Genomic DNA, 55589 nt, shown 5'->3' on the forward strand with positions numbered 1-55589 from the left:
GGGCGGCATCGTGCTGCAGTCGGTGCTGACGGCGGCGGGTTTCGCCGCCACGCTGGCGTCGTGGCTCGCCTCACACGCGTCGGTCGCCCGCATGCTGCTGGTGATGGGCCGTAACGGCGTGCTGCCGAAGCGTCTCTTCGGCTACATCAGCCCGCGCACCCACACGCCGGCGTTCACCGTGGTGCTGGTCGGCATCGTGAGCCTGGCGGCCATCGCGTTCACCCTCGACCAGATCGTCGACTACATCAACTACGGCGCCCTCATCGCGTTCACGTTCGTGAACATCTCGGTGATCGCCTGGTTCGCCGTTCGCCAGGGACGCCGTCGCACACCGCGCGACATCATCAACTACATCGTGATGCCCGCGATCGGCATGGCGCTCACGGGGCTGTTGTGGGTCAACCTCGATGACCACGCGCTCGTCGTCGGTCTCATCTGGACCGGCCTCGGGCTCGTGTACCTCATCTTCCTCACCCGTGGCTTCCGTCGCCCCGTGGTGTCGTTCGATGAGAACCAGCCGGTCACCGGCTTCAACAAGATCGTCGAGCCGGGGCCGCGCTCCCAGATCTGAGTGCCGTCCCCGCCGCACCGGGAAAGGGGGCGGATGCCGCAGGAGTTGCGGCATCCGCCCCTCTCCTTTTTCTGCCACAGCGTCAAGAATGACCATTCTTTCGCGCTGATACGCGCAGAGGGATGCCGCATCTTTCGTAGTCTCGGAGCAATCGGTCATGGGACCGACCCCCGATACGCCGTCGGGGACCGCCGAGACGACGAGGAGGGCCGTGTGACGACGCCCCGTGCCGCCTACTTCGTCTCCGACTCGACGGGCATCACCGCGGAGACGTTGGGCCGTGCCCTACTCGTCAACTTCCCGGGCGTCTCCTTTCGCCATCACACCGTGCCGTTCGTCGACTCGGCCGAGGGTGCGGCCGCGGTCGCCCGCGAGATCGATAGGGCAGCGGATGCCGGGATGCAGCCCATCGTGTTCCACACCGTGCGCTCGCCCGCGGTCGCACGCACGCTCGGTGGTGCTCGCGCCACCCACATCGACCTCCTGAGCGGCCACCTCACCGAGCTCGAGGCGGCGCTCGGCACGACGGCATCCGAACAGCTCGGCTCGTTCCACACCGTCGGCGACACCGAGCAGTACTTCGCGCGGATGCGCGCGGTCGAGTACGCCATCGAGCACGACGACGGGCAGAGCATGCGCGCCCTCGATCAGGCCGACGTGCTGATCGTCGCACCATCGCGCTGCGGCAAGACGCCGACGACCATGTACCTGGCGCTGCAGTACGGACTGCTCGTGGCGAACTACCCGCTGACGGACGACGACTTTCCCACCGAGGGACTGCCGCGAGCGATCGCCCCCTACGCGGCGCGCTGCTTCGGGCTGACCACGACGCCGCTGCGACTCAGCCAGGTGCGCCACGAGCGCAGGCCCGACTCGACGTACGCGAGCCTCGCGCAGTGCACCCTCGAGCTGCGCCGCGCCGAAGACCTCTACCGGCGCACCCACATCCCGTTCGTGAACTCGTCGACCAAGAGCGTCGAGGAGATGTCAGCGGTGATCATGCAGTCCCTCAAGCTCCGCACCTGACTCTTCCGCTTCCCCTTCCACCGCACACACCGCGCACACCGCACCCACCGAAAGGCTCGACACATGAGCAGCATCCTCTGGTTCGATCAGCTCGGCATGGCCGACCTCCCCGCCGTGGGCGGCAAGAACGCGTCTCTGGGCGAGATGGTGTCGCACCTGTCCGCCGCCGGCGTGAGCGTTCCCGGCGGCTTCGCCACGACCGCCGACGCCTATCGTGAGTTCCTCGCCGAAGGAGGGCTGCGCGAGCGCATCGCGGCGGCGATCGCCGAGGTCGACGTGGAGGATGTCGCGGCCCTCACCCACGCCGGCACGCAGATCCGGGCGTGGGTGGAGGAGCAGCCCTTCCCCGCGGAACTGGAGTCCTCGATCCGCACCGCGTACGAGCGGCTGACGGCGGAGCACCCCGGCGCCTCGTTCGCGGTGCGCTCCTCGGCGACCGCCGAAGACCTCCCCGACGCCTCCTTCGCCGGGCAGCAGGAGACCTTCCTCAACGTCGCAGGCATCGACAACGTGCTCGCCGCCATCCGTTCGGTGTTCGCGTCGCTGTACAACGACCGCGCCATCGCGTACCGCGCCCACCACGGGTTCGACCACGACGAGGTGGCCCTGTCGGCCGGCATCCAGAAGATGGTGCGCTCCGACGTGGGCGCGGCGGGCGTCATGTTCACCGTCGACACCGAGTCGGGCTTCGAGAACGCCGTGTTCATCACGAGTTCGTACGGACTGGGCGAGGCCGTCGTGCAGGGCGCGGTCAACCCCGACGAGTTCTACGTCTCGAAGGTGGCCCTGCGCGCAGGGCGCCCGGCGGTGCTGAAGCGCTCGGTCGGAGAGAAGGCCATCGCGATGCGCTACACCGATGCCCGCGAAGCGGGCGCGTCGACCAGGTTCGAGGATGTCCCGGCATCCGAGCGCCGACGGTTCTCGATCGATGACGCCGACCTGGTCGAGCTCGCACGCCAGGCGCTGATCATCGAGGAGCACTACGGCCGGCCGATGGACATCGAGTGGGGCAAGGACGGCATCGATGGACGGCTCTACATCCTGCAGGCCAGGCCTGAGACGGTCGTCTCTCGGGTGGAGGCCGGGGTCATCCGCCGCTTCGTGCTGGGCGCGCGCGGCGAGGTCGCGACGGCCGGACGGGCGATCGGTCAGCGCATCGGCGCAGGGCCCGCGCGGGTGCTGCGCAGTCTCGACCAGATGGCCGAGTTCCAGCCGGGCGAGGTGCTCGTCGCCGACATGACCGATCCCGACTGGGAGCCGATCATGAAGCGCGCGAGCGCGATCATCACCAACCGCGGCGGGCGGACGTGCCATGCGGCGATCATCGCACGCGAGCTCGGCATCCCCGCCGTCGTCGGCACGGGGGATGCCACGGCCACCCTCGCCGACGGCGATGAGGTGACCGTCTCGTGCGCGGAGGGCGACACCGGGTTCGTCTACCGCGGCATCCTGCCCTTCGAGGAGGAGGTGACGCGGCTGGACTCGATGCCGGAGGCACCGGTGAAGATCATGATGAACGTCGGCACGCCCGATCAGGCCTTCTCGTTCTCACGGCTGCCGCACCGCGGAGTGGGGCTGGCGCGGCTGGAGTTCATCATCAACCGGCAGATCGGCATCCACCCGCGGGCGCTGCTGGAGTTCGACGCACTGGAGGGCGAGCTGCGCGACCGTGTGGCCGACGCGACGGCCGCCTACGACGCGCCGCGCGACTTCTTCGTGCGCCGAGTGGCGGAGGGCGTGTCGATGATCGCGGCGGCGTTCTGGCCGGAGCCGGTGATCGTGCGACTCAGCGACTTCAAGTCGAACGAGTACGCCAACCTCGTCGGCGGCGAGCTGTACGAGCCGCACGAGGAGAACCCGATGCTGGGCTACCGCGGCGCGTCACGGTACATCTCCCCCGACTTCCGCGCGTGCTTCGACATGGAGTGCGAGGCACTGCGGTTCGTGCGCGACGAGATGGGCTTCACGAACGTGCAGGTGATGGTGCCGTTCGTCCGCACCGTCGGGGAGGGCCATGCGGTCGTCGAACTGCTCGCCGAGAATGGCCTGCGCCGCGGCGAGAACGACCTCAAGGTCATCATGATGTGCGAGCTGCCGTCGAACGCACTGCTCGCGGATCAGTTCCTGCAGTTCTTCGACGGGTTCTCGATCGGCTCGAACGACATGACCCAGCTGACCCTCGGGCTCGACCGCGACTCGGGGCTGGTGGCGTCGACGTTCGACGAGCGCGATCCGGCCGTGCTGCGCCTGCTGTCGATGGCGATCAGCGCGTGCCGCGCGGCGGGCAAGTACGTCGGCATCTGCGGGCAGGGACCGTCGGATCATCCCGATCTGGCCGAGTGGCTCGTCGCGGAGGGCATCGAGTCCGTCTCGCTCAACCCCGACACGGTCGTGGAGACGTGGCTGCGCCTGTCGAAGACGGCCGCCGTCGAGGCGCCCGGCGTGGGGTGATCACCGTTTGACGTTGCGCCAGCCGAGTCCGACGGCTCTCAGAGCGGCAACGGCACGCCGGCGGTCGGCACACGCAACCTGTCGGCGAGTCCCGCGTAGGCGAACTCACGTCCGAGGCGGTCGATCGTCTCGGTGAAGTGGTGCCATCCCTCGGCATGCACGGGAACGATGATCGCCTCCCCCAACGCCCGTGCCGCCTCGACGGCGGTGCGGGCGTTGAGGGTGAGGTCGCTGTCGCCGAACCGCCCGACGTTGGCGGCGCCGGTGAACAGGACGGCGATGTCGATCGTGCCGATGCGTTCGACGATCTCGGCGACGAGCGCGCTGTCGGCATTGTCGCCGGAGACGTAGACGACCGGCTCGCCCTCGGCGCGCAGGATGAAGCCCGTCACCGGGCCGGAAAGCTCCTCGGCGCCGGCCGGACCGTGGAGAGCGGGGACGGCGATGATCTCGACACCGCCGACGGTGTGGCACTGCCACGACGCGAGGCCGTGGATGCCCCCGATGCGCGAGGCCGCCGCGGGCGTGGAGAGCACGGTTGCGGCGCGAGACAGGAACGCGCGACCCGCGGCATCCAGGTTGTCGGGATGCTGGTCGTGTGAGAGCAGCACGACGTCGATCGCGCCGACCTCGTCGGCCGTCCGGGCCGGGCCGGTGAGCTTGTGGAGTGTCACCGATCCCGACGGATAGTCACCCGGCTCGTCGAACGTCGGATCCGTGAGGACGCGGATGCCGGCGTACTCGATGATCGCCGTGGGACCGCCGACGAGAGTGAGCACGGAGCGCGGTGAGGTCATCCTCCCAGTCTCTCTCGGCTCACGACCTCCGCCGGAGCCGAGCACGTGTCAGCGGGTGAAGACGGGGAGGGTTCGTTCGGGCGCGACCACGTACCGGCGTCCGTAGGGGGAGATCCATTCGAGGGCGCCGTTGTGGGTGGGGTCGGTGAGGTGGTGCACGCGCCAGCCGCCGTGGTGTTTGAGGGTGTGGTGTCCGCGGCACAGGGGTGCGAGGTTGGTGAGGGTGGTGTGGCCGCCGTGTTCCCAGGCGAGGGTGTGGTCGAGGTCGCACCGTTCGGCGGGTATCGCGCAGCCGGGGGCCATGCAGCGGGCGGCGCGCCAGCGGGCGAGTTTCTGCAGAGCCGGGGGTGGTCGGTAGCGTTCGCGTCCGACGGAGAGGACCGCGCCGGTGTCGGGGTGGGTGAGGATCCGCATCCACCCCTCCGCCCCACCACACAACTCCCGGGCTTTGTCGATCGGGATCGGCCCGACACCGTCGACGACGGCGACCCCGCAGTTCAGCGCGTCGGTGGGTGCGTCGAGGAGGGCGAGGGCGGGAACGGTGACGACGACGGTGGCTCGGATGCCGCGGGCGGCGTCCGGGTGAGCGGTGCAGGTGCCGTCGATCAGCAGGTCGCCGAACACGTCTGCGCGCGCCTGATCCAGCGTGCGATCATCGCCGCCAGCGTCGGTCACCGCCTTCGCGATCGCGGTGAGCCGTCCCCGGATGGCGTGCGCCTCAACCGCGGGCAGGTACGCGGTCAGCCAGGCCATGCCGTCGTCGGCGGGTTCCACGAACACGCGCCGATCCTGCAGCGCCCGTTCGTGGCGTTCGGGGAGGGTTTCGGTGCGGACCTGATCGATCAGCGCCCGCACCCGCCGACGGAACGTGCCGACCGGTTCCGCCTCCGCCAGCACCAACGCCCGCGGGTAGACCGCTTCCCGCTCGGCCGGGGTGAGGGGGTCGAGCAGTTCGATCAACACGTGCACGTGCCGTTCCGTCACCCGCGCCGCCCCCAGGGCGTCCAACACCGCCGGGTACCGGGTCTCCAGGGCTTGCGCCTGCGTGAGCAGCACCCCCGCGGCATGCTCCGTGACCCGTAAGGCTGCCGCGAGTTCCAGGCGGATCGCCCGCTCCACGACCTCGACCAGACCCCGACCGCGACCAGCAGCGTCTGCGAGAGCTTCTCGCCGGTACGCGGCGACCCGTCGATAGCGTTCCGCGGCGAACACCGCGACCATCGCATCCGCATCACAGACCAGGTCCACCGCATCGGGCGCAACCCACCCCGGATCACACGGAAACACCTCGTCCTCGACGGCATCCCACCGACCCGGGACACCCGGGGAAGAACCTCCGTCGACGACCTTCATAACCCCGACGCTACCGGCAACCCCCGACATTCCCCGCTCGCCGGTGAGCCGCCGAAAACGGCAGTCCGGCGCGGAAAACCAGTCCCCCAGAACCATCAGCCATTCGGGATTCGGCAGCGGCACCCGCGCGCGGACGGCGTGACGAACACGTCGCACACCCACGCGAACGTCGCGGCATCCGTGACGACGCGCGCGTAGCCGACGAGTATGCCGTCGGCATCCAACGCCCCAATATTCAGCGACGCCCGAACGGCGCGTTCGACAAGCTCACGGCTGCGCCCGAGCGCCCAATACGCCTCCTCGGAGAGCCAGCGGTGCACGAGGTCCAGGTCGATCTCGTCCAGCTCTGTCGTCACGCGCACACCGGTCATGTCGTCACAGGAGAGGAGCCAGGGCGCGCCCGCGGCATCCGCCGTCCGCCCCATCGAGTAGCGTCGAACGGTGACTTCCGCGACCGACCCGACCGACTCATACACCGTGGCCACCGACGGCGCCTGCAAGGGCAACCCGGGGCCGACGGGGTGGGCGTGGGTCGGCGAGGATGGTCACTGGGCGGCGGGCGCGATCCCGGTGGGCACCAACAACATCGGTGAGCTCATGGGGCTGCTGAAGGCGATCGAGGACCATGCCGACCTCGCGCACCTGATCGTGCAGGCCGACTCGAAGTACGCGATCGACACATACTCCTCGTGGATGGATGCCCACCGCCGACGCGGGTGGAAAACCTCGACGGGTGCGCCGACGAAGAATCGCGACCTGCTCGAACAGCTCATCGTCGCCCGCGACGCCCGTCGCGCGGCGGGACTGCCCGACGTGGTACTCGAGCACGTGCGCGGCCACCGCGGACACGTCCTGAACGAATGGGCCGACGAACGCGCCGTCCGCGGCGCCGAGCACGCCGCGAAGGGCACCGCGAGTGCGTGGTCGTCGCTGGGCGGCCTGCACCCTCAGCTCGACGTGTCAGCAGCGCCGAAGAAGAAGCGCTAGTCCTGGGTCGTCCCCTCGAACAGGCCGATGTGGTTGCCGTCGGGGTCGGCGAGCACTGCCCACCAGCTCTTCGCCGTGATCGGCTGCTTGCCCATGACGACCGTCGCCCCGGCGGCCTCGGCCTTGGCAATGGTGTCGTCGATCGAATCGACCTCGACGTACGAACGCGGCTGGGTGAACCCCTCGCTGCGCGGGGCGAGTCCGCCGCCGCTGATGCCGTTGGGGGCCGACCACATCGGGGAGCCCTCGAAGCCCGGCGGCTCCGCGATCTGCCAGCCGAACAGCTCGGAGTAGAACGCCGCGGCCTGCGCAAGATCCGCGACCGGGATGTCGATATGCGTGATGTCGCCGTGTGCCATGAGTGCCCCCTTCGTCGCGCACAGTCTTCGCCACCGGGGGTGCGCCCGCAAGAGGGTCACATCTTGCGCATCAACCGTTCACACGCGTCCAGCGCCGGCCGCTGCCCGGCGACCAGTCGGGGGCGGGCTTCTGCGAGCGGCATCCAGGCCACGCGGTCGATCTCGGGAAAGCTCTGACGGCGTCCCGACCGCGGCGGCCACTCCATCTCGAACGCGCCGAACACGAGCGCGGCGCGGTCGACATCGGAGGCGAGGAATCCCGTGCCGTCGCCACAGAACACCGTGACGGACTTCGCCCCCGAAGAGTACGCGAAGGTGCCGAGCTCGACGTAGGGGACCTCGGGCGGGTCGACGCCGAGCTCTTCGCGGAACTCGCGCGCCGCGGCATCCCTCGCCGCCTCCACCTGCGGATCGAACTCGCCCTTGGGGATCGACCAGGCCCCCTCGTCCTTGCGCGCCCAGAACGGACCGCCCATATGTGCGACGAGCGCCGACACCGTGCCGTCCGGATCGGTCCGGTACAGCAGGATGCCGGCGCTCGTCGTGACCATCGTCAGACGACGTCTCTCATCGTGAGAGCGCTCAGAGCGGACGCGAGGCGGGCGAGACCGTGTAGGTCTCTTCGGGGTCGGTGACCGCGGCGGGGGCGAGGGCCTCATCGATCGCCGACATCACCTCGGCATCGAGGACGACGCCGGACGCCTTGACCGAGTCCTCGAGCTGCTCGGGGCGCGAGGCGCCCACGAGCGCCGCCGAGACGTTCGGGTTCTGCAGCACCCACGCGATCGCCAGCTGCGGCATGGTGAGGCCCGCCTGCTCGGCGATCGGCTTGAGCTTCTGCACGGCGGCGAGCGTGTCGTCCTGCAGGAAGCGCTTGATGAAGTTCGCCCCGCTCTTCTCGTCGGTCGCCCGCGAGCCGGCGGGCACGGGCTGACCGGGCAGGTACTTGCCGCTGAGCACGCCCTGCGCCATCGGCGACCAGACGATCTGCGAGATGCCGAGCTCCTCGGAGGTCGGCACGACCTTGCCCTCGATGACGCGCCAGAGCGCCGAGTACTGCGGCTGGTTGCTCACGAGCTGGAAGTTCAGCTCCTTGGCAAGTGCGGCGCCCTCGCGCAGCTGCTCGGCCGTCCACTCGCTGACGCCGATGTAGAGGGCCTTGCCCTGGCGGACGATGTCGGCGAAGGCCTGCATCGTCTCTTCGAGCGGGGTCTCGTAGTCGTAGCGGTGCGCCTGGTACAGGTCGACGTAGTCGACGTTCAGGCGGCGCAGCGACCCGTGGATGCCGTCGAAGATGTGCTTGCGCGAGAGACCCTGGTCGTTCGGTCCCTTCTTGCCGATGGGCCAGTAGACCTTGGTGAAGACCTCGTAGTCGGTGCGTTCGAGGCCCTTGAGCGCCTCCCCGAGCACGACCTCGGCGGCCGTGTTGGCGTAGGTGTCGGCGGTGTCGAACGACGTGATGCCGAGATCCAGCGCCTTGTGCACGGTGGCGATGGCGGCGTCGTTCTCCACCTGGGAGGCGTGGGTCACCCAGTTGCCGTAGGTGATCTCCGAAACCTTGAAGCCGCTGTTGCCGAGATAGCGATAATTGACCATTCCTCCACGCTACTGCCGCCGCCTATGGGCGGGGTCAGGCTTGACAGGATGGTGCGGTCTCGGCATCCGCCGCCGGCGTGGGCGCCATCCCCCTCGAACCGAACTGCAAGGGATGCCGGGCGACACGCCGCCACTGGCCACCCCGCACCGGCGTGTCGGGCAGTCGGCCTTGCAGTTCGGGCAGCGCGAGGGCAGCGCGCGCGGCGCGGCCCGCCGGGTCAGTCGACGGGAACGGATGCCGCGACGGCGCGATCTTCCTCGGTGGCGACGAGCTGGCCGCACGCGCCGTCGATCTCCTTGCCGCGGGTGTCGCGGAGGGTCGTCGGGATGCCGGCCTCGTTGAGGCGGCGCACGAACTCGCGCTGCACATCCTTGTCGGACGCGGTCCACACCGAGCCCGGCGTCGGGTTCAGCGGAATCGGGTTCACGTGCACCCAGCCGCGGCCGCGCTCGTTGAGCTTCGTCGCGAGCAGATCGGCGCGCCACGCGTGGTCGTTCATGTCCTTGATCAGGGCGTACTCGATCGACACGCGGCGGCCGGTCTTCTCGAAGTAGCCGCGCGCGGCATCCAACGCCTCATCGACCTTCCAGCGCGAGTTGATCGGGATCATCTCGTCGCGCAGCTGATCGTCGGGGGCGTGGAGAGACAGCGCGAACGTCACCGGGATGTCCTCGGCGGCGAGCTTGTTGATCGCCGGCACGAGGCCCACGGTCGACACCGTCACGCCGCGCGCGCTCATCCCCAGGCCGTGATCCTTGTCGACCATCGTGCGGATGGCCTGCATCACCCGGTTGTAGTTGGCGAGGGGCTCCCCCATCCCCATGAAGACGATGTTGGTGACGCGCTCGTCGGCGTGCTCGGCGGGGCCCAGCTCACCGGCACGGATCGCCGCGTTCGCGCGAACGACCTGCTCGATGATCTCCGCGGCCGACATGTTGCGGGTGAGCCCCGCCTGACCGGTCGCACAGAACGGACAGTTCATGCCGCAGCCGGCCTGGCTCGACACACACAGCGTGATGCGACCGGGGTAGCGCATGAGCACCGATTCGACGAGCGCCCCGTCGTGCAGCTTCCAGAGGAACTTGATCGTGTCGCCGCGGTCGGTCTCGAGCCGTCGCACCTCGGTGAGCAGATGCGGCAACAGGCCCGCGACCAGCTCCTCCCGTCCGGATGCCGGCAGATCCGTCATCGCGGCGGGGTCGGACGTGTAGTGCTGGAAGTAGTGCTTCTCGACCTGCTTGGCCCGGAACCCCGGCAGCCCCAGCTGCTTCACCCGCTCGACGCGCTGCTCGGGCGTCAGGTCGGCCAGGTGCACGGGCGGCATCCCGCGCTTGGGCGCGGCGAACTGCAGCAGGGGTTTGCCGTCGGCATCCACCCGTTGGGTCCAGCCCTCGGTGCGGGGGCGCACCTGTCGGGGACGGGTGGTGCGCACGGGGCTGGACTCGGTCATGACTCCAGGGTACCGAGGCCGACTGGATGAGTGGCGGGCGCGGGTCACCTGGCTGCGCGCGACTTCTAGACTTCTCAGCATGAGCACCCCCGACGCCGCGGCATCCGCTCGGCGCACCCCCGCGTCGCACGCCGTCGCGGTGCACAAGGTGCTCAACAACAACGTCGTGATCGCCAAGGCGGGCGCGGTGCCGCTGCAGCTCCTGGAGCTCGGCCTGGTGTTCGCGGTGCTCGCCGTCGTGTCCGACTCGATGTGGGTGCTCGCCGCCGCCGCGGCACGAACGTGGTTCGCGCGCTCACCGAAGTGCATCGAGCGGCTGACCGCGACCGGCGGCGGAATGATGATCGGGCTCGGCGGCATGCTGCTCGTCACCGGGCCGAAGCACTGACGTTCGGTCCGGTGACCACCGCGACACCGGGAGTTCAGCCGTACCGGGGAGAATGGATGCCGTGAGCTCCTCGTCGATAACCCCGTCCCGCCGCCGCATCATCTTCATCGACATCGACGGGACGATCCTCGAACACGGGGCCCAGATGTCGGCCTCGACGCCGGTCGCGATCGCCGCCGCGCGCGCGAACGGTGACCTGGTGTACCTGTGCACGGGTCGCTCGGCCGGTGACATCAACCCGAAGGTGCGCGCCATCCCCGTCGACGGCGCCATCACCAACGGCGGCGCCTTCGCCGTCCGCGGCGACGAGCAGATCGTCGCGCACCTCATGCCGCGCCCCCTCGTCGACCGGATGATCGCGTACTTCGAAGAGCACGGTGCGCACTACTTCCTGCAGACCGACGGCACCGTCTACGTCAGCCCCGGCGTGCTCGAGCACGCCCGCCGCTTCATGCGAACCCACCCCCCGGTCGACGAACGCGCGGCGGCCGCCGCCTCGGAGGATGTCGCCCTCCTCAACCACTACCGGCCGCTCGACGAGGTCGACCTCGATGCCGTGGTCAAGGCGACCTTCCTCAGCACGGCCAGCGACACGCTCACCCGCGCCGCCGACGAGCTGGGGCCGCAGTTCCACGTGATCCCCGGTTCCATCCCGCTGCCCGGCGGCTCGAACGGCGAGATCTGCCAGCAGGGGGTCAACAAAGGCGCGGCGATCACCGAGGTGCTCGCCGTGCTGGGGATGGATGCCGCCGACGCCATCGGCATCGGCGATAGCTGGAACGACGTCGAGATGTTCGAGGTCGTCGGCACGTCGGTCGCGATGGGCGGTGCCGATCCCGAACTGCAGGCGATGACCGACATGGTCACCACCGGCGTGCTGGAGGACGGCGTCAGCAACGCCCTGACGCGCCTCGGCCTGATCTGACCGGGGTACCTCTCCCGGGTCGTTGAGCGAGGAGCGCAGCGACGAGTCGAAACGCAGAGGGGCGCAGCGACGAGTCGAAACGCAGGGCTCAGAGGAAGATGTCGGGGAACAGCTCGTGGTCGGGCGTGCCGGGTGTCGCCGCATAGCGGGAGAAATCCGTCACCCCGGCATCGCGCAGCACCTGCTCGACGATGAGCGTCTGACCGGTGTACTCCCGCGCCGGCCGGGTGAGCACTTCGTACGCCGCGTCGGCGTAGACCTCGGGGGTGCGGCTGACCTTCATCATCCGGTCGCCGCCGAGGGCGAACTGCACGGCGGCCGTGGCGATCGTCGTCTCGGGCCACAGGGTATTGGCGGCGATGCCGTCCTTCGCGAACTCCGCCGCCATCCCGAGCGTCGCCATCGTCATCCCGTACTTGGCGAGGGTGTAGCCGGTGTGCGCGCCCAGCCAGCGCGGCGTGATGTTCAGGGGCGGCGACAGCGAGAGGATGTGCGGGTTCTCGGCATCCTTCAGAATCGGCACGGCCGCACGGCTGAGCATGAACGTGCCGCGGACGTTGACGTCCTGCATGAGGTCGTACTTCTTCGCGGCGAGCTCGAGCGAGCCCGACAGATCGATCACCGAGGCGTTGTTCACGACGATGTCGATGCCCCCGAACTCTCCGTGGGTCTTCAGCACCGCCGCGGTGATGTCATCGTCGTTGCGCACGTCGCCGACGATCGGCAGTGCCCGCCCACCGGCCGCCTCGATCTCGGCCGCGGCGCTGTGCACGGTGCCGTCGAGCTTGGGGTGCGGAGTGTCGGTCTTGGCCATGAGGGCGACGTTGGCGCCGTCGCGCGCGGCCCGCAGTGCGATGGCGAGGCCGATGCCGCGGCTGCCGCCGGACATGAGGATGGTCTTTCCGGCGAGGCTTGCGTCAGCCATGTCTGTCTCCTTCGTGTCCCACTCGGGGCGTGCGTTGTCCGTGTCCCACTCGGGGCGGGTGTCGTCCCAGAAGAGGTCGTTTCAGGCATCCGATCTCGACCGTTTCTGGGACATGCGGCGGTCAGGTCTGTGAGCTCTTGCGGGATGTCTGGGCGAACGCGGCCACGCGCGCGGCCGCGTCGGGGGTGTCGAATCGCGCGCCGATCGTCTGCGCCTCGTCGGAGAGGTTGTCGGCGAAGGCGCGGCGCGCACCCGCCCGGATGAGGCGCTTGGCCTGCCCGAACGCCGCCGTCGCGTTCTCGAGCCAGAACGACGCGACCTCGCCCGCGCGGGCGGCGGGGTCGGCGGAGAGCTCGGTCACGAGCCCCCAGTCGAGCGCGGTCTCGGCATCGACCGTCTCGTCCTGCAGCAGGAGTCGCAGCGCCCGGGTCTGCCCGATCGCCGCGGGCAGCAGCGTCGAGACGCCGAGGTCGGGGCTCAGACCGATGTTCGCGTACCGGCTGACGAACTTGGCGCGGGGCCCCGCGACGATGTAGTCGGCCGTGAGCATGAGGCCCAGGCCGCCCCCGGCAACGGCGCCCTGCACCGCGGCGACGACGGGCTTGTCGGCTTCGACGAACGTGCGGATGCCGTCGTGGATGATGCCCGCCATCTCCGTCACATCGGCGCCCGAGGCCCCCGAGGTCGACATCTCGATAACGTCGCCGCCCGCGCAGAAGGCCGGGCCCGCGGCATCCATCAGCACCGCCCCGACGGTGTCGTCGGACGTGATCTCGTGGGCGATATCGCGCCAGCGGCGTCCCATCTCGAACCCCATCGCGTTGAGCGAGGCGGGACGGTTGAAGGTGACGCGCGCGAGCGCGCCCTCGCGGGTGTACAGAATCGAGTCGGTCATGGGCGGGTCTCCTTCGTCGGGCGTACTGTATTCAGTCCGGTCGGGGCGGCCACGCTGCCACGCCCGCGGGGTTCCGCTGCCGCCCTGCCTGCAGCGCGTCGCGCAGACTGAGGACGGTACGCGGCGGCGGGCCGACCGGCCGGGCTCACTTCGGCGCCATACGGATCGCGCCGTCGAGGCGGATGGTCTCGCCGTTGAGGTAGCCGTTGCGGACGATCTCGAGCGCGAGCGAGGCGTACTCGTCAGGCCGCCCGAGCCGCTGCGGGTAGGGCACCTGCTGGCCGAGGCTCTGCTGGGCCGCTTCGGGCAGGCCCGCGAGCATCGGGGTCTCCATGATGCCGGGGGCGATCGTGCAGACGCGGATGCCGTAGCGGGCGAGCTCGCGCGCGATCGGCAACGTCATGGCGTGCACCCCGCCCTTGGATGCCGAGTAGGCCGGCTGCCCGATCTGGCCGTCGAACGCGGCGACGGATGCGGTGTTGACGATGACGCCGCGGTCGCCGCCGTCGGTCGGCTCGGTATTCGCGATGGCGGCGGATGCCTGGGAGATGACGTTGTACGTGCCGATGAGGTTGACACGGACGATCTTCTCGAAGTGGGCGAGGTCGGTGGGCGCCCCCTCGCGGTCGAGCACCTTCGCGGGCGGGGCGATGCCGGCGCAGTTGACGACGACGCGGAGGGGGCCGTGCTCGCCCGCGGTGGCGACGGCGGCGGCGACCTGGCCCGGGTCGGTCACGTCGGCGGGGGCGAACGTGCCCCCGATCTCGGCCGCGCGGTCGGCTCCGGGAGATGTGGGCAGGTCGACGATGACGACGTGCGCTCCGGCGTCGGCGAGACGGCGGGCGGTCGCGAACCCGAGTCCGCTCGCGCCACCGGCGACGAGGGCCGATGCTCCGCTGATGTCCATGTGTGCTCTCCTTCGAACTCCTCGTCCAGCCTAGGCGATGGGATCGAGTACCAAAAGCACAGACACCCAGTCCCACAGCATGGAGGGGGTGGCGCCGCCGTCCGATACCGCGTTGACTGGAGCGCATGGACGTGAGGATCAAGCGCGTGTACGAACCGCCAGCACCCGACGACGGCTTCCGTGTGCTCGTCGACCGGCTCTGGCCGCGCGGGCTGTCGAAGGAGCGCGCCGCGATCGACCTGTGGGAGAAGGACGTCGCACCGTCCGACGCGCTGCGGACGGCGTTCCATCACGGGGGCCTGCCGTGGCCCGATTTCGCCGACCACTACCGCGCCGAGCTCGCCGGCGCGCCGGCGCTCGACGAGCTGAGTCGCACCGTCGCGGACCACACGACGACAACCCTCCTGTACGCCGCCCATGACGAGCAGCACAATCAGGCCGTCATCCTGCAGCACCTCCTCACGGACGCCGCGTGAGCACCCCCTCCGCGGATCTGGCCGTTCCCGCCCGGGTCCGCGCGCGCTGCACGAGGCCCTTCCCGTCGACGACTGCCCCTTCGACTGGTCCCTCCCGACGCGGATCGTGGATGTCGACATCGCCGTCGCCGCGATGAGCACGACGCGGAACTGCGGACCCGGGTGGGAGCGCACGCTCATCGACGCGTACGGCATCGCCCCCGACAGCGTCTCGCGTACTACCGAGACCTCTGGAACGCGACGTGACGGCGCGGCAGGATGACCCCATGACCCACCCGCTGATGTTCGACGAGGCCGATCCGCTGCTCGGTCGAGTGCGTGGCATCCACCCGCGAATCACCACTCGTGCTTCGAATCACCGTCGCTTTTGCGCGAAACGCGTCGTGACTCGCGAAACGCGTGGTGACTCGCGAAACGCGTGGTGACTCGCGGATCGGGCGGTGACTCTCGGGTCGGGTGACGACCCGCCGCGCGAACGCGCGAACGCGCGGCATCCTTCCCCCCGGATGGATGCCGCGCGTCCGCGGTGTGCGTCAGATCAGTTCACGTCGGCGTCGACCCAGTCCATCGACTTAGTGACGGCCTTCTTCCACAGGCGCAGCTGACGCTCGCGCTCGGCGACGTCGTCGTTCGGCGTCCAGCGCTTGTCTTCCTGCCAGTTCGCCCGCAGCTCGTCGAGGTCGTTCCAGAACCCGACCGCGAGACCGGCCGCGTAGGCCGCACCGAGGGCGGTGGTCTCGGCGACCACCGGCCGCACGACCGGAACGCCCAGGATGTCGGCCTGGAACTGCATCAGCGTGTCGTTGGCGATCATGCCGCCGTCGACCTTGAGCTCGGTGAGGTCGACACCGGAGTCCGCGTTGACGGCATCCAGCACCTCGCGCGTCTGGAAGGCGGTGGCCTCCAGCGCAGCGCGGGCGATGTGGTTGCGGTTCGCGTAGCGGGTGAGACCGACGATCGCACCGCGGGCGTCGGGACGCCAGTACGGCGCGAACAGGCCCGAGAATGCCGGGACGAAGTACACGCCGCCGTTGTCCTCGACCTTGGCGGCGAGCTCCTCCACCTCGGGGGCGGAGGAGATGATGCCCAGCTGGTCGCGCAACCACTGGATCAGCGATCCGGTGACGGCGATCGATCCCTCGAGCGCGTAGTGCGCGGGCCCGTCGCCCAGCTTGTAGCCGACGGTCGTGAGCAGGCCGTTCTCGCTCTTCACGATCTCGGTCCCCGTCTGGAAGATGAGGAAGTTGCCCGTGCCGTACGTGTTCTTGCTCTCGCCCGCGTCGAACGCGGCCTGACCGAAGGTCGCCGCCTGCTGGTCGCCGAGGATACCGGCCACCGGGGTCTCGCGCAGCAGCGAGGTGTCGCGCGCCTCGCCGTAGACCTCGCTGGAGGAGCGGATCTCGGGCATCATCGAGCGCGGCACACCGAAGTCGGCGAGGATGTCGTCGCGCCACTCGAGCGTCTTCAGATCCATGAAGAGCGTGCGCGAGGCGTTCGTGACGTCGGTCGCGTGCACGCCGCCGTCGGGTCCGCCGGTGAGGTTCCAGAGCACCCACGTGTCGGTCGTGCCGAAGATCAGGTCACCGGCTTCGGCCTTCTCGCGCGCCCCCTCGACGTTCTCGAGGATCCAGACGATCTTCGTGCCCGAGAAGTACGTGGCCAGCGGCAGGCCCACGATGTCCTTGTAGCGCTCGACTCCCGCGTCGCCCGCGAGCCGGTCGACGATGGGCTGGGTGCGCGTGTCCTGCCAGACGATCGCGTTGTACACCGGGATGCCGGTGTTCTTGTCCCACACGACGGCGGTCTCACGCTGGTTCGTGATGCCGACCGCGGCGATGTCGTGCCGTGTCAGGTTCGCACGGCCGAGCGCGATGCCGATGACCTCGCGCATGTTGTCGCGGATCTCGATCGGGTCGTGCTCGACCCAGCCGGCGCGCGGCATGATCTGCTCGTGCTCCTTCTGGCCGACGGAGATGATCGAGCCCTTCTTGTCGAAGACGATCGCGCGGCTGGAGGTGGTGCCCTGGTCGAGGGCGATGATGTAGTCACTCATGAGTGGACGTCCTTGTCTAGGTGTCTGTGTTGAGGATCGGGAACGGATCAGATGTGCGCGAGGTGCAGCAGCGCCGGAGCGGCGAGCGCGGCGATCGTGCCACCGAGCAGCGGGCCGACGACGGGGACCCACGCGTACGACCAGTCGCTGGAACCCTTGCCCTTGATCGGCAGGATCGCGTGCGCGATGCGGGGACCGAGGTCACGGGCGGGGTTGATGGCGTAGCCGGTCGGGCCACCGAGCGAGGCGCCGATGCCGACCACGAGGAGGGCGACGGGGACCGCGGTGAGCGGGCCGAGGGCGCCCGGCGTGCCGATCTGGACGTCACCGTAGTCGGCGAACGCGAAGATGACGAACACGAGCACGAAGGTGCCGATGACCTCGGTGACCAGGTTCCAGCCGTAGGAGCGGATGGCGGGACCGGTGGAGAAGACGCCCAGCTTGGTGGCCGCGTCCGGCTCTTCGTCGAAGTGCTGCTTGTAGGCGAGCCAGCAGAGCACGGCACCGATGAACGCACCGACCAGCTGCGCGGCGATGGCCACGAAGAACTGTGCGACGCCGATCTTTCCGGCGATCAGCAGCGCGATCGACACCGCGGGGTTCAGCTGCGCACCGGAGTACGACGAGACCAGCACCCCCGCGAACACCGCCAGACCCCAACCCCAGTTGATCATCAGCGTGCCGCCGCCGAAGCCCTTCGACTTGGCGAGAATGACGTTGGCGACGACGCCACCGCCGAGCAGGAGCAGCATCGCCGTCCCGACGAGCTCTGACACGAAGTAGAGCCCGAGATTGATGTCTTGCATGTCAGCATTGACCTTTCTGCAGAGGTTCCCCCGGCGACGTCGCCGGGCGGGAAGAATGACCTGAGGGGATGCCGGCGTCAGGCCGCGCCGGATTCTAGAAGCGGCTCCTCCTGCCTCTCATGCGCTCAAGGGCGCAAGGTGGGAGGTCTCGACGTCGATGCGGTGCCGCTCCTGGAGCACGCGGGCCGCGTCGTCGATCTGGGCACGAGTGGTATCGGCATCCCATCCGAGAACCGGGGCCGCCGCCTCGGCGACCTCGGCGAGGGTCTCGGCGGTGACACCACCGACGAAGGCGATGTGCGTGCGGCGCAGGAGCAGATCGATGAGCGTGACCACCTCCTCGCGCTCGGCCAGGAAGGCGATCTCCTCCGCCGAATAGCCCGGGGCGTGCTCGAGCGGACGCTGGTTGACCGGCAGCGTTGCGAGCATCTCGGTGGCGTAGGTGCCGTAGCGCTCCAGCATGCGATCGGCGAAGGCGGCACTGTGGGCTCCGCGGTGAGCTTCGAGCCAGCGGGACCGGTCGGCGTCGGTGCGCGGGTATCCGGCGCCGCCGCCGATCGCGAGGTCGAGCGTCGAGATCCGACGCGGGCGTCCGAGAGCGGCGAGCACCTCGGTGGACAGGTGCTCGGCGAGGGCGCGGAAGGTGGTCCACTTCCCGCCGACCAGGCTCATCACCGGAACGCCGTCGGCCCCACCCAGGCGCGCCTTCTCGATGCGGTAGTCGCGCGACACGAAGCCCGGCGCGAGGTCGTCGTGGCGCGGCAGCGGACGGATGCCCGAGAAGGTGTAGACGATCTGCGAGCGGTCCACCGTGATGTGCGGGAAGACCTGTGCGATGAGGTCGAAGAAGTACGAGATCTCGTCGTCGGTGCAGACGGTCGGGGTCGAGGGGTCGGCGTCGATGTCGGTCGTGCCGACCATGACGCGGCCCTTGAGCGGGTAGATCAGCACGATCCGACCGTCGGCCGCCTCGAAGAAGATCTCGTTGCCGCGGGTCGCCTCCAGCAGCTCCGCATTCTCGAGGACGATGTGCGAGCCCTTCGTGCCGCCCATGAATCGGGTGGGGGTGCCCAGAGCGTCATTGGTGATGTCGGTCCAGGGGCCGCTCGTGTTGACGACGACGTCGGCAGTGAAGGGGAACTCCTCGCCGGTGACGGCGTCGCGGATGATGACCGCCGTGCCGTCGGCGCCGACGACGGGCGCGTAGTTCGCGGCGCGCGCGGACTCTTCCCGGGCGCCGTCGCGCAGCACGTCGAGCGCGAGCCGCTCGGGGTCGTGCATCGAGGCGTCGTAGTAGGTCGCGGTGTAGCGGAACCGGTCGTCGAGGTCGGGGAACAGCTCGCGCGAGCGGCGACGGCCGTGGAAGCGGTGGCGCGGCACGGCACCCCCGGCGCGCGAGAAGGTGTCGTACATGACGAGACCGAGCTTGATCAGCAGCGCACCGCGCTCGCTCGGCTTGCCGCGGCCGTGCGTGACGAGCAGACGGAAGGGCGCAGTGAGGATGCCCGAGAAGGTGCGGTGGATCGGAATCGTCGTGGGCAGCGGGCGCACGAAGTGGGGCGCGTTGCGCACGAGCCGGTTGCGCTCGGTCACCGACTCCTTCACGAGGCGGAACTCGCCGTTCTCCAGATACCGCACACCGCCGTGGATCATGTGGCTGGATGCCGAGGACGCGCCGCTCACGTAGTCGTCGCGTTCCACGAGGGCGACGTCGACGCCCTGCAGCGCGAGGTCGCGGAACGTCGCGATGCCGTTGATTCCACCCCCGATGATGAGAACTTCCGCGTGGGGGCGGTCCTTCAGGGCCTGGATGTTCGGACGGATCGTCGCCTTCGACTCGGTCATCGCTCTTCCTTCCGCGGCTTCGCAGTGTCTCGCCGCGCGTTTTTCACGGTGGAACGGATCTACACTGAAACGTCGGTGAACGAACGCGCAAACGATCTGAACATACGTGCATCGTAGCCCGCACTCTGCACGAATGTGCATGATCAGGAGGACCCGTGAGCATCGAAACCGACGCCGAGGCGCGAGCCCGGGACGCGCTGCACGCCGCACAGCTGTACTACGTGCAGGACCAGACGATGGAGCAGATCGCCGCCGAGATGAAGCTGTCGCGATCGTCGGTCTCGCGCCTGATCGCGCACGCCCGTGAGATCGGCCTGGTGGAGATCACGGTCCATTCGCCGCAGGAGGCCACGAGCGTCGTCGCCCGGCGGCTGTCCGAGCGCTACGGCATCTCCGTGCATGTCGTCAGCACGCCGCCGCGCTCGACCGACGCCGAGCGTCTGGAGCGCACCGCGCGCACCGCGGCGCACGTCCTGTCGACCACGCTCGACCCGCAGGCGAGCATCGGCATCGCCTGGGGCGCGACGGTGTCGGCGATCGCCCGCCACCTGCCCACCAAACGGTTGCACGAATCGCAGATCGTGCAGATGAACGGCGCCGCGAACGAGTCGACCTCCGGCATCAGCTATTCGGGTGCCATTCTGGAGCGCTTCGGCCAGGCGTTCGGCACGGACGTCCAGCAGTTTCCCGTTCCCGCCCTGTTCGACGACCCGCACACGAAGCAGCTGTTGTGGCGAGAGCGCTCCATCCGCCGCGTGGTGGACGCGCAGGCGCGCGTGCAGGTGTTCGTGTTCGGGCTGGGCTCCCCCCAGGCCGACGTTCCCTCGCACGTCTATGCCGGCGGCTATCTGACCGGGGAGGACCTGAGGATGCTGCTGCGCGACGGTGTCGTCGGCGACTGCGCCACCGTGTTCTACCGACTGGACGGCTCGACCTCCGGCATCGAGCTCAACGACCGCTCGAGCGGGCCTTCCTTCGACGTCATCCGCCGTATCCCTCGTCGCCTGTGCGCCGTGTCGAGCCTGTCCAAGATCGCTGCGCTGCGCGGCGCGCTGGCGGCGGGGCTGATCACCGAACTGGTCGTCGAGGAGGCGCTCGCCCGCCGCGTCGTGGAGCTGCCGCTCAACGCGGGCCGAGGATGAAGTTCCACGTGCCCGCGGCGACGGCGACCGACACGGAGACCGCCGAGATCGCGACGCCCACCGCCACGAGCATCCACTCCCGCCGGCCGAAGCGGGAGAGGCGGGCCCAGGTTCGTCGACCGGGAGCACCGAAGCCGCGGGCCTCCATCGCGGTGGCGAGCTTGGAGCCGCGCCGGATGGAGAGCACGAGCAGGGCGAACGCCATGCCGGCGAAGCGTCGAATCCGACCCTGATCGGCGATGCCGCGGGCCCGGCGGGCCAGTTCGAGAGCCCTCCAGTCCTCGAGGAACAGTCCGACCATCCGCAGTCCCGCCAGCGCGCCGAGCACGAAGCGCGCGGGCAGGTGCCAGACCTGGGCGAGCCCGTCGGCCAGATCGGTGGGATCGACGGTGACGAACAGCACGACCGAGGGCAGAGCCACGGCGAGCACGCGGAAGAAGGTCGCGACGGCGAGCGTGAGCGAGCCCTCGCTGATGCGCACGACGAACCACTCGACGTAGACCTGCCCGGACGCCGCGCCGTAGAGCGCGATCGTCAGGGCCGTCAGGGGCGCGGCCAGCCACACCGGCCACGTCCGCATCCAGAACTCGCGCCAGCGCAGCCCCGCGAACAGGAAGAGGACGCTCTCCAGCGCCAGCGCGACCGCAGCCGACACCCAGTCCAGTGTCACGATCAGGGGCAGGGCGATCACGGCGCTGGCGGCGAGCTTGGCGACCGGGTTGAGCTGTGCGACGATGCCGGGCCGGGTGCGCGTGTTCGCGGCAAGCAGGCTCATGCCGCCGCCTCCGCACCCAGGGCGAAACGGCGGGCGTGGAGCGCGTCGACGACGGCGTCGTCGTGGGTGATCGCCACGATCGCCGATCCGTCGTCGCGCAGGCGCGCGAGCAGCGCGACCAGCTCCGCCCACGTGCGCGCGTCCTGACCGAAGGTCGGCTCGTCCAGCACGAGCACACGCGGGGCGGTGGCGAGGACGGCGGCGACGGTGAGTCGGCGTTTCTCCCCTCCCGACAGCGTGTACGGGTTGGCGGCGGCCAGCGCGGTCAGCCGCAAGCGTTCCAGGAGCTCGTCGACGCGGGCGGCACAGGCGGCCGCGTCCATCCCGAGCGCGCGCGGCCCGACCTCGAGCTCGCCGCGCACCGACCGGGCGAGCAGCTGGTGCTCCGGGTCCTGGAAGACGGTGCCGATGCGTGTGAGAAGCTCACGTGAGCGCCACGCGATCGGCGTCGGCGCAGCGCCGGCGGCGAGCGGCGCGGAGGCCGACAGCTCGCCGGATGCCGGGCGCAGCAGTCCCGCGAGGGTGAGCCCGAGGGTCGATTTGCCGGCGCCGTTGGGTCCCGTGATCGCGAGCACCTCACCGGCGCGGAGCTCGAGATCGATGCCGGTCGCGACCGGGGCGCCGCGCCCCCGCGCGACGGCCAGCTCCCGCGCGCGCAGCAACCCCTCGCCCGCGCCGGCAGCGGGCGGGGGCGGCACGGCCGGAGGGATGCCGGGAACCCAGACGCCCGCATCGGCGAGTTCCGCGGCCCGCGCGCCGAGCACGCTCTGCGGGGGGCCGTCGGCGAGAAGGCCGTCGGCCCCGAGCACGATCACCCGGTCCACGAGGGGCAGCCAGACGTCGACGCGATGCTCCACGACCACGAGCGTCGCCCCGGTGGCGTCGAGGATGCGTCCCACGGCGTCGCGGACGTCGGCGACGCCCACCGGGTCGAGGTTGGCGGTCGGCTCGTCCAGCAGCAGCAGCCCCGGGCGCATGGCCAGCGCGCCGGCGAGGGCGAGCCGCTGCTTCTGCCCGCCCGACAGCGCGTGCGTGGGCCGGTCGATGCCGACGTCCAGCCGCACGGCATCCAGTGCGGCGTGCACCCGCGGCCAGATCTCCTCGCGCGGCACGCCCAGGTTCTCGCATCCGAAGGCGACGTCGTCGCCCACCCGCGCCAGAATCACCTGCGCGTCCGGGTCCTGCAGCACGAGGCCCGCCCGTCCGCGCGCCGCCGCGGCCGGTGCCCCGTCGATCAGCAGCGCTCCCGCCGACTCTCCTTCTTCGTCGCCGCCCAGCACCCCGGCAAGTCCCTGGAGCAGGGTCGACTTGCCCGCGCCGGAAGCGCCGAGCAGGAGCACGCGCTCACCCGGGTCGATGCGCAACGAGACGTCGCGCACCGCCCAGGCCCGCCGTGACGCATGTCGCCAGCCCCATCCGTGGGCGCTGACCGCTGCCGGCGCGACCGATCCGCCGAGGTCGACCGCCACGTCAGACGAGGTCGCGGCGTTCGCGCCCCACGGCGAAACGATCCAGTGCGCCGGTCGCGGCAAGGCCCCGGGCGAGCACCCACGACAGGGCTCCGGCGATGACGGCGCCCGAGAGGGTGGTGCAGATCATGTAGATCACGGTGAACGCGGCGTCGGCCCCGGCGTACCAGAGGATCAGGTTGTTGATGCCCCCCGCGATCGCCGCGCCGGCTCCGGCGAGGATCGCGACCGGCAGCTTCCACGCCCGGTAGAGGAACAGCAGGAAGACGAGCTCGGCTCCGAGCCCCTGGACCAGCCCGGCTTCCAGAGTGAGGAAGCCGCCCCACTGGTTGCCGACGAGGGCGGAGACGACGGCGGCGAGCGTCTCGGTGTACAGCGCCGCTCCGGGCTTGCGGATGATGAGCGCTCCGAGCACGCCGGCGAACAACCACGGACCGTCCAGCAGGCCCTGCATGCCGGGCAGCAGCGGGTCGAGCAGGCTCTTGGGGCCGAGGTAGCCGATGTTCCAGAGCAGGAAGATCAGGCCCGATGCGACGCCGATGACGCTGGCGACGACGATGTCGACGACTCTCCAGCGCAGACGGCCGACACCGATGCGGGAACGGGATGCCGCGGCATCCGACGAGGTGGCGGTGGACGGGGACGCAGACGCGTGCATATTCTCTCCTCCCTGCGCCGGCATGATCCGGATCAGGTTCGACGGTCGAAGCGTGGATCGCTTCCTCTCAGCCCGGCTCACCGGACTCCCGTGGTTGTGCGCTCGAGTATAGCGGCGAACGGGTACGTTGGGCGGGTGACCTCGGACGACGCGCCCCCGCCGTCGCGCCGCGCGGCGCGCACGTCCACCGCACCGATCGACCCCGTCGTCGTCCGCAACCGCGAGGGACGTCAGGCGCTGGGATGGGTCGACGAGGAGACCGTCACCGGCGCGGCGGACACCCCGTCGTCGTCCGCCGGCGCGCCCGATCTGCTGGCCAGGCGACCGCGCCGGTCACCGCTGCGCGCCGGCGTGGTCATGCCGGTGCTCACCACCGTCGGCGTCTGCGGCGTCTACGTGGCCGCGACGCTGCTGTGGCCGCTGTGGGCCGTCGCGCCGACCGTGCGGGAGATCACGCCCGACGGGCCCGTCGCGACGGCGTCGGCGGTGACCTGGCCCGCCGCGGGGGCCGGTGCGGCGGGCGTGGCGGGCATCGATGCCGTCGCGGCATCCTCGCCGGCTCCCGTCTCGATGGCGAGCATCTCGAAAGTGGTCACGGTACTCATGATCCTCGACGAGATGCCGCTCGCGGTCGGGCAGAGCGGCCCGGAGTTCACCTTCACCTCACGCGACCGCGACACCTACTGGGATTACCTGTCCGAAGACGAGTCGGCCCTCGACGTCCCGGTCGGCGGTTCGCTCACCGAGTACCAGATGCTGCAGGGCATCCTCGTGGGCTCGGCCGGCAACTACACGAATCGACTCGCCAGCACCCTCTGGCCGACCGACGAGGTCTTCGCCCGGGCCGCGCGAGCATGGCTGGACCGGCACGGCCTCGGGGCCATCACGCTGTCGGAGCCGACGGGAATCGACCCCGCCAACACCGCCGAGCCGGCCGCCCTGGTCACCCTGGCGCAGCTCGCCCTCGCCCACCCGGTGGTCGCGGAGATCGCCCGCACCCGCACGGTCGAGCTGCCCGGCGCGGGCGAGGTGACCAACACGAACGACCTGCTCAGCGACCCCGGCGTGGTCGGGCTCAAGACGGGCAGTCTCGCCGACTCCTACAACCTCCTCGCCGCGAAGGACATCACGGTCGGCACCACGACGGTGCGGGTCTACGCCACGGCGCTCGGTCAGCCCACCGGCGAGGCGCGGGACCAGGCGACGGCGCGCCTGCTGACGGAGGTCGCGGCGGAGGTCTCGACGCCCAAGACCATGCCGGCCGGCACCCTCGCCGGCGTCGTCAGCACGGCATGGGGCGCGACGGCGAACATCGTGACGGATGCCGACGCGGCCGTGATCCTCTGGAACGGTGCCGCCGCGACGGCGACGACCACCCTCGACCTCGGGAGCGCCCGAACGGCGAACGCCCCCGTCGGCCAGGTCCTCGTGCGCGGACCTCTGGATGCGGTCACCGTGGGCGTCCATCTGACCGCGGACATCCCCGACCCCGACGCGTGGTGGCGGCTCACCCATCCCCTGCAGCTGTGGGGTCTCGCCGGCTGAGCCCCTCAGAACGGCCAGATCAGCGGGACGTAGAGCACGGCGACGGCGAGATACACGACCATCAGGGGCAGCCCCAGCTTGCCGTAGTCGCCGAACCGATAGCCGCCGGGCTGCATCACCATGAGATTGACGGGCGTCGCGACGGGGGTGAGGAAGGCCGCCGCACCGGCGACCGTCAGCGCCATCATGAACGGCTGCACGCTGACGCCGAGCGTCTGCGAGATCGCGACGGCGATCGGGATCACCACCAGGACCGTGGCGACGTTCGAGATGAACTGTCCGAGCACCATGGTCAGCAGGCACAGCACGAGCAGCGCCACCTGCGGTGAGCCGGAACCGATGACGCGCAGCACGGCGGCGGCGACGACGTCGGCGGCGCCCGTGGACACGAAGGCGGAGGACAGGGGGATCATGCCGGCGATGAGGATGACCGTCGTCCACGAGATGGACCGATAGGTCTGCGGGACGGTCAGCACACCGGTGAGCACGAGAGCGCCGGCGGCCAGCAGTCCCGCCACCGGGGCCGGGACCAGACCGGTCGCCAGGAGCACGACCATGACCGCGAGGATGCCGATCGCGCGCTTGGCCCCGCGCCCCCAGGGCACCGCGCGCTGCAGCGTCTGCGGCGGCGTGACCGCGATGACGTCCGGCGACTGCGCGTAGCGCGTCAGTGCCGCCCACGGTCCCTGGACGAGCACCGCGTCGCCCGCCTGCAGCACGAGAGCGCCGGCGACGCCGGTCTCCCGCGACGCGTTCGGTCCGTCGTCGTCTCCGCGGCGCACCGCCAGGATCACCAGGTTCTCGTCGCGTGTCGTCATTCCCACCGACACGGTGCGGCCGATGAGCCGCGAGCGCGGCGCGACGAGCACCTCGGCGACACCCTCCCGCACGCTGAACAGGCGCACGGTGTCGAGGTCGACGTCGTAGCTGTCGCGGAGGGTCTGGGCGTGCTCACGCGGATCGGGGGCGAGGTCGGCCAGCCGCTCCGCGGTGCGGGCCGCGAGCAGGCGTCCGCCGCCGAGCGCGACGATCGCGACGGTCAGCAGCACGAGGGGGATGCCGGCGAGAGCGAACTCGAAGAAGCCGAACTCCCGGCCTCCGGCGGCGACCGCAGCCTCGCTGACGACGATGTTGACCGGGGTCCCGGTGAGGGTCAGCAGCGACCCGGCGCTCGCGGCGAAGGCGAGCGGGAGGAGGAGCTTCGAGGGGAGGATGCCGGCGCGGACCGCCACCACGACGACGACCGGCAGCAGCGCGGCCACCGCGCCGTTGATCGAGATGAAGGCCGTGAGCACGGCGGCCAGCAGACCGATGATCACGGTGAGGCGCGCTCTGCCCGTGCCCGCGCGGGTGACGACCTGGTGGCCCAGCCATGCCGTGACGCCGGTGGCATCCAGCGCCTCACTGACCACGAACAGGGAGGCGATGAACAGCACCGTCGGATCGCCGAATCCGGCGAAGGCCTCGCCCAGCGTGAGCACGCCGGTCGCCCAGAGCGCGAGGGCGACCCCGACCGAGACGAGGGCCAGCGGCACCCGTCCGCTGACGAAGGCGACGACGGCGAGCCCGAGGATCACGAAGGTCCAGCCGGCGGGGTCCATGTCCTCACCCTAGACGGCGCCCGCGCGCCGCTCAGCGGATCACACGAAGCGCACGGTCTGCTGCAGGCGTGTGCGCACATCGAACAGCTCGTTGCCGCCGATGTCGCGGGCCCCGGTCAGGCCCCGCCGGAGCACTGTCGCCAACGCCGAACGGGCGACGACCGCGACCGGCAGCGAGCGCACCTTGCCGATCTCCTCGATCGCGCTGACGACGTCGTCGTCGGGCAGCACCACGATCGCGCCGCTGAAACGGACGCGCGCTGCGCGCGCCAGCACGCGCGCCCCCGCGACCAGGTCGGCGATCGGAGAACCCTCGACACCGTCACCGATCAGCTCACCGCGGCGCAGCCGCACCGGACCACCGAGATCCTCGCTGAGCAGAGCGTAGAGGCCGCTGGGTCCCAGCACGATGTGATCGACCTTCAGCGACGGATCACGCGGGTCGACGGCGACGTCGTGCCACACCGTGTACCCCATTCCCAGGTCGCCGATGACACGCGCGCTGGCCTCTTCGGCGAGGGCATCCGCGAGCATCCGCTTCAGCTCGCGCGGGGCCGCGCGCACCAGCGCCGGGTCGTAGGGGTCGGGCAGCTCGGTGCCGCGCCCCGCCCACTCGCGGATGAGATCGAGGTAGCGCTCGCGGCGCCAGCCCCCGGGCTGACCGAACGAACGCGCCCGCGGGCGCGTGTCGGCCGGTCGCGACGGCGGACGCCAGCTCGTGCCGGCGCCGCTGCCGTCACCGTCGGCGCCGTCCGGACCGTATGCCGGCGCCGAGGCGCCGAAACCGTGACCGCGATCGTAGGCGCTCCGGGCATCCGGCGTGCCGACGAGCTCCCACGCGCGCTGGACCTGGACGAAGCGGGCGGCGTCGCCCCCGGTGTCGGGATGCGACTGACGCAGCCGCAGTCGATACGCCTTGCGGAGGTCCTCCTCCGCGGCATCCGGGGCGACGCCGAGCACCTCGTAGGCGGACGCGGAGAGCGGACTGTCGAACACGGGACCTCTCAGCGCTTCTCGTTGCGGCGGGCGTAGGCGGCGGCGCTGCGGCTGGACAGGGCGAGCAGCACGAGGATGTCGAGCGCCAGCGTGGGCAGGGTGGTGAACAGGGTGATCTCCTGATCCCGCGCCCACCAGCTCGCGAAAGTGGTGGCGATCGACAGGGTCGCGACGCTCATCACGACGACGCGCGCGAGATTGCTGCCGAGGAAGAGCAGGATCGCGCACACGAGCTGGATCGCGACCCCGACGCCGACGACGGCCAGCAGAACGGCGAGGGAGGCGTCCGCCAGATCCGGCGTGACGTCGACGCCGTCGAGGTCCAGGACGAGCTGGCTGGCGTAGCTGTGCCAGTTCAGCCCCAGCTCGACCATCGAGGCGATCCCGACGACGGCGCTCAGCAGCACCAGCGCCGCACCCGCCACCGTCGTCGACGGACGCGGCATCTTCGGGTCGCGGGCGACCGGCTGCAGCAGTCGGGTCACCGGCTCGTAGGACGGTCGGCGCTCCGGCCGCATCGGACGGTGCTCGTTCATGCGCCCGCCTCCTCCGCGACGACCACCGCACGCACGTCGACCACCGGCAGGTCACCGTCGGTGCGGATGCTGTCGCCGCCGCCGTTGCGGGCGTGGTACCCGGTGGAGAAGTCCGCGATCACGTCCACGAGCACGGCTGGCTCTCCGGCGCGGAGGGTCGCGACGATGTGATCGCGCTCGACGTCGGTGTCGGCGTCGATGCGGTGGGTGACCTGCAGGGTGAACAGCGACAGGCCCACCGAGGTGTCGAACGTGCCCGCAGCCAACCAGTCGACGCGCCGGCCTCCGGGCAGCAGCCAGCCGTCCGGGCACTTCCAGAAGCGCACGTGGTGGCGCTGAGCCGGATTGCCGTCGACCTCCTGCTGGTAGGCGAAGTCCTGTTGGCGACCGAAGAGGAACAGGGGGCTCACCGGAGCCTCGTGGTAGCTGCGGCGGCGCAGGGTCGAGGTCACGATGCGCCTCGACGACGCGAAGGTGACGGGATCTGCCTTCGTCCACCCCGATGCCCGCATCGCTCGCTCGATCTGCGCGCCCTCTCCCAGAAAGGCGAGGTTGACCGGATCGCCGAGAAGGCCGTCACTCGTGCGCGCACGTCCGATGAAGTAGTCGGGCACGTAGATCGTCGTGAGGATCCGATGCAGTCGGGGCAGGACGAGGTAGGCCAGCAGCAACCAGAACAGCAGGAAGCCGAGAATGCCCCACCATCCGACCGCGAAGCTCTCGGTGAAGCCCAGATAGGCGAGCCAGATGGCCGCCAGCCCCGCGAAGACGAAGAAGAACTGGTCGATCGCGACGCCGATCGACCATCTGCGCGAAGATCGGGTCCGGCTCATCACGGTTCCCACAGCGCCAGCGGCGGCTCCCACGCGAGCGCCCGCTCTGCCAGCCCGTCCTCGAGGTCGTCGAACGCGGCCGGATGCCAGTGCGGGTCGCGGTCCTTGTCGACCAGCTGCGCGCGAATGCCCTCGGGCAGGTCGGGCTGGGTCTGGGCGAACCACAGCACGAGCCCGTACTCCTGCGCGAGCGCGGCGCGAAGATCCGGCAACCGCCGGGCGGCACGGACGGCGGCCAGCGTGACGGTCAACGCGGTGGGCGCGAGCGCCGCGAGCGTCTCGGCGGTGGCGACGGCATCCGGCTCGGGCCGCTCACGCAGCCGCGCGATGATCTCGGCGACGGTGTCGGCGGCGAAGGCATCGTCGATCCACGAACGGGCCGCGACGAGCCGCGACGGCCCCGGCGTCTCGTCGAACAGCAGCACGATCTCGGCCGGGGTCGCCGGATCGGCACGATCGGCGAGCGCGCCGCGGAGGTCTCCGATCCGCTCGCTCGGCACCAGCGCATCGGCGAAGCCGGCAGCGAGGGCGTCCGCGGCATCCATCGCCTCGCCGGTCAGCGCGAGGTACTCGCCGAGCCGTCCGGGCGCATGCGCCAGCAGCCACGAGCCACCCACATCCGGCGTGAAACCGATCCGTGTCTCGGGCATGGCCAGGCGCGAGCGTTCCGTGACGACACGGACCGCCGCGTGGCCGGCCAGCCCGATGCCACCACCCATCGTCACACCGTCGGCGACGACGACGATCGGCTTCGGATACGTGGCGATACGCAGATTCAGGGCGTACTCGGCGCGGAAGAAGTGCGCGGTCTCGTCGACCCGGCCGGCGACGATCCACTCGCGAAGGCCCCGCACGTCTCCCCCGGCGCACAGGCCCCGCTCGCCCGCACCGTCCAGCAGCACCACCTCGATGTCGGCGTCGTGCTCCCAGCGGTCCAGGGCGGCGGAGATCGTCTGGATCATGTCCAGGTCGAGCGCGTTGATGGCGCGCGGACGGTTGAGGGTCAGGTGGCCCACTCCCCGGACGGTGCGGACCAGCACGGTGGGTTCGGCGGCATCGCTCACGCTCGCAACGTTACCCGCGCCGTCGGTCTCGGCGCCTCCCGCGCGGGCACCCGGCCGGCGCGGGCCGATCGGGCAGGATGGAGGCAACGGCCGACGATGGTCGGCGATGACGAGAGGATGACGATGCCCGAAGGACACCTCCTCGAGTTCCGTGGGGTCACGAAGACATTCGGTGCGGTCCGCGCCGTCGACGACTTCACCGCCCGCGTCGAGCCCGGACGGGTCACCGGCTTCCTCGGCCCCAACGGCGCGGGCAAGACCACGTCGTTGCGCATCCTGCTCGCGCTCGTGCGCGCCACCTCCGGCAGCGCCACCATCGGCGGCCGGCGGTACTCGGAGCTGCGCCATCCGCTGCAGACCGTCGGCGCCGCACTCGAGGCCTCCAGCTTCCATCCCGGGCGCACCGCCGCCGGCCACCTCACCGTCGCCGTGCAGGCCGCCGGGCTCCCGCGCGGACGAGTGGACGAGGTCCTGGGCCTCGTGGGGCTCGCCGACGCCGCCGGTCGCAAGGTGGGCGGTTTCTCGCTCGGCATGCGACAGCGCCTCAGCCTGGCCTACACGCTGCTCGGAGACCCCGGCGTGCTGGTGCTCGACGAGCCCGCGAACGGTCTGGACCCCGAGGGGATCAAGTGGCTGCGCGGCTTCCTCGGCCAGCTGGCCAGCGAGGGACGAACGGTGCTGGTGTCCTCGCACATGCTCGCCGAGGTGCAGCAGACGGTGTCGGCGCTGCTGGTCATCTCCCGCGGCCGGCTCGTGTTCGAGGGCGATATCGGCGACCTGGTCGGCGCGGACGACGTGGCGACGGTCATCGATGCCCCCGACCGCACGGCGCTGGCGAATGCTCTGGATGCCGCGGGCATCGCGTACACGCCCCTGCGCTCCGGCTTCACCGTGCGCGGCGCCGAGCCGGCCCATCTCGGTGCCATCGCTGCGGCGGCCGGAGTCGCCCTGTCGCACCTGCAGCGGCGCGGTCCGGTGCTGGAGGAGGTGTTCCTCGAACTGGTGAACGGCACACGGGTGCAGGCGCCGACGCCGGCGGCTCCGGCGGCATCCGCTCCGGACCCGCTCACGCCGCCGCTCACGGCCGCTGCCGTTCCAGCCGCGGCCGCGCCGGAGGACGCGGAGCCGGGCGTCGAGGACGCCGAGTACATCCACGCGGTCGAGGACGACCCCAGCGACACGGTCGCCGCCGAGGAAGGAGACCCGCGATGAGCCTCGTCAACGCGTCCCGTTCGGAACTCACGAAGCAGTTCACCACGGCGATGTGGTGGGTTCTCGCCGTCGTGCTGCTCGCCTATGTCGGCGTGACCGCCGGCGGCCTGTCCGCCGTGTTCGGCGCGGTCGCAAGCGGCACGCTGCCCGGCGGCACGACGAGCGGTGCCCGGGTGTCGCCGACGAGCCTTCCTCCGCTCATCTACAGCGTCGCCACCTCGGTCGGCTACGTCTTCCCCCTGCTCATCGGCACGCTGCTCGTGACGAACGAGTTCCGGCACAAGACGCTGACGCCGACGTTCCTGGCCACGCCGCGACGCGGGATCGCCCTCGGCGGCAAGCTGGCCGCCGCAGTCGTCATGGGCGTGCTGTACGCCGCCGTCGCGCTCGTCGCGGCGGTCGGGATCGGAGCGGCGGCGCTCGCGGCGTTCGGAATCGACACGCGGCTGGGCGAGACCGACACCTGGGCGATGATCGGGCGCATCGTGGCGAGCTTCGTCCTGTGGACGCTGATCGGCGTCGGCGTGGGCACGCTGGTGCGCAATCAGGTCGCCGCCGTCGTCGGCGTGCTGGCGTTCACACAGTTTCTCGAGCCCATCGCGCGCACCGTGGCGACGCTGGTCGACGGCGTGTCGGGGGTGACCGCCTACCTGCCCGGCGCGGCATCGGACGCCCTCGTCGGCTCCAGCATCTACGCGACGATGGGGGCAGGCGGGGCCGCACCCCTCGCATGGTGGGGCGGCGGCGTGGTGCTGCTGGCGTACGCCGCCGTGTTCCTCGGTCTCGGCTACCTGACGAGCTGGCGCCGCGACGTGGCCTGATCGGCCGTCAGGAGTCGGCGAGTTCGACGACGTCCGACGCGTCGTCGCCGTCGAGCCGCAACGCCTGGACGAGGGCGACGCCGTGACGAGTCGTCAGCACGAGACGCTCGAACTCGGCATCCTCGGAGAGATCGACGACCACCGCCGGGCGACGTCGGCGCACCAGCACGAAGTCGTTGCCGCTCGCGGAACGCCAGGTTCCCATCGCGACGGTGCCGCGCACCTGCGTGCCGGGGCTGGGCACTCCGCGCAGCCAGGTCCAGGCGTCGTCGGTCAGCTGCACCCGGAGGATGTGAGACCTGTCGACGCGCACGCTCTCCGATCGCCGCGACAGGGCGCGTTCGACGCCCGACAGCACGACCTCGAGCTGCGTCGAATCGAGCAGCAGGGTCACCATGACTTCAGTCTGCCAGCGCGACCATGTGCGGATGCTCACAGCCCCGCAACGATCCGGTCTCGGCGCGGGCGATATCGTGGAACGTCGGCCGCGATGCGCCGGCGTCACCCGACACGGAGTCCCCGATGCCACGATTCGATCTCGACCTCCCCGCCCTCGAAGCGTTCCGTCCCGCGGTGCGCGAGCCGGCCGACTTCGACGAGTTCTGGGCGCGGACGATCGCGCAGTCGCGCGCCGTCGGCGGTGAGATCGTCGTCGAGCCGGTGGAGACCGTGCTGAGCACCATCGACGTGTTCGACGTGACGTTCCCGGGGTTCGCCGGCGAACCCGTGAAGGCGTGGCTGCACACGCCCCGATACTCCGACGACGCCGCGGCACTGCCGACGGTCATCGAGTTCAACGGGTACGGCGGAGGTCGCGGGCTTCCGACCGAGCGGCTCGGCTGGGCCTCGGCCGGCTACGCGCATCTGTTCATGGACACGCGTGGGCAGGGATCCACCTGGGGCGCTCCGGGCGCGACACCGGATCCGCACGGCACGGGACCCTCGACCAACGGTTACATGACCCGCGGCATCGAATCGCCCGAGGACTACTACTACCGCCGCGTGTTCACCGATGCGGTGCGCCTCATCGACGCCGCCCGCACCCTTCCCCGGGTGGATGCGGCGCGCATCGCCGTCACCGGCGGCAGCCAGGGCGGCGGCATCACGTTGGCCGCGGCAGCGCTGAGCGAGGACCTCGTCGCGGTCATGCCCGACGTGCCGTTCCTCTGCCATTTCGAGCGAGCGATCGGGATGACCGACCGCGAGCCGTACCACGAGGTGGTGCGCTACCTGTCGGTGCACCGGGGCGCCACGCAGCGCGTGCTCGACACGCTCTCGTACTTCGATGGCGTCAACTTCGCTCGCCGCCTGAGTGCGCCCGCACTGTTCTCCGTCGGCCTGCTCGACCCGGTGTGCCCTCCCTCGACCGTCTACGCCGCCTACAACCACATCGACCGCGGTGACAAGCAGATCCGCGTCTACGACTTCAACGAGCACGAAGGCGGTCAGGCCTTCCAATGGGAGGAGCAGGCGCGCTTCCTCGCGCAGATCCTCGGCTGAGGTCCGCGCGCCAAGCGGGCGTCAGAGGTGGAACTCGTCCTTGGCGTGCGGCAGGGGGAAGTTCGACACCGCGGTGATGAGCCCCTCGACGGTCTGCTCCCGCGCCACCGCGCTCACACCGAGACCCACCTTGCGGGCGTCCTTCGCGGTGCGCGGTCCGATGGCGGCGATCACGGTGGCGTCGGGGATCTCCGGGAACTGCAGCCGTACCTGTTCGGCGACCGAGCCGCTGGTGACGAGGATCGCGTTGATACGGCCGCTCGCGACGTCGTGGGCGATCCGCTCGGTGACCGGCACACCCACCGTGCGGTAGGCGACCACGCTGCGCACGTCGTGCCCCGCCTCGGTGAGGCGGCGCGTGAGCACCGGCTTGGCGATCTCGCTGCGCAGCGTCAGGATGCGCCGCGGCGCGGGCTCGAGCTCGATCAGCTGCGAGGCCATCCCGGCCGCCGAGTTGTCCTCGTCGGGGACGAGGTCGACGCGATAGCCGACCGCGGCGAGCGCCGCGGCCGTCGTCTCGCCCACCGCGGCGACGCGAGTGGAAGCGGGGATGACGGCGCGGTAGGCGTAGAGGACGTCGACCGTGGTGGCGCTGGTGAGGGTCACCCAGTCGAAGGCGCCGGCGGCGAGATCGGCGAGCGCCTGCTCGAGCGTTGCCTGATCGGTCGAGGGCGCGAAGTTGATGAGGGGAGCGATGACCGGCACAGCACCCTGCGCCCGCAGCGTCGCCGCCACGGAGTCGCCCCAGGGTCCCCCGCGCGGAACGAGCACACGCCACCCCTTGAGGGGCTTGGCGGCGTGCGGATCAGGAATCATGCTCGACTTTCGTGATGCTCAGTCGGGACGCACGGTTTCGCGCATCCGGCAACGGCGCTCGTGCACGCACGAACGCGATGGCTGCGCGGCTCGGGTCGTCGTTGCCGGCAGCTTGCGCACCATTGCCGCTGCCTGAGACACGAGCATACCCCGGGCGACGCATAGCTCGAACACGGGGTTGACAGCGCCCGCGGCGCGGGTCAGAACGCGCGCGGGCGCGCCCCACGGGGCACTCAGCGCGTGTAGGCGCGGACGATTCCCCAGACGGCCAGTCCCACGAGGGCAGCCGCACCGAGCACGGCGAGCGAGGCCTGCGTAGGATTGCGCCGCGCGAAGCGACGCGCGTCGGCGACCCCGCGATCGGTGGCCTGCGCGACCCGCTTGGGCACGTTCGCCTTGACTTCGATCGCCGCCAGGGCGGCCTTCAGCTCCGCACGGGCGCTCTCCACCGGATCGGTGATGCCGAGGGCGACGGCGGTGCGCGGAATCAGCTGGTCAGAACTCATCGGCCACGTCCTTCACGATGCGCGCGTCGACCTTCACGGCGTCGACGGGGTTGGTCGAACGACTCAGGTGCTTGAAACGCAGGAGCCCCAGCCACGCGAACACGGCGGCTCCGACGAGCGCGATGACGACGACGATGAGGCTGGCGAGCCACGCCGGCATCCACGACGACAGGCCGATGATGGCGAAAGCGGCCAACGCCGGCAGCGACCAGAAGAGGAAGAACAGAGCGACGATGAACCAGACACCGCCCATGCCGGCATCCTTGCCCGCCTTCTTGGCCCACGTCTTGGCCGAGTCGATCTCGGCGACCACCAGGTTGCGGACGAGCTCCGGCACCTCGCCGACGAGAGTCAGCAGGCTGTCATCGGCGCGGTCGCGGAATCCCCGAGGCGTCGCCATGTCAGTCGTCCGCTGCTTTCTTGGCCGCGGCCTTCGCGTCCGCGACGGCCTTGTCGGCGGCCTTCTTCACTTCTGCGGCCGTCTTCTCCGCTCCGCGGGTGACCTCGTCGGCCGAGGCCCGGCCCGCGCGGATCGCGGAGTCGAGCTTCTGCCCCGGCGTGCCGTTGCGGCTCGCCGCACGGGTGACCTTGACCGCTCCGTCCCACAGGGCGCTCGGCAGAGCGAGGGCGGCGCTCTTGCCGAGGTCCTTGACGGCGGCGACCTGCTTCTGCACCGGGGCGGTGTTCCAGATCTTGAGGTATCCCGCCTTGATCTGCTCGTAGCGCTCGCGGCCGGCGCGCGACCCGAGCACGTAACCCGCGGCGAGTCCCACGACGATTCCGATCTTGCCCTTCATGGCGTCTCCTCACGTCCGTGCTGGGAGTGCTTCGTGACTCCAGGGTAGTCGCAATATTCCGATTCCGGCATCCTCCGGTCACGGGGCTGTCCCTGAAGAGGGCCGTGTGCTAGGAGGAGCCCCACAGCACCTCGTGACGGACGCGTTCCACCTCGGCGAGGGTGTCGGCGACGATGGCGGATACGCCCCCGCCGGCGAGGTCCTCGCCGACCGCGATGAGAGCGTGCCGGCGACCGATCGCCGCACGGGTCGCGGCGGTGCGCTGGGCGTGACCGAGGACGGATGCCGGCGGTGCGAGCGTCGCACGCCGTTGCGCGGCCGCGCGAACGCCTCCGATTCCGGGCCACAACTGCGCAGCGTCGGCGGCAGCGCGTGCGATGAGGTCCGTGGCATCGTCCGCCGGTGCCGCATCGAAGGTCAGCCGAAGCACCCGCCGACCGGGCCCGGCGTCGGCACGCACGCCCGCCCACGCGGAGCCGACGTCGATGACGGATGCCGCCGCCATCGCTCCCGGCACGGGATAGATCGTCGCGGGAGCGTCGAAGGCGGCGGTCCCGGCATCCATCACGAGGGTCACGACGTCGCGCACGGGCAGGGGCGCAGCCTCGAGGGCGATGCCGTGATCGCGCACGAGCGCGGCGGAGGTCGCCGCGCCGGCGGCCAGCACCACGATGTCCGCGGGCAGCGGCGGGGCGGGTTCTCCCGCGGCAGCCGGGTCGGTCGGCTCAGCCGGGCCTGTTGGCTCAGCGGGGTCGGCGGGGGCGAGATGGACGAGCCAGCCGTCCGGCGTCTGCGTCAGGCTGTCCGCCCGGACGTTCACGCGCAGGTCGGCGTCAAGCAGCAGCAGCCGCTCGGTGAGGGCGGTGACGAGCTGCGTGAGCCCCCCGCGGAGCCGTGCTCGCCGCGGGCGTCTCGCCTCGGCATCGTCGTCCGGCAGCAGTTGGCCGACGGCACCGGCGAGCGATCCCGCGCGGGTCAACGCGGCGCTCAGGCCGGGGACGGCCAGGTCCACATCGATCCTGTCGGGGTCGACAGCCCACGTGCCCAGCGTGAGCGGAGCGACCAGCCGGTCGCGGACGTGCGCTCCCATGCGCGAGCGCACGAGCGCGCCCAGGCTCCGCTCGCGACCGATGGTCAGCGGCGGCCGCAGGCGATCGAGGTAGGCGCGCCAGACTCCGCGCCCGCCGATGAGCCGGCGCACGGGCTCGGCCCAGACGTTGGCCGGGATCCCGGCGCGGTTCGGTGGCAGCGTGACCACGCGGGGGCCGCCGGGAGTGGCCAGCGCCACACCCACCGAGCCATCGCGCGCCGGTTCGACCTCGGCGCGCAGTCCCAGCTCATCGAGGAGCCCGGCGAGCGCGGGCGCCGAGAGCGAGAAGGCTTCGGGAGCCAGATCGACGGTGAGGCCGTCCAGCTCGTCCGTCTCGATCCGGCCGCCGAGCCGCGGCTGCTGTTCGATGAGCGTGACGGGCATGCCGATGCGAGCGCACTCCCACGCGGCGACCAGACCTGCGATCCCCCCACCGATCACCACGACCCGGGTGGTGCGGGCACGGTCGGCGAGGTCGGCTGCAGGCTTGTCGGACACGCCCCCATCCTTTCACCGCGTCGTGGAGAGGGCCGGAAGGGAGGTGGCGCCTCGCACCTAGAGTGGAGCCGTGCGGCTCACCTACTTCGGCGGACCGGCGTGGGATGCCGGGCCTCTTCCGGCGCGCGGTCGCGGGCAGGAGAGCCTGCTGTTCCGTCTCGCGGTCGATGCGGGCGCCGCGGTGTCCGTGCGAGCACTGGCGGACGACCTCTGGCCGGTCGATGCACCCGACGATCCGCGCGCCGCGGTGCAGTCCCTCGTCTCGCGTCTGCGCCGCGCCCTCGGCTCGGCGACGATCGAGGCGGTGTCCGGCGGCTACCGTCTGACGCTCGGCCGGGAAGAGATCGACCTGACCCGCTTCCAGGACCTCGTGGCGGCGGCCCGCCGTGAGGACGACCCCGAACGAGCCGCGGCGCTGGCGCGCAACGCGCTCGATCTCTGGACGGCGGACCCCTGGGTGCCGGACGACTTCGACTGGGCGCGGCGCGATCTGCTCGAAGACCGCGCGCACGCGCAGCGGATCGCGGGTCCGCACGGCGCGCCCACGGTGGGGGCTGTGGACGACACACGCATTCCGGCAGCGTTGACGCCTCTGATCGGGCGAGCCGACGAGCTCGCCCTCGCCGAGGCTCAGCTGACCGATGAGCGGCTGCTCACCCTGATCGGTCCCGGCGGTGCGGGAAAGACAACTCTCGCACTGGAGCTCGCCCGCCGTCACGCGCCCGCGGTGTTCGTCGAGCTGGCACCGGCCGACGCGGGGGGCGTCTGGGATGCCGTCGCCACCGCTCTCGGTCGCGGCGTCCGCCTGTCCGAGAGCACTGTCGGGCAGGCCCAGGGCTCCCGCGAGCGTGCCCTCGCCGCCCTCGCCGGCCGGCCCCTGCTGCTCGTGCTCGACAACGCCGAGCACGTCGTGAGCGACGCCGCCCAGGTGGCGACCGATGCTTTGCGGGTGGCACCGGCGCTGCGACTGCTGGCCACGAGCCGCGAACCGCTGGGCGTTCCTGGCGAGGCGTTCGTCACGGTGGGATCGCTGCCGGAGGGCGATGCCGTGGCCTTACTGGCCGCGCGCATCCGCGCCGCCCGCGGGCACGCGCCGGACGCCGGCGAGACGGAGGCCGTCGCCCGCATCGCACGGCGCCTGGACGGTCTGCCGCTGGCACTCGAGCTCGCCGGGGCGAAGGCACGGGTGCTGTCGATCGCCGAGATCGAGGACGGCCTCGCGGATCGATTCGCGCTTCTGGACCGAGGACCGCGCACGGCGGAGCCGCGGCACCAGACACTGCGGGCTGTCATCGACTGGAGCTGGAGCCTGCTCGACGACGCGCAGCGGGACGCGCTGCTCGCGTTGGCCGTCTTCCCCGACGGCATCTCCTCCGCGGACCTGGCCGAGGTCACGGCGGCGTTCGGGCTTCCCGAGACGGCGATCGACGACCTCGTCGAGCGTTCACTCGTGCAGCGCTCCCGCGGCCGCTACCGCCTGCTGGAGACCGTGCGCGAGTACGGACTGGACGCGCTCCACCGATCGGGCAGGCTGGAGGACGCTCGCGGACGCCAGGCCGCCGTGATGGCGCAGCTCGCACTCGCGCAGGACCGGGCGCTGCGGACCCCGGCCGCCCGGCCGGCCATCGCCTGGTTCGACGCCAACGAGGAGAACCTCGCTGCCGCGACCCGCTTCTCCGTCGGTCACGGCGAACTCGAGGTGCGTCTGGCGCGGGCGCAGCTGTGGATCTGGCAGTTGCGCGAGCGGTTCGATCTGCTGACGTCCGTTCTGAACGCGACCGCGACCCCCGCCGACGCCCTCGCCAGCGAGGCGGATGTCGTGGTGGCGGCCATGGCGATGCTGATGCGCACGATGCTCGATCCGACGACCACGCACCTGTCCACGCAGAGCGTGGCGCGCATCGCCGCGGCCGCGCAGAGGTACGACTCGGAGCTCGCGGCCGTCCTCCCCGTCGTCCTGCGCGGGGCACTGCGCGCCCGCCAGGATCGGCGCGGAGACGAACCGTGGTCGACGTACCTGCGGCTGGATGAGAGCGATCTGACGGACGGCCCCGCCTGGAGCCGGGCGTTCGCCGCGGTCATGAACGCGGCGACCGCGCAGAACAACGGTGACATCGAGGGGCTCGGCGACGCCAGCGGCCGCGCGCTGGATGCCTTCCGGCACCTCGGCGATGCGTGGGGCACGGCTCTGGCCAGCCAGATGCGATCGGAGTGGCTCATGCTGCAGGGGCGCCTGGAGGAGTCGCTGCGCATCGCGGACGAGTCGACGCAGGCGCTCGAAGGTCTGACGTCGGTCAGCGATCTGCTGCAGCAGCAGGCGCTCTCCGTGTCGATCCTGCTCCGTCTCGGTCGCGAGGGCGAGGCCCGGCAGCGCGTCGACCAGATGCTCGCCCGCGCGCGGGCCGACGGCTCCGAACGAGCCGTCGCCCAGGCCGCCGCGACGGCAGCCGCGCTCGAGCTGGTGCGCGGCGACGGCGCCGCCGCCCTGCGCGAGCTGGAGCGTGCCGGCAGCCTCGAACAGCAGCAGGCACTGGCGGGCTTTCCCGCACAGGTCGCCGCGTGGCAGGAGAGCAAGCGCGCGCTCGCGCTGCTGCTCACCGGAGACGCGGCGGGGGCCGCGGACGCCCTGCGACGGGCCGCGCCGGTCGCCGTCCGCACGGGCGATCAGCCGATCATGTCGGATGTCGCGGTCGCCTTCGCCCGATGGTTCCTGGCGGCAGATCGCCTCCCCGACGCGGCGGCGGCACTCGCGGAAGCCGACCGGCTGCGCGGGCGCGCCGACCTCAGCGACCCGATCGCCCTGCCCGTGCGCGATGCGGTGAGCTCCGCGGGGCCGGATGCCGCGGCATCCGATCCCGCGGAGCTCACCGCACTGGTCGAACGTCTGGACGGGCGTCAGGCCTTTCGCATGTAGGCGCGCACCGTGAGCGGTGCGAAGACGACGACGATGACGGCGGCGCCCAGCAGCGACGCCCAGAAGTCGCCGGCGATGACCCCGGAGTTCGCGAGGTCGCGCACGGCGGTGACCAGGTGCGAGATCGGGTTGATGCTCGCGAACCACGCGAGCGGGGCCGGCAGAGAGTCGATCGGGACGTACGCGTTCGACAGGAACGTCAGCGGGAAGAGGATGAGCATCGAGATGCCCTGCACGCTGGAGGCGGTGCGGGCGATCACGCCGAAGAACGCGAAGATCCAGCTGATCGCCCACGAGCAGGCGATGACGAGCAGTCCTGCCGCAACGACCGAGCCGAGGCCCCCGGCAGGGTGGTAGCCCATGAGGAAGCCGACCACGAACGTGATGGTCGTCGCGATCGCATAGCGGAGGGTATCGGCCAGCAGCGCGCCCGACAGCGGCGCGATCCGGGCGATCGGCAGGGAGCGGAACCGATCGAACACGCCCTTGTCCATGTCTTCGCGCAGCTGCGTGCCGGTCACGACCGAGGTGGTGATGACGGTCTGAACCAGGATGCCGGGGATCAGCGCCGGCAGGTAGCTCTCGACGTTGCCGGCGATCGCGCCGCCGAAGATGTAGGCGAACATCAGCGTGAAGATGATCGGCTGCACCGTCACGTCGACGAGCTGCTCGGGCGTGCGACGGATCTTCACCAACCCGCGGTACGCCATGGTCAGGGTGTTCTCGACGCTCTGGCGCAGGCTCGTGCGGTTGGAGAGCCGGCGCTCGGATGCCGGAGTGATGGGTGTCAGCGTGGTGGGGGCGATGGTGGTCATGCGCGAACCTCCGTGATGGCGGTGGGGGCGTCGGCGGACGCGGAGTCGGTGGCCGCGGCATCCGCCGGTCGACCCGTGATGGTCAGGAACACCTCGTCGAGCGTCGGCTTCTGCACGCTCATCTCGGTGAGGTGGATGCCGGCCTCGCGCAGCGTGATGAGCAGGTCGGTGACGCGGTCGGGGTCGGTCATGGGTGCGGTGATGCGCGCCGCTTCGGGCGAGAGGGTGCCGCGCACCCCGAGCACCTGGCCGATCGCGCGCAGGGTGTCATCGGCGTCGGCGGGATCGGACACCCGCAGGACCAGCGACGAGGTGCCCACGGAGGCCTTCAGATCGTCGGCCGTGCCTTCGGCGACCACCCGGCCGTGGTCGATCACGGCGATGCGGTCGGCGAGCTGGTCGGCCTCGTCGAGGTACTGCGTGGTGAGCACAACGGTGGAACCGGTCGCGACGAGCTCGCGGATCGTGTCCCACATCTGCCCGCGCGTGCGCGGGTCGAGACCCGTGGTGGGTTCGTCGAGGAAGATGAGCGGAGGCTGGGCCAGAAGCGATGCGGCGAGATCCAGTCGACGCCGCATGCCGCCCGAGAACTTCTTCAAGGGCCGCCGCGCGGCATCCGTCAAGGAGAAGCGCTCGAGGAGGTCCTCGGCCTTGCGCTTCGCCTCGCTGCGCGTCAGGCCCAGGAGCCGACCGAAGATCATCAGGTTCTCCGTCGCCGACAGCGTCTCATCGACCGACGCGAACTGCCCGGTGACGCCGATCAGCTGACGGACGACGTTCGGCTCCCGCGAGACATCGTGGCCGAAGATCTCGGCGCGACCGGCGTCGGGACGCATCAGCGTCGCGAGCATGTTGATGGTGGTGGTCTTGCCGGCCCCGTTCGGACCGAGCACGCCGTAGACCGTGCCGGCATCGACGGCCAGGTCGACGCCGTCGACAGCGCGGTTGTCGCCGAAGACCTTCACGAGGCCCTCCGCGCGCACCGCGAGGGTGGATGGTGAGGTGGAAGTGGTCATGGCATCCACTGTGCGCCGGGGGCACTGTCGCGCTGCTGTCACGAGCAGGATGGCGCTGTCACGGCGCTGTCACGGGACGGTCGGCGCCCGCGATGCGCTCAGCGACGGCCCAGGACCGCGACGACGGCGCGGTGATCGCTGCCCGGGCGGGTGTCGGTGATCACCTGGAAACCGAGCACACTCCACGACGATCCCACCAGCACTGGTCGATCGGCGACGCGAGCCACGTCGACACCGTCGACGGCCTGAGCGACGAGCGGCATCCGCTGCAGGCCCAGGGCCTGCGGCCAGACCAGGAGCACCAGCACCCCGACCAGCAGGGTCACGACCAGTCCCCGGCGGGATGCCGTGCGCCCACTCACACGTGCCAGTCAACCACCATCGCCGGGGCGGGTGACACACTCGAAGGATGACGCTGCACATCACCGACGACCCGGCCGCCGACACCCTGCTCACCGACAACCCGCTGGCGCTGCTGATCGGCATGCTCCTCGACCAGCAGGTCGCCATGGAGACGGCGTTCAGTGGTCCGTTGAAGATCCAGGAGCGCATCGGCGCCGTGGATGCCGCGACCATCGCCGGCTACGACCCCGACGCCCTCGTCGCCGCCTTCCAGCAGTCGCCGGCGGTGCACCGCTACCCCGGTTCGATGGCCGGTCGCGTGCAGACCCTTTGCCGCACGCTCGAGGAGGAGTGGGGCGGGGATGCTGCGGCCCTGTGGACCGAGGGCGACCCCGACGGTGCGACCGTGCTGAAGCGGTTGAAGGCACTGCCCGGCTTCGGCGAGCAGAAGGCCAAGATCTTCCTCGCCCTGCTCGGCAAGCAGTACGGCTTCACCGGCGCCGGGTGGCGCGAGGCCGCGGGCGCATACGGCGACGACGGGTCGTTCCGCTCCGTTGCCGACATCGTCTCACCCGAGTCGCTCGCCAAGGTGCGCGAGTTCAAGAAGGCAGCGAAGGCCGCGGCGAAGGGCTGACGGCCGGCGAGGCGCGTTTCGACTCCTCGCTACCCTCGTCGCTCAACGACCGGGAGTTGCGCACGCCCCGGTCGTTGAGCGAGCGCAGCGAGTCGAAACGCCCCGAGCCCGCGGGCTCAGCCCTGCACGAACAGGTAGCCGCGCTCGTCGTCGAAACCGCCGATGACGAGCCCGCGACCGTAGTGCGAGAGCATCTCCTCGCGCACGCGCAGGCGCCACGCCGCCGCCTCGGCCGCATCGGTGCGGCGCAGAGACTCGATGTCCTGGGGGATCTGGACGGTCGCGACGACATCCGCGGCATCCGGCTCACGCACCGGAGCCGACGCGAGCGCCCACGCGACCAGCAGGCGGTCGCTGTCGACACCCTGGCCGTTCTGGTCGAGCTCGGCGCCGTCGTAGGCCGAGCCGTACTGGTCGACGAGGTACTCCACGAAACGCACGCCGATCGTCTTGGCGTTGAAGTGGGCGTTGCGGCGCACGAGCGGGTCGAAGGTCCAGGTGACCGTGCCGATGTCGCGGGCGATCGCCCACTGGCGCTGCTGCTGCTTGAGCAGGCGCCCGAAACCGCGACGCTGGTACTCCGGCAGCACACCCGTCACGTGGGAGTGCATGGCGTGCTGCTCCGGCGGGGAGAAGAACGCGACGGAGGCCCCGACGATGCGGTCGCCGTCGTACAGGCCGACCACGTAGTTGCCCGAGTACTGCAACGCGCGCATGAGCGGCGCGGGCATGGGGTCGCGCCCACCCCAGATCTCCACGATCACCCGGTGGGCGGCGAAGATCTCGTCGAGCGTGTCGAGGTCGCGGATACTGAGGGTGGACTCGGATGCGCCGGATGCCATGCCTCCACGGTAGCCGTTCTCTCGCGCTCGGCCGCGTGCCCCTGGCCGCGAGACACGCGCGGCGCACCGAAACACCGGTGCACAACGCGCATCTCGGTGCGGTGCCGGTGTCTCGCGGACCGGACCGGACCGGAGCGGCGGCGGCGACGCGGCGGCGGCGCGGACGCCGGATCGACGGATGCCGAGGGTCAGGCGCCCCGCAGGCGCGAGCCGAGGTAGCCCACGAGCTCGTCGAGCGCGATGCGCTCCTGCGCCATCGTGTCGCGATCGCGCACGGTCACGGCGCGGTCGTCGAGCGAATCGAAGTCGACGGTGACGCAGAACGGGGTGCCGATCTCGTCCTGACGGCGGTAGCGGCGGCCGATGGCGCCGGCGTCGTCGAAGTCGACGTTCCACCCCTGAGCCCGAAGGTCGTCGGCGACCTCGCGTGCCAGCGGCGACAGGCGCTCGTTGCGCGACAGTGGCAGCACGGCCACCTTGACGGGCGCCAGGCGCGGGTCCAGCGCCAGCACCGTACGGGTGTCGGTGCCGCCCTTGGCGTTGGACACCTCCTCCTCGCGGTATGCGTCGACGAGGAAGGCCATCATGGCGCGGGTGAGGCCGAAGGACGGCTCGATGACGAAGGGCGTGTACTTCTCACCCGAGGCCTGGTCGAAGAAGGTGAGCGACTGGCCCGATGCGTCGGAGTGGCTCTTCAGGTCGTAGTCGGTGCGGTTGGCGACACCCATCAGCTCGCCCCACTCCTTGCCGGGGAAGCCGAAGCGGTACTCCACGTCGATCGTGCCGGCGGAGTAGTGCGCGCGGTCCTCCTCGGGAACGTCGAACCGCTTCATGTTCGCCGGGTCGACGCCCAGGTCGACGAACCAGTTCCAGCACGCCTCCACCCAGTGCTCGAACCACTCCTGCGCCTCGGCGGGCGGTGTGAAGTACTCGATCTCCATCTGCTCGAACTCGCGGGTGCGGAAGATGAAGTTGCCGGGGGTGATCTCGTTGCGGAAGGCCTTGCCGACCTGGCCCACACCGAACGGGGGCTTGCGGCGCGAGGCGGTGAGCACGTTCGAGAAGTTCACGAAGATGCCCTGCGCGGTCTCGGGGCGCAGGAAGTACAGACCCGACTCGTCATCCACGACGCCCAGGTAGGTCTTCACCAGCCCGGAGAACGCCTTCGGCTCGGTGTACTGGCCCTTGGTGCCGCAATTGGGGCAGGGGATGTCGGCGAGGCCGTTCTCCGCCGGGCGGCCCTTGCGCGCCTCGAAGTCCTCGATGAGGTTGTCGGCGCGGAAGCGCTTGTGGCAGTGCAGGCATTCGACGAGGGGGTCGGTGAAGGTCGCAACGTGGCCGGAGGCCTCCCAGACGCGCTTGGGCAGGATGATGCTCGAGTCGAGGCCGACCATGTCGGCGCGTCCCCGCACGAACGTCTGCCACCACTGGCGACGGATGTTCTCCTTCAGCTCCGTGCCGAGGGGGCCGTAGTCCCAGGCCGACCGCGATCCGCCGTAGATCTCCCCGGCCTGGAAGACGAAACCCCGGTGACGGGCGAGGGCGATGACTTTGTCGAGGCGGGACTGCTCGGCCACAGGTGGCTCCAATGGTCGTGTCGCGAATGCGAAAAGGGTGTGGATGCCGACAGTTCCGGCATCCGTCGAGTCTAGTCTTCCGCCGCTGCGGCTTCCCGGCCGAGCCCGCACGCCGCGGATTCGGATCGCGCCAACGGATGCGGATGCCGTCGCGCGCGGCATCCGCATCCGTTCACATCCTCCGAATCTGTTGGCTCGACCCCCAGCGCGCCCGGGCCGAGCGCTTCGGCTTGCGGACGAACAGCGTCTCGCTCTGTTCGAGGGCCATGCCCTTCGTCTCCGGGATCTTCCAGAGCACGAACACGAACGACAGCGCCGCGAAGACCGCGTACATGCCGTAGGTGAACGGGAGCGAGAACGCCGCGAGCTGCGGGAACGTCCACGAGACGAGGAAGTTGGCGATCCACTGCGCCCCGGCGGCGACGCCGAGCGCCTTCCCGCGGATGCGGCTGGGGAAGATCTCGCCGAGCAGCACCCAGACGATGGGGCCCCACGATGCGCCGAATCCGACGACGAACAGGTTGGCCGCCACCAGGGCGATCGGACCCCATGCGCCGGGCAGGGCGACTTCGCCGTCCACCGTCTGGGCGAAGGCGAAGGCGAGCGCCATCGTGCCCAGGGAGAGGGTCATCAGGAGCGAACCGGTCATCAGGATGGGCTTGCGGCCGATGCGGTCGACGAGGAAGATCGCGATGAGCGTGACGAGCACGTTGGTCACGGACGTGAACACGCTGATGAGCAGCGAGTTGCTCTCATCGAAACCGACCGCACGCCAGAGCGTCGTCGAGTAGTAGAAGATCACGTTGATGCCGACCAGCTGCTGGAATGCCGACAGGGTGATGCCGATCCAGACGACGGGCTGAAGCCCGAGGGCCTTGCCCCGGAGCGAGGCCGTGCGGTTCTTGCGGTCGTCCTCGATCCCGCTGATCAGCTCATTCATCGTCTTGTCGAGGTCGGCCGCCGGGACGAGACGCTCGAAGATCGCCCGCGCCTCGTCGTTGCGCCCCTTGGCGAGCAGGAAACGTGGAGACTCCGGCATCGTGAGGGAGAGGATGCCGTAGACCGCGGCCGGGATGACGCCGATGAGGAACATCCAGCGCCAGGCCTCGAGACCCCACCAGAGGATGTTGTCGGCACTGCCGGCGGCACCGGCGAGGACCGCGTTGCTCAGCAGCGCGGTGAAGATTCCGATGGTGATCGCGAGCTGCTGCAGCGAGGCGAGGCTGCCGCGCACCTGGCGCGGCGCGACCTCGGCGATGTAGGCGGGCGCGACGACGGAGGCGATGCCGATGCCGATGCCGCCGAGCACGCGCCAGACGATGAGATCGGGGACGCTGAACGTCAGCGCGGAGCCGACCGAGCTGGCGAGGAACAGGCCCGATCCGAGGAGCATGACCCGCAGGCGCCCCCAGCGGTCGGAGAGGGATCCGGCGACGACGGCCCCGAGCGCGCAGCCGAGCAGGGCGACGGCGACGACGAATCCGGTGAGGAGCGCGTCTTTCGTGTACGCGGACTCGATGGAGGAGACGGCGCCGTTGATGACGGACGAGTCGAAGCCGAACAGGAACCCACCGACCGCGGCGGCGACCGACAGCCCGGCGGCCCTCCGCCCGTAGGGGCTCCTCATCGAGAACGTGCCGGCGGGGATGGTATCGGTCATGGTCACCCGGAAACGATAGCCCCGCGCCGCGGGGTGCGGGCGGACCTCCGCTCAGCCGGCGCTCAGCTGAGGAAGCGGATGGCGAGCGGGTAGGTGTACCAATCGCCCTTGTTCGCCTTCACGGCGGCGATGATCGAGAAGACGATGCGCACGACGTAGACGGCGGGGACGATCACGAAGCCGATCAGCACGAACATGAGCACGTACCCCACGACTTCGGCGATGAGCATCGTCAGCTGGAAGTTCAGCGCGGTCGCGGTGTGCGCGCGGACGAAAGGCCCACGATCCTTCAGCACGAGGTAGCCGATGAGGGACGGAAGGAAGCCGAAGAGGGCGCCGCCGACGTGCACGAGCGTCGCCCACAGCTTCTCGTCCGGGGGGTTCATCGCCGGTGATCCGGGAGCGGCCGGCGGCTGGTACGGCGGAGTCGTCATGGCTACAGCGTAGGGGGTGCGCGGCCCCGTTTCCGAGTGGGTTATCCCGAGATCTCGGATCGGCGAGCGGCCGGTCGTCCTCGTTCGATACGGTCGAAGGACATCGGCAACACAAAGGAAGTGGGTTCGTTACGTGGATATTCTCGCCGCCGGAGGAGCACTGGTGATCGTCGGCATCGTCGTCGTCGCCGCCATCGTTCTCCTCGTTTTCCTCCTCATCATGGTCCGCGCCTGGTACAAGGTCGCCAAGGCGGACCAGGCCCTGGTCATCGTGGGAAAGAACCAGAAGAACGCCAGCGGCGAGTCGTCGCGCATCTCGGTGATCACCGGCGGCGGCGCCCTCGTCAACCCGCTCACGCAGCGCGCCGAGATGATCTCGCTGCGCGCCCGCCAGATCAAGATGGAGCCGACGGCACAGGCCTCCAACGGTGTGACGGTCAACGTCTCGGGCGTCGCACTGGTCAAGATCGGCTCCGACCCCGAGTTCGTCCGCCGCGCAGCGGAGCGCTTCCTCTCCCAGGACGGCGCGATCGAGCAGTTCACGACCGAGCAGCTCGAAGGTGCCCTGCGCGGCGTCGTCGCGACCCTGACCGTCGAGCAGCTGATGAAGGATCGGCAGAAGCTGTCCGACCAGATCGCCGAGGGCATCAAGAGCGACCTGCTCGCCCAGGGACTCATCCTCGACTCGTTCCAGATCCAGGGCGTCACCGACAAGAACGGCTACATCGACGCCCTCGGCGCGACCGAGGTCGAGCGCGTGCGCCGAGAGGCCGAGGTCGCCCGTATCAACGCCGCCCGCGAGGTTCGCGCCCGACAGATCGCGACCGACGAGGCGAACCTCGTCGAGCAGACCGCGTTCGACAAGAACTCCGCCGCGGCGGCGGCCGAAGTCGGTCGCGCCCGCGCCGAGGCCGAGCAGGCCGAAGCGCTCGCGCGTGCCGAGCGTGAGCAGGCCGTGCTGCTGCAGGGAGCCGAGAACAAGCAGGCCCAGCTGGATGCCGACATCAAGAAGGTCGCCGACGCCTCCCTCTACGAGCGCCAGCGCGCGGCGGATGCCGCCGCGTACGGCGAGGTCAAGGCCGCCGAGGCGCGCGCGCAGATCGCAGCGCAGGAGGCGGAGGCCACCCGGCTTCGCGCCCAGGCCGAGGCCGACGCGGTGCGGCTCGTGGGCGAGGCGCGGGCGGCGGCCATCGAGGCCGAGGCCGAAGCCCTCTCCAAGAACCAGGAGGCTCTGCTCGCGCAGCGCGCGCTCGAGGCGCTCGTGCCGATGATGACCGAGTTCGCGCGCGGGTTCGACAAGGTCGGCTCGATCACCGTGCTCGGCGGCGAGGGGGCGTCCAGTCACATGGCCGCCGAATCGGCCTCGAGCATGCGGGCCAGCTTCGACGCGATCCAGGCGGCGACCGGCATCGACCTGCGTCAGGTCATCCAGGGGCAGGCGACCGGCCGCGGCATGGCTCAGGGGCTCCGCGACGAGCAGCCGGTCACGACCGAGAGCTGACGCGTTTCGACTCCTCGCTGCGCTCGTCGCTCAACGACCGGGCACGCCTCCCGCCCGGTCAGCGGCGCAGCTCGACCCGCGCGACGGTCGCGTCTTCGAGCGCGACGGGATCGATCTCGACGCCGATGCCGGGCGCGGTCGGTACGCGGACGTGCCCGCCGTCCAACACGATCGGGTCGCGCACGATGTCGCGTGAGTAGAAGCGGTCGGATGCCGAGACGTCGCCGGTCAGTGTGAAGCCCGGCAGCGCGGCCAGCGCCGCGTTGGCCGCGCGGCCGATGCCGGTCTCGAGCATGCCGCCGCACCACACGGGGATGCCCGCCTCGCGGCACAGATCGTGGATGCGGACCGCTTCGAGGTAGCCGCCGACGCGGCCCGCCTTGATGTTGATGATCGCGGCGGCCCGCAGAGCGAGCGCATCGCGCGCCGCCTTGGCCGACACGATCGACTCGTCGAGGCAGATGGGCGTGCGAAGACGCGCGGCGAGCGCGGCATGGTCGACGATGTCGTCCTCCTGCAGGGGCTGCTCGATCAGCAGGAGGTCGAAGCGGTCCAGCTCGGCGAGGGTGTCGGCGTCCGCGAGCGTGTAGGCGGAGTTCGCGTCGACCTGCAGGGGAATCGCCCCGAACGCGTCACGCACCGCGGCGGTGTCGGCGACGTCGCGCCCGGGCTTGATCTTGATCTTGATGCGCACGTAGCCCTGGTCCACGTAGCCGGCGACGGCGTCGACGAGGGCCGACGGGTCGCGTTGGATGCCGACCGAGACACCGCTGGGTATCCGATCGACCACCGCGCCGAGGTACTCGCCCAACGCGCGCGACTCGGCACGCAGGGCCGCATCGAGGACGGCGAGTTCGAGCCCCGCCTTGACCATGCGGTGCCCGACGAACGGCTCGAGCACGCCCGCCACCTCTTCGGGCGCGAGAGCGTGCGCCGCGGCATCCAGAAGCGCGGGCGCGAGGAAGCGCTGGGCGACGTCCCACGCGCCCTGCGTGTATTCGCTCGAGTAGAAGGGGGACTGCTGGGTGACGATCTCTCCCCACCCGTCACCGTCGGCGGTGCGAACGCGCACCACGATGACCTCCCGCACGGTCTCGGTGCCGAAGGAGGTCGTGAACGGCGAGACGAGCGGCAGATGGAGCACGCGCAGCTCGATCGCGTCGAGGCGCACGGGTGCGGCGGGGCGGGCGATCGGCATGCGCTCAGGCTACGCCGCGCGCCGCGCGCGCACCGGGCCGATGTGCGCCGCGTCGCTCCCCTCAGCGGTGAGTCCGCAGCGCCGCGAAGCGCGGGGCGACGTAGGTGCTGCGGCGCGGTGCCCGCGGCAGCTATGACGCGGGTTCGCGAAATCAGTCGTCGACGACGGTGACGGTGACCTCGATGTTGCCGCGGGTGGCGTTCGAGTAGGGGCACACCTGGTGCGCCGCGTCGGCGAGCTGCTGGGCGACGGCGTGGTCGATCTCGGGGATGTTGACCTCGAGCGCGACGGCCAGCTGGAACCCGCCCTGGCCGTTCGGGCCGATGCCGACGCGCGAGCCGACGCTCGAGCCTTCGATGCTCACCTTCTGCGCGCGGGCCACGCTCTGCAGCGCGCTGTGGAAGCAGGCGGCGTACCCGGCGGCGAACAGCAGCTCGGGGTTCGGCGCCTCACCGGCGCCGCCCATCTCCTTGGGGACGCGCACGTCGACGTCGAGGATGCCGTCGGTCGTGCGGACGTGTCCGTTGCGGCCGCCACCGGTCGCAAGGGCTTCAGCGGTGTAGAGGGTTTCCATGGGTGTTCCTTTCGTGGAGGTCAGAGGGTCGCGCCAGCGACCATCGGTCAGGCAGCGGTGCGCAGATCGGAGGCGACCGCGCGCATGTTGGCCGTGATGGCGGCGAGCTGGTCGAGCAGCTCACCGAGCCCGCGACCGCTGTCGACGAAGGCCGGCACGAGGCACCCCGCGGCCGCGACGACCTCGGCGTGCGTGTCCCGGCCGGCGGCCGTGAGCTCGACGCGAACGACCCGCTCGTCGTCGGCGTCACGGCGACGGCTCACGAGACCGCGCTCCTCCAGCCGGCGCAGCAGCGGCGACAGGGTGCCGGAGTCGAGGCCCAGTTCCTCGCCGAGACCGCTCACGGTGCGCTCGCCCGTGGCCAGGACGACCATCGCCAGGTACTGCGGATACGTGAGCTTCCACGGCTTGAGCACCTCGCGGTAGGCCTGCGTCGTGGCATGCGAGGCGGTGTACATCGCGAAGCAGACGAACTCGTCGAGCGTGGCGGGAGCGGGCATGAGGGAAGCATTGCACACAATTGAATTGTGCACAATGTTTCCCGCAAGGGCGGCGTCAGCGCGACAGGGTGAACCCGTCCGGGTCGCCCGGCCGGGGCGGTCGCAGCTGCGGGGGCAACGGCCACGGCAGCACGATCGGCTCGTGCGGCCTGCTCATGTCGCCGTAGTCGTCGACCTTCACGACGATCCGCGCGGGCGTCACCTCGACGAGCCGGACCCGCACCGGCGTGCCCTCGCCGCGCTCGAGCATCCAAGGCTCGGCAAGGAAAGCGAGGCCGCGCTGCTCGAGCGCCTCCTCGGCATCCAGCCACTCGACGGATGCCGCGACCACCCGCCCCAGCACGTCGATCGCCGTCCACGCGTCGCCGTCGGGGCGGATCCACCCCAACCGCTCGCCGTCGTCGCGACGGTGGGGAGTCCAATCGTCGGCAACGGCGCCGCCCCTGCTCACGACGCCACCCCGGAGCGAACGAAGAGGTAGCCGCGCTCGTCGAACCCGGCCACCGCGAAGCCGTCCTCGGTGAGCCCGAGGAACGCCTCCCGCACGCGGTACCGCCAGTCCAGCGCTTCGCCCGGGGCATCTCGGCGGAGCCGTTCGATGTCGGCGGGAACCTCCACGGTGGTGACGATGGCGCGCTCGGGCGGCGGGGCGGCGGGCGCATCCAGGTCCCAGACGGCGAAGATGCGGTCGCTCTCGTCACCGCGGTTCACGCCGTCGTCCATCGCGCCGTAGTGATCCACGTAGTACTCCCCCACCCGCGCGCCGAGCACACGAAGGTTGAAGGAGGCGTTGCGGGCGACGAGCGGGTCGAACGTCCACGTGATCCGGTGGACGCCGCGCGCCAGAGCCCACTCGCGCTGGTGCTGCTTCAGCAGCCGTCCGAGTCCCCGCCCGCGATGATCGCCGACGATGCCGGTGATGTGCGAGTGCAGCGAACGGTCGTCGGGGGCGGCGAAGAAGCCGACCGACGCGCCGATCATGCGCTCCGCCGAGGGATCACCCTCCGTCGGCACGGCATAGAGCCCGACGGCGTAATTGCCGACGTGCGCGAGCGCACGCAGGAGGTTCGGCGGCATGCCCGTGCGGTCACCGCCCCACACCTCGCTGAGCACGGCGGATGCCGCCGCGATCTGCTCCATCGTGCGAAGGGGCCGGATGCGAAACCCGTCGAGGGTCCGGCTGTCGAGGTCCGCCATGCCGTCACCCTATGCCGGAGCCACCGCATCAGGCGGCCGATGGCCTGAAATGATGCCCGCTGATGACGATGCCCGACGACGATTGACCCGGATGCCGCCGCAAGGCGCCATCGTCGCCGTGCTGGCGCTGGCGGGGCTCGCTTCGTCGTTCATGTTCACGCTCGTCGTCCCGATTCAGACGCGTCTGCCGGATCTGCTGCACGCGAACCGCGACGACACGGCATGGGTGGTCACCGCGACGCTGCTCGCGGCCCCGCCGCCGAGCACCACCCGGCGCTGCCGAACGGTCACGAGCGGCGCGCGGGCGCCGCCCGGTTTCACCCGGCGTCACACGGCCGTCACGCATGCCCGGCGCGCCGTATCCTGACGACGGCTCGAAAACCGGAAGCCTCCGCCTTGAGCAGCCCGCGACCGTCGCCGCTGCAAGAGCCTTCTGACACTCGCCCGCGTCGCGGGCCATCGTCCTCAGGAGGAGAACCATGTCCGTCGCCACCACCACCTCCGGCAGCCTGCCGCGCACCGCCGCCCTCATCGAGGCGAACGCCGCCCGCAGCCTCGCCGACGACGGCTTCACGCTGCTGTCGACACCCGAGTTCGAGACGCTCACGGCCCAGGCCGTCGCCGACGTCGTCGAGCGCCAGCGGGCCGCTGGCGTCACCCTGGTCGGCGACGGCGAGTTCGGCAAGGCCATGTCGAACGCCGTCGACTACGGTGCCTGGTGGTCGTACTCGTTCCAGCGGGTGAGCGGCCTGTCGCTCACCGAGATCAACGCCTTCAACGAGCCGCCGGTGCGCTCGGAGCCGGGCGCGATCCGCCTGACGAGCTTCCTCGATCGCCGCGACCGCCAGCGGTTCCCCGTCGTGTACGCCGAGGCCGTGGAGGCCGGACGCACCGCGACCGCCTTCCCCACGACCACCGGACCGCTCGCGTACCGGGGTCAGGATGCCGTGGCCTCCGACATCCGCCACCTCACCGCGGCGCTGCGACCGGGCGAACAGGGCTTCCTCACCGCGATCGCGCCCGGATCCGCGGCACGCGTGCGCAACGACTACTACGCCACCGACGAGGAGCACATCTTCGCGTGGGCCGACGCGCTGCGCGAGGAGTACCGCGCGATCGTCGAGGCGGGTCTCATCCTGCAGCTCGACGACCCCTCGCTCGCCGAGAACTTCGACCAGATCTCCCCGGAGCCCTCGATCGCCGACTATCAGGCGTTCACGAAGATCCGCATCGACGCGATCAACCACGCCATCGCGGGGCTTCCCAAGGAGCAGGTGCGTCTGCACCTGTGCTGGGGGTCGTGGCACGGCCCCCACACCACCGACATCGAACTGAAGGACATCCTCCCCGTCGTGCTGCAGGCGAATGTCGGCTCGATCTCATTCGAGGCCGGCAACGTGCGCCACGAGCACGAGTTCGGCGCCTGGGCGGATGCCGCCGTGCCCGACGACCTGGTCCTGGTGCCCGGCGTCGTCAGCCACGCGACGAACGTCGTGGAGCACCCCGAGCTGGTCGCGCAGCGCATCCGCCGGTTCACCGACATCGTCGGCGCCGACCGCGTCATCGCCTCGACGGACTGCGGCCTCGGCGGCCGCATCCACCCCGACATCGCCTGGGCGAAGCTCGAGACGCTCGGCGAGGGCGCCCGCCGCGCGTGACTGCCGCCAGCGGCGACGGCACGGGCATCCCTGTGAACCCGGTCGGGACAAGCGCGCCCATCCGGCAGAATCGATCCATGGCTCCCGTGCACGATCCCCACCTTCCCGCCGACCATGCCTGCCTCATCGTGCACGGCAGCGACAAGCCCGGCATCGTCGCAGCCGTGTCGGCGATGATCACCCGCATCGGCGGCAACATCGTGGCGTTCGACCAGTTCTCCGACGACCACCGCGGCGGGGCGTACTTCCAGCGCGTGGTGTTCCACCGCCCCGACTTCGCGCTCGAGCGCCCCGCGATCGAGATCGACATCGCCCGCACCCTCGCCGACTTCGAGCTGGAGTGGTCGCTGACCGACCAGTCGGTGCCCAAGCGCATGGCGATCCTCGCGTCGAAGCAGGACCATTGCCTCCTCGACCTGCTGTGGCGCCACCGACGCGGCGACCTGCCGGTCACCATCCCGATGGTCATCTCGAACCACACCACGACGGCCGAAGACGTCCGCAGCTTCGGCGTGCCGTTCTTCCATGTGCCCTCGGTCGCGGGTCCCGACAAATCGGCGTCGGAGGAAGAGATCCTGAAGCTGCTCGTCGGCAACGTCGACTTCGTCGTGCTGGCGCGCTACATGCAGATCCTCTCGCCCGAGTTCCTCGAACGCCTCGGCGTGCCCGTGATCAACATCCACCACTCGTTCCTGCCCGCCTTCATCGGCGCCGAGCCCTACAAGAAGGCCAAGGAGCGCGGCGTGAAGCTCATCGGCGCGACCTCGCACTACGTGACGGGCGACCTCGACGAGGGTCCCATCATCGAGCAGGACACCGTGCGGGTCACCCATGCCGAGTCATCCGCCGAGCTCGCCCGGCGCGGCGCCGACGTCGAGCGTCAAGTTCTCTCCCGCGCGGTGCTGTGGCACGCGCAGGATCGCGTCATCCGTCACGGCAACCACACGATCGTCTTCTGACGTCTGCCGAGCGGGCGTCAGTACACGTACTCCATGAGGTCCAGCCCGAGGGCGCGGAAGGCCTCGTGCGCGCGCAGCCGGTGCGCCACAGACAGGTC

Annotated in this window: 58 protein-coding genes, 1 pseudogene and 1 riboswitch (1 of these 60 running past the window's edge); of the genes and pseudogenes, 19 read left to right on the plus strand and 40 right to left on the minus strand. The window is 70.6% G+C overall.

The window, feature by feature from the left end; translation table 11 throughout:
• The 3 genes from AS96_RS03230 to ppsA all read left to right on the plus strand — a co-directional run.
• The coding region (locus AS96_RS03230) for an APC family permease (RefSeq protein WP_036285623.1) at positions 1-571 on the plus strand (571 nt) is incomplete at its 5' end.
• 213 nt (positions 572-784) lie between these two features.
• A complete protein-coding gene (locus AS96_RS03235) occupies positions 785-1597 on the plus strand; it encodes a pyruvate, water dikinase regulatory protein (protein WP_036285625.1) in 813 nt (270 codons plus the stop codon).
• Positions 1598-1660: 63 nt separating this feature from the next.
• A complete protein-coding gene (gene ppsA, locus AS96_RS03240; protein WP_036285627.1) occupies positions 1661-4048 on the plus strand; it encodes a phosphoenolpyruvate synthase in 2388 nt (795 codons plus the stop codon).
• Between the two features lie 38 nt (positions 4049-4086).
• Here the strand turns inward: ppsA and AS96_RS03245 are convergent, their stop codons facing one another.
• The 3 genes from AS96_RS03245 to AS96_RS03255 form a co-directional block, all read right to left on the minus strand.
• The gene (locus AS96_RS03245; protein ID WP_036285629.1) at positions 4087-4845 is read right to left on the minus strand and encodes an MBL fold metallo-hydrolase; all 759 of its coding nucleotides are present in this window, start codon (positions 4843-4845) and stop codon (positions 4087-4089) included.
• 48 nt (positions 4846-4893) lie between these two features.
• Complete coding sequence (locus AS96_RS03250; RefSeq protein WP_231477077.1) at positions 4894-6198, minus strand: HNH endonuclease signature motif containing protein; 1305 nt, start codon at positions 6196-6198, stop codon at positions 4894-4896.
• Between the two features lie 95 nt (positions 6199-6293).
• Positions 6294-6569: a hypothetical protein gene (locus AS96_RS03255; protein ID WP_231477079.1), complete on the minus strand. Its 276-nt coding sequence runs from the start codon at positions 6567-6569 to the stop codon at positions 6294-6296.
• Between the two features lie 70 nt (positions 6570-6639).
• Here AS96_RS03255 and AS96_RS03260 point away from each other — a divergent pair, with 70 nt between their 5' ends.
• Positions 6640-7185 (plus strand): ribonuclease H family protein, encoded by a 546-nt coding sequence (locus AS96_RS03260; RefSeq protein ID WP_036285632.1) that lies wholly within the window; start codon positions 6640-6642, stop codon positions 7183-7185.
• Here the strand turns inward: AS96_RS03260 and AS96_RS03265 are convergent.
• The 4 genes from AS96_RS03265 to rlmN all read right to left on the minus strand — a co-directional run bounded on the left by AS96_RS03265 (position 7182) and on the right by rlmN (position 10591).
• Positions 7182-7544 carry a VOC family protein gene (locus AS96_RS03265; protein ID WP_036285634.1) on the minus strand — a complete coding sequence of 121 codons (363 nt, stop codon included), beginning with the start codon at positions 7542-7544 and terminating at the stop codon, positions 7182-7184. The genes AS96_RS03260 and AS96_RS03265 overlap by 4 nt on opposite strands.
• A 56-nt stretch (positions 7545-7600) precedes the next feature.
• Positions 7601-8095 (minus strand): NUDIX domain-containing protein, encoded by a 495-nt coding sequence (locus AS96_RS03270; RefSeq protein ID WP_005047824.1) that lies wholly within the window; start codon positions 8093-8095, stop codon positions 7601-7603.
• Between the two features lie 31 nt (positions 8096-8126).
• A complete protein-coding gene (locus AS96_RS03275; RefSeq protein WP_036285639.1) occupies positions 8127-9140 on the minus strand; it encodes an aldo/keto reductase family protein in 1014 nt (337 codons plus the stop codon).
• Positions 9141-9358: 218 nt separating this feature from the next.
• Entirely contained in the window at positions 9359-10591 is a 1233-nt protein-coding gene (gene rlmN / locus AS96_RS03280) for a 23S rRNA (adenine(2503)-C(2))-methyltransferase RlmN (protein ID WP_036285641.1), read from the minus strand.
• A 79-nt stretch (positions 10592-10670) separates the two neighbouring features.
• Between rlmN and AS96_RS03285 the strand changes: the two genes are divergently transcribed.
• The gene (locus tag AS96_RS03285; protein WP_005047830.1) at positions 10671-10979 is read left to right on the plus strand and encodes a hypothetical protein; all 309 of its coding nucleotides are present in this window, start codon (positions 10671-10673) and stop codon (positions 10977-10979) included.
• A gap of 52 nt (positions 10980-11031) precedes the next feature.
• Complete coding sequence (locus AS96_RS03290; RefSeq protein WP_231477081.1) at positions 11032-11904, plus strand: Cof-type HAD-IIB family hydrolase; 873 nt, start codon at positions 11032-11034, stop codon at positions 11902-11904.
• An 88-nt stretch (positions 11905-11992) separates the two neighbouring features.
• Here AS96_RS03290 and AS96_RS03295 read toward each other — a convergent pair whose 3' ends face one another.
• The 3 genes from AS96_RS03295 to AS96_RS03305 all read right to left on the minus strand — a co-directional run bounded on the left by AS96_RS03295 (position 11993) and on the right by AS96_RS03305 (position 14631).
• Positions 11993-12829, minus strand: coding sequence for an SDR family oxidoreductase (locus tag AS96_RS03295; RefSeq protein WP_036285645.1), 837 nt, complete (start codon positions 12827-12829; stop codon positions 11993-11995).
• 121 nt (positions 12830-12950) lie between these two features.
• On the minus strand, positions 12951-13724 hold the full coding sequence (locus AS96_RS03300) for an enoyl-CoA hydratase/isomerase family protein (RefSeq protein ID WP_036285647.1): 774 nt from the start codon (positions 13722-13724) through the stop codon (positions 12951-12953).
• A gap of 145 nt (positions 13725-13869) precedes the next feature.
• Complete coding sequence (locus AS96_RS03305) at positions 13870-14631, minus strand: SDR family NAD(P)-dependent oxidoreductase (RefSeq protein WP_036285649.1); 762 nt, start codon at positions 14629-14631, stop codon at positions 13870-13872.
• Between the two features lie 125 nt (positions 14632-14756).
• Between AS96_RS03305 and AS96_RS03310 the strand changes: the two genes are divergently transcribed.
• Positions 14757-15107, plus strand: coding sequence for a DUF488 domain-containing protein (locus tag AS96_RS03310; RefSeq protein ID WP_036285651.1), 351 nt, complete (start codon positions 14757-14759; stop codon positions 15105-15107).
• Positions 15108-15213: 106 nt separating this feature from the next.
• Positions 15214-15369, plus strand: coding sequence for a hypothetical protein (locus AS96_RS14865; RefSeq protein ID WP_442921699.1), 156 nt, complete (start codon positions 15214-15216; stop codon positions 15367-15369).
• Between the two features lie 276 nt (positions 15370-15645).
• On the opposite strand, the gene glpK is transcribed toward AS96_RS14865, so the two are convergent.
• The 3 genes from glpK to AS96_RS03325 form a co-directional block, all read right to left on the minus strand.
• Positions 15646-17160 carry a glycerol kinase GlpK gene (glpK, locus tag AS96_RS03315; protein WP_036285653.1) on the minus strand — a complete coding sequence of 505 codons (1515 nt, stop codon included), beginning with the start codon at positions 17158-17160 and terminating at the stop codon, positions 15646-15648.
• 47 nt (positions 17161-17207) lie between these two features.
• Positions 17208-17966 carry an MIP/aquaporin family protein gene (locus AS96_RS03320; RefSeq protein WP_016464114.1) on the minus strand — a complete coding sequence of 253 codons (759 nt, stop codon included), beginning with the start codon at positions 17964-17966 and terminating at the stop codon, positions 17208-17210.
• Between the two features lie 117 nt (positions 17967-18083).
• Positions 18084-19811, minus strand: coding sequence for a glycerol-3-phosphate dehydrogenase/oxidase (locus AS96_RS03325; protein ID WP_036285655.1), 1728 nt, complete (start codon positions 19809-19811; stop codon positions 18084-18086).
• Positions 19812-19966: 155 nt separating this feature from the next.
• On the opposite strand from AS96_RS03325, the gene AS96_RS03330 reads away from it, so the two are divergent.
• Positions 19967-20953 carry a sugar-binding transcriptional regulator gene (locus tag AS96_RS03330; protein WP_036285656.1) on the plus strand — a complete coding sequence of 329 codons (987 nt, stop codon included), beginning with the start codon at positions 19967-19969 and terminating at the stop codon, positions 20951-20953.
• On the opposite strand, the gene AS96_RS03335 is transcribed toward AS96_RS03330, so the two are convergent.
• The 3 genes from AS96_RS03335 to AS96_RS03345 all read right to left on the minus strand — a co-directional run bounded on the left by AS96_RS03335 (position 20934) and on the right by AS96_RS03345 (position 23855).
• The gene (locus AS96_RS03335; protein WP_036285658.1) at positions 20934-21728 is read right to left on the minus strand and encodes an energy-coupling factor transporter transmembrane component T family protein; all 795 of its coding nucleotides are present in this window, start codon (positions 21726-21728) and stop codon (positions 20934-20936) included. The genes AS96_RS03330 and AS96_RS03335 overlap by 20 nt on opposite strands.
• On the minus strand, positions 21725-23197 hold the full coding sequence (locus AS96_RS03340) for an ABC transporter ATP-binding protein (protein ID WP_231477083.1): 1473 nt from the start codon (positions 23195-23197) through the stop codon (positions 21725-21727). The genes AS96_RS03335 and AS96_RS03340 overlap by 4 nt, the downstream gene beginning before the upstream one ends.
• A 1-nt stretch (position 23198) precedes the next feature.
• Entirely contained in the window at positions 23199-23855 is a 657-nt protein-coding gene (locus tag AS96_RS03345) for an ECF transporter S component (protein ID WP_005047853.1), read from the minus strand.
• Positions 23848-23957, minus strand: a riboswitch (TPP riboswitch). Its footprint overlaps the gene before it by 8 nt.
• Before the next feature lie 33 nt (positions 23958-23990).
• On the opposite strand from AS96_RS03345, the gene AS96_RS03350 reads away from it, so the two are divergent.
• Positions 23991-25400: a D-alanyl-D-alanine carboxypeptidase gene (locus AS96_RS03350; RefSeq protein ID WP_231477085.1), complete on the plus strand. Its 1410-nt coding sequence runs from the start codon at positions 23991-23993 to the stop codon at positions 25398-25400.
• A gap of 5 nt (positions 25401-25405) precedes the next feature.
• On the opposite strand, the gene AS96_RS03355 is transcribed toward AS96_RS03350, so the two are convergent.
• The 5 genes from AS96_RS03355 to AS96_RS03375 are packed head-to-tail and all read right to left on the minus strand — an operon-like array spanning position 25406 to position 30430.
• Positions 25406-27001, minus strand: a complete 1596-nt coding sequence (locus AS96_RS03355; RefSeq protein ID WP_036285663.1) for an SLC13 family permease — start codon at positions 26999-27001, stop codon at positions 25406-25408.
• A 39-nt stretch (positions 27002-27040) separates the two neighbouring features.
• The gene (locus AS96_RS03360) at positions 27041-27997 is read right to left on the minus strand and encodes a J domain-containing protein (protein ID WP_036285666.1); all 957 of its coding nucleotides are present in this window, start codon (positions 27995-27997) and stop codon (positions 27041-27043) included.
• An 8-nt stretch (positions 27998-28005) separates the two neighbouring features.
• The gene (locus tag AS96_RS03365; RefSeq protein WP_036285676.1) at positions 28006-28533 is read right to left on the minus strand and encodes a hypothetical protein; all 528 of its coding nucleotides are present in this window, start codon (positions 28531-28533) and stop codon (positions 28006-28008) included.
• Complete coding sequence (locus AS96_RS03370; protein ID WP_036285741.1) at positions 28530-29366, minus strand: LssY C-terminal domain-containing protein; 837 nt, start codon at positions 29364-29366, stop codon at positions 28530-28532. The genes AS96_RS03365 and AS96_RS03370 overlap by 4 nt, the downstream gene beginning before the upstream one ends.
• Positions 29366-30430 carry an enoyl-CoA hydratase/isomerase family protein gene (locus AS96_RS03375; RefSeq protein ID WP_036285677.1) on the minus strand — a complete coding sequence of 355 codons (1065 nt, stop codon included), beginning with the start codon at positions 30428-30430 and terminating at the stop codon, positions 29366-29368. The genes AS96_RS03370 and AS96_RS03375 overlap by 1 nt, the downstream gene beginning before the upstream one ends.
• A 123-nt stretch (positions 30431-30553) precedes the next feature.
• Here AS96_RS03375 and AS96_RS03380 point away from each other — a divergent pair, with 123 nt between their 5' ends.
• Both AS96_RS03380 and AS96_RS03385 read left to right on the plus strand, forming a co-directional pair.
• Positions 30554-31642, plus strand: a complete 1089-nt coding sequence (locus AS96_RS03380) for an ATP-binding cassette domain-containing protein (RefSeq protein ID WP_036285744.1) — start codon at positions 30554-30556, stop codon at positions 31640-31642.
• The gene (locus tag AS96_RS03385) at positions 31639-32463 is read left to right on the plus strand and encodes an ABC transporter permease (protein WP_036285679.1); all 825 of its coding nucleotides are present in this window, start codon (positions 31639-31641) and stop codon (positions 32461-32463) included. The genes AS96_RS03380 and AS96_RS03385 overlap by 4 nt, the downstream gene beginning before the upstream one ends.
• 7 nt (positions 32464-32470) lie before the next feature.
• Here the strand turns inward: AS96_RS03385 and AS96_RS03390 are convergent, their stop codons facing one another.
• The gene (locus AS96_RS03390) at positions 32471-32860 is read right to left on the minus strand and encodes a hypothetical protein (protein WP_005047872.1); all 390 of its coding nucleotides are present in this window, start codon (positions 32858-32860) and stop codon (positions 32471-32473) included.
• Between the two features lie 125 nt (positions 32861-32985).
• Here AS96_RS03390 and AS96_RS03395 point away from each other — a divergent pair, with 125 nt between their 5' ends.
• Positions 32986-33963, plus strand: coding sequence for an acetylxylan esterase (locus AS96_RS03395; RefSeq protein WP_016464104.1), 978 nt, complete (start codon positions 32986-32988; stop codon positions 33961-33963).
• A gap of 21 nt (positions 33964-33984) precedes the next feature.
• Here AS96_RS03395 and AS96_RS03400 read toward each other — a convergent pair whose 3' ends face one another.
• The 5 genes from AS96_RS03400 to AS96_RS03420 form a co-directional block, all read right to left on the minus strand.
• Positions 33985-34779, minus strand: coding sequence for a uroporphyrinogen-III synthase (locus tag AS96_RS03400; RefSeq protein WP_005047876.1), 795 nt, complete (start codon positions 34777-34779; stop codon positions 33985-33987).
• 233 nt (positions 34780-35012) lie between these two features.
• Entirely contained in the window at positions 35013-35285 is a 273-nt protein-coding gene (locus AS96_RS03405; protein ID WP_005047879.1) for a hypothetical protein, read from the minus strand.
• Complete coding sequence (locus AS96_RS03410) at positions 35275-35685, minus strand: phage holin family protein (protein WP_005047881.1); 411 nt, start codon at positions 35683-35685, stop codon at positions 35275-35277. Before AS96_RS03410 ends, AS96_RS03405 begins: the two co-directional genes overlap by 11 nt.
• A gap of 1 nt (position 35686) precedes the next feature.
• Positions 35687-36082 carry a hypothetical protein gene (locus AS96_RS03415; protein ID WP_036285681.1) on the minus strand — a complete coding sequence of 132 codons (396 nt, stop codon included), beginning with the start codon at positions 36080-36082 and terminating at the stop codon, positions 35687-35689.
• A 109-nt stretch (positions 36083-36191) separates the two neighbouring features.
• Entirely contained in the window at positions 36192-37670 is a 1479-nt protein-coding gene (locus AS96_RS03420; RefSeq protein WP_036285683.1) for a protoporphyrinogen/coproporphyrinogen oxidase, read from the minus strand.
• 70 nt (positions 37671-37740) lie between these two features.
• Here AS96_RS03420 and AS96_RS03425 point away from each other — a divergent pair, with 70 nt between their 5' ends.
• Complete coding sequence (locus AS96_RS03425; protein ID WP_036285686.1) at positions 37741-40584, plus strand: ATP-binding protein; 2844 nt, start codon at positions 37741-37743, stop codon at positions 40582-40584.
• Here the strand turns inward: AS96_RS03425 and AS96_RS03430 are convergent.
• The 3 genes from AS96_RS03430 to AS96_RS03440 form a co-directional block, all read right to left on the minus strand.
• Positions 40566-41399 carry an ABC transporter permease gene (locus AS96_RS03430; protein ID WP_016464101.1) on the minus strand — a complete coding sequence of 278 codons (834 nt, stop codon included), beginning with the start codon at positions 41397-41399 and terminating at the stop codon, positions 40566-40568. The genes AS96_RS03425 and AS96_RS03430 overlap by 19 nt on opposite strands.
• A complete protein-coding gene (locus AS96_RS03435; protein WP_036285688.1) occupies positions 41396-42415 on the minus strand; it encodes a daunorubicin resistance protein DrrA family ABC transporter ATP-binding protein in 1020 nt (339 codons plus the stop codon). Before AS96_RS03435 ends, AS96_RS03430 begins: the two co-directional genes overlap by 4 nt.
• A gap of 98 nt (positions 42416-42513) precedes the next feature.
• Positions 42514-42777, minus strand: coding sequence for a hypothetical protein (locus AS96_RS03440; RefSeq protein WP_051498731.1), 264 nt, complete (start codon positions 42775-42777; stop codon positions 42514-42516).
• Positions 42778-42824: 47 nt separating this feature from the next.
• Here AS96_RS03440 and AS96_RS03445 point away from each other — a divergent pair, with 47 nt between their 5' ends.
• Positions 42825-43391, plus strand: a complete 567-nt coding sequence (locus AS96_RS03445) for an HhH-GPD-type base excision DNA repair protein (protein WP_036285697.1) — start codon at positions 42825-42827, stop codon at positions 43389-43391.
• Positions 43392-43507: 116 nt separating this feature from the next.
• On the opposite strand, the gene AS96_RS03450 is transcribed toward AS96_RS03445, so the two are convergent.
• The 4 genes from AS96_RS03450 to AS96_RS03465 form a co-directional block, all read right to left on the minus strand.
• The gene (locus tag AS96_RS03450; protein WP_005047898.1) at positions 43508-44233 is read right to left on the minus strand and encodes a GNAT family N-acetyltransferase; all 726 of its coding nucleotides are present in this window, start codon (positions 44231-44233) and stop codon (positions 43508-43510) included.
• 188 nt (positions 44234-44421) lie between these two features.
• Positions 44422-45810, minus strand: a complete 1389-nt coding sequence (locus AS96_RS03455) for a glycine--tRNA ligase (protein ID WP_036285699.1) — start codon at positions 45808-45810, stop codon at positions 44422-44424.
• Between the two features lie 172 nt (positions 45811-45982).
• Positions 45983-47470, minus strand: a complete 1488-nt coding sequence (locus AS96_RS03460) for a sugar porter family MFS transporter (protein ID WP_005047903.1) — start codon at positions 47468-47470, stop codon at positions 45983-45985.
• Positions 47471-47532: 62 nt separating this feature from the next.
• A complete protein-coding gene (locus AS96_RS03465) occupies positions 47533-47904 on the minus strand; it encodes a DUF4870 domain-containing protein (RefSeq protein WP_036285702.1) in 372 nt (123 codons plus the stop codon).
• Between the two features lie 133 nt (positions 47905-48037).
• Here AS96_RS03465 and AS96_RS03470 point away from each other — a divergent pair, with 133 nt between their 5' ends.
• Positions 48038-49405 carry an SPFH domain-containing protein gene (locus tag AS96_RS03470; RefSeq protein WP_036285704.1) on the plus strand — a complete coding sequence of 456 codons (1368 nt, stop codon included), beginning with the start codon at positions 48038-48040 and terminating at the stop codon, positions 49403-49405.
• Between the two features lie 58 nt (positions 49406-49463).
• On the opposite strand, the gene menC is transcribed toward AS96_RS03470, so the two are convergent.
• The 5 genes from menC to AS96_RS03495 form a co-directional block, all read right to left on the minus strand.
• A complete protein-coding gene (gene menC, locus AS96_RS03475; RefSeq protein WP_036285707.1) occupies positions 49464-50603 on the minus strand; it encodes an o-succinylbenzoate synthase in 1140 nt (379 codons plus the stop codon).
• Between the two features lie 151 nt (positions 50604-50754).
• A complete protein-coding gene (locus AS96_RS03480) occupies positions 50755-51177 on the minus strand; it encodes an organic hydroperoxide resistance protein (RefSeq protein ID WP_036285709.1) in 423 nt (140 codons plus the stop codon).
• A gap of 47 nt (positions 51178-51224) precedes the next feature.
• Positions 51225-51677, minus strand: coding sequence for a MarR family winged helix-turn-helix transcriptional regulator (locus tag AS96_RS03485; RefSeq protein WP_036285711.1), 453 nt, complete (start codon positions 51675-51677; stop codon positions 51225-51227).
• A gap of 55 nt (positions 51678-51732) precedes the next feature.
• Positions 51733-52128, minus strand: coding sequence for a hypothetical protein (locus AS96_RS03490; protein WP_036285713.1), 396 nt, complete (start codon positions 52126-52128; stop codon positions 51733-51735).
• On the minus strand, positions 52125-52874 hold the full coding sequence (locus tag AS96_RS03495) for a GNAT family N-acetyltransferase (protein ID WP_051498733.1): 750 nt from the start codon (positions 52872-52874) through the stop codon (positions 52125-52127). Before AS96_RS03495 ends, AS96_RS03490 begins: the two co-directional genes overlap by 4 nt.
• 91 nt (positions 52875-52965) lie before the next feature.
• Here AS96_RS03495 and AS96_RS15205 point away from each other — a divergent pair.
• The 3 genes and pseudogenes from AS96_RS15205 to purU form a co-directional block, all read left to right on the plus strand.
• Positions 52966-53127, plus strand: a pseudogene (locus tag AS96_RS15205) (MFS transporter); the annotation flags it as partial.
• A gap of 226 nt (positions 53128-53353) precedes the next feature.
• On the plus strand, positions 53354-54532 hold the full coding sequence (locus AS96_RS03505; RefSeq protein ID WP_036285717.1) for a cobalamin-independent methionine synthase II family protein: 1179 nt from the start codon (positions 53354-53356) through the stop codon (positions 54530-54532).
• A 77-nt stretch (positions 54533-54609) separates the two neighbouring features.
• Positions 54610-55491: a formyltetrahydrofolate deformylase gene (purU, locus tag AS96_RS03510; protein WP_036285719.1), complete on the plus strand. Its 882-nt coding sequence runs from the start codon at positions 54610-54612 to the stop codon at positions 55489-55491.
• 17 nt (positions 55492-55508) lie between these two features.
• On the opposite strand, the gene AS96_RS03515 is transcribed toward purU, so the two are convergent.
• Positions 55509-55589: the final stretch of a serine hydrolase gene (locus AS96_RS03515; RefSeq protein ID WP_081767963.1), read on the minus strand. It continues 867 nt past the right edge of the window; the window shows 81 of its 948 coding nt (coding positions 868-948); the start codon falls outside the window, past its right edge; the stop codon is at positions 55509-55511.

The organism is Microbacterium sp. MRS-1, assembly GCF_000585455.1.
Taxonomy (GTDB): Bacteria; Actinomycetota; Actinomycetes; order Actinomycetales; family Microbacteriaceae; genus Microbacterium; species Microbacterium laevaniformans.

Coding starts and splice junctions, on each gene's coding strand:
- ppsA (WP_036285627.1), top strand. CDS start 1,661: ATGAGCAGCATCCTCTGGTTCGATCAGCTCGGCATGGCCGACCTCCCC.
- AS96_RS03245 (WP_036285629.1), bottom strand. CDS start 4,845: ATGACCTCACCGCGCTCCGTGCTCACTCTCGTCGGCGGTCCCACGGCG.
- AS96_RS03250 (WP_231477077.1), bottom strand. CDS start 6,198: ATGAAGGTCGTCGACGGAGGTTCTTCCCCGGGTGTCCCGGGTCGGTGG.
- AS96_RS03255 (WP_231477079.1), bottom strand. CDS start 6,569: ATGACCGGTGTGCGCGTGACGACAGAGCTGGACGAGATCGACCTGGAC.
- AS96_RS03265 (WP_036285634.1), bottom strand. CDS start 7,544: ATGGCACACGGCGACATCACGCATATCGACATCCCGGTCGCGGATCTT.
- AS96_RS03270 (WP_005047824.1), bottom strand. CDS start 8,095: ATGGTCACGACGAGCGCCGGCATCCTGCTGTACCGGACCGATCCGGAC.
- AS96_RS03275 (WP_036285639.1), bottom strand. CDS start 9,140: ATGGTCAATTATCGCTATCTCGGCAACAGCGGCTTCAAGGTTTCGGAG.
- rlmN (WP_036285641.1), bottom strand. CDS start 10,591: ATGACCGAGTCCAGCCCCGTGCGCACCACCCGTCCCCGACAGGTGCGC.
- AS96_RS03285 (WP_005047830.1), top strand. CDS start 10,671: ATGAGCACCCCCGACGCCGCGGCATCCGCTCGGCGCACCCCCGCGTCG.
- AS96_RS03290 (WP_231477081.1), top strand. CDS start 11,032: ATGGATGCCGTGAGCTCCTCGTCGATAACCCCGTCCCGCCGCCGCATC.
- AS96_RS03295 (WP_036285645.1), bottom strand. CDS start 12,829: ATGGCTGACGCAAGCCTCGCCGGAAAGACCATCCTCATGTCCGGCGGC.
- AS96_RS03300 (WP_036285647.1), bottom strand. CDS start 13,724: ATGACCGACTCGATTCTGTACACCCGCGAGGGCGCGCTCGCGCGCGTC.
- AS96_RS03305 (WP_036285649.1), bottom strand. CDS start 14,631: ATGGACATCAGCGGAGCATCGGCCCTCGTCGCCGGTGGCGCGAGCGGA.
- AS96_RS03310 (WP_036285651.1), top strand. CDS start 14,757: ATGGACGTGAGGATCAAGCGCGTGTACGAACCGCCAGCACCCGACGAC.
- glpK (WP_036285653.1), bottom strand. CDS start 17,160: ATGAGTGACTACATCATCGCCCTCGACCAGGGCACCACCTCCAGCCGC.
- AS96_RS03320 (WP_016464114.1), bottom strand. CDS start 17,966: ATGCAAGACATCAATCTCGGGCTCTACTTCGTGTCAGAGCTCGTCGGG.
- AS96_RS03325 (WP_036285655.1), bottom strand. CDS start 19,811: ATGACCGAGTCGAAGGCGACGATCCGTCCGAACATCCAGGCCCTGAAG.
- AS96_RS03335 (WP_036285658.1), bottom strand. CDS start 21,728: ATGAGCCTGCTTGCCGCGAACACGCGCACCCGGCCCGGCATCGTCGCA.
- AS96_RS03345 (WP_005047853.1), bottom strand. CDS start 23,855: ATGCACGCGTCTGCGTCCCCGTCCACCGCCACCTCGTCGGATGCCGCG.
- AS96_RS03355 (WP_036285663.1), bottom strand. CDS start 27,001: ATGGACCCCGCCGGCTGGACCTTCGTGATCCTCGGGCTCGCCGTCGTC.
- AS96_RS03365 (WP_036285676.1), bottom strand. CDS start 28,533: ATGAACGAGCACCGTCCGATGCGGCCGGAGCGCCGACCGTCCTACGAG.
- AS96_RS03370 (WP_036285741.1), bottom strand. CDS start 29,366: ATGAGCCGGACCCGATCTTCGCGCAGATGGTCGATCGGCGTCGCGATC.
- AS96_RS03380 (WP_036285744.1), top strand. CDS start 30,554: ATGCCCGAAGGACACCTCCTCGAGTTCCGTGGGGTCACGAAGACATTC.
- AS96_RS03385 (WP_036285679.1), top strand. CDS start 31,639: ATGAGCCTCGTCAACGCGTCCCGTTCGGAACTCACGAAGCAGTTCACC.
- AS96_RS03390 (WP_005047872.1), bottom strand. CDS start 32,860: ATGGTGACCCTGCTGCTCGATTCGACGCAGCTCGAGGTCGTGCTGTCG.
- AS96_RS03395 (WP_016464104.1), top strand. CDS start 32,986: ATGCCACGATTCGATCTCGACCTCCCCGCCCTCGAAGCGTTCCGTCCC.
- AS96_RS03400 (WP_005047876.1), bottom strand. CDS start 34,779: ATGATTCCTGATCCGCACGCCGCCAAGCCCCTCAAGGGGTGGCGTGTG.
- AS96_RS03405 (WP_005047879.1), bottom strand. CDS start 35,285: ATGAGTTCTGACCAGCTGATTCCGCGCACCGCCGTCGCCCTCGGCATC.
- AS96_RS03410 (WP_005047881.1), bottom strand. CDS start 35,685: ATGGCGACGCCTCGGGGATTCCGCGACCGCGCCGATGACAGCCTGCTG.
- AS96_RS03415 (WP_036285681.1), bottom strand. CDS start 36,082: ATGAAGGGCAAGATCGGAATCGTCGTGGGACTCGCCGCGGGTTACGTG.
- AS96_RS03430 (WP_016464101.1), bottom strand. CDS start 41,399: ATGACCACCATCGCCCCCACCACGCTGACACCCATCACTCCGGCATCC.
- AS96_RS03435 (WP_036285688.1), bottom strand. CDS start 42,415: ATGACCACTTCCACCTCACCATCCACCCTCGCGGTGCGCGCGGAGGGC.
- AS96_RS03445 (WP_036285697.1), top strand. CDS start 42,825: ATGACGCTGCACATCACCGACGACCCGGCCGCCGACACCCTGCTCACC.
- AS96_RS03450 (WP_005047898.1), bottom strand. CDS start 44,233: ATGGCATCCGGCGCATCCGAGTCCACCCTCAGTATCCGCGACCTCGAC.
- AS96_RS03460 (WP_005047903.1), bottom strand. CDS start 47,470: ATGACCGATACCATCCCCGCCGGCACGTTCTCGATGAGGAGCCCCTAC.
- AS96_RS03465 (WP_036285702.1), bottom strand. CDS start 47,904: ATGACGACTCCGCCGTACCAGCCGCCGGCCGCTCCCGGATCACCGGCG.
- menC (WP_036285707.1), bottom strand. CDS start 50,603: ATGCCGATCGCCCGCCCCGCCGCACCCGTGCGCCTCGACGCGATCGAG.
- AS96_RS03480 (WP_036285709.1), bottom strand. CDS start 51,177: ATGGAAACCCTCTACACCGCTGAAGCCCTTGCGACCGGTGGCGGCCGC.
- AS96_RS03485 (WP_036285711.1), bottom strand. CDS start 51,677: ATGCCCGCTCCCGCCACGCTCGACGAGTTCGTCTGCTTCGCGATGTAC.
- AS96_RS03495 (WP_051498733.1), bottom strand. CDS start 52,874: ATGGCGGACCTCGACAGCCGGACCCTCGACGGGTTTCGCATCCGGCCC.
- AS96_RS03505 (WP_036285717.1), top strand. CDS start 53,354: ATGTCCGTCGCCACCACCACCTCCGGCAGCCTGCCGCGCACCGCCGCC.
- purU (WP_036285719.1), top strand. CDS start 54,610: ATGGCTCCCGTGCACGATCCCCACCTTCCCGCCGACCATGCCTGCCTC.